The sequence below is a fragment of the Amycolatopsis bullii genome (assembly GCF_014654205.1).
In the GTDB taxonomy this organism is placed as follows: domain Bacteria; phylum Actinomycetota; class Actinomycetes; order Mycobacteriales; family Pseudonocardiaceae; genus Amycolatopsis; species Amycolatopsis plumensis.
This window is the reverse complement of sequence record NZ_BNAW01000025.1, coordinates 53,872-110,950: the sequence shown is the minus strand read 5'-3', so window position 1 is coordinate 110,950 and position 57,079 is coordinate 53,872. Positions and strand designations below refer to the sequence as shown.

Below are 57,079 nucleotides of genomic sequence, written 5' to 3'. Positions count from 1 at the left end.
AGAACGCCGGAGGACAGCTGCATGGATGAGCCGGCCCGCCCGCGCCGGATGGCGCCGGTGCCCTCCGAACCCCCGGCCGGCCCGACCGCCGAGGAACTCATGGTGCGCGTCGCCAAGGGTGACGAGCGGGCCTTCGAGCTGCTCTACGACCAGTTCGCCGGGCCGATCTACGGCCTGGTGCGGCGGATCGTGCGCGACGCGGCCCAGTCCGAAGAGGTCGCCCAGGAGGTCCTCGTCGAGCTGTGGCGCACCGCGACCCGGTACGCCCCCGACAAGGGCTCCGCCCTGAACTGGGCGATGACGCTGGCCCATCGCCGCGCCGTCGACCGCGTCCGCTCGGCGCGGGCGAGCACCGAACGCGAGCAGAAGGCGACCTTCGAAGCCGCCCGCGGCCGCCCGTTCGACGAGGTCGCCGAGTCCGTCACCGCGCGGCTCGAACGCTCCCAGGTGCGCCGGTGCCTGTCCTTCCTGACCGACCTGCAGCGCGAATCGGTGCTGCTCGCCTACTACCAGGGCTATACGTATCGCGAGGTGGCCGAAGTGCTGTCGACGCCGCAAGGAACCATCAAGACGCGGCTGCGGGACGGACTGATCCGCCTGCGGGACTGCCTGGGGGTGACCGCTTGAGCACGCCGGAGATGCACACCCTGGCCGGCGCCTTCGCGCTCGACGCCGTCAACGACGTCGAGCGCGCGGAGTTCGCCCGCCACCTCGAACAGTGCGAGTCGTGCACGCAGGAGGTCGCCGAGCTGCGCGCGACGGCGGCCCGGCTGGGCGCGGCGATGGCCGAGGAGCCGCCGCCGTACTTCAAGGACCGCGTGCTGACCGCCATGCACGCCACCCGCCAGCTGCCGCCGCGCACCCGGCCCGGCGCGCCCGACCGGCACCGCCGCTCCGCGCGGGCCCCGCGCTGGGCCGTGCTCGTCTCGGCCGCGGCGGCCGTGATCGGGCTCGCCGCGGGCGGGGTCTTCGGCGGGATCGCGCTGACCCAGCGGCAGGAGCTGCAGACCGCCCAGAGCCGCCTCGACCAGGCGAAACAGCAGTTCGCGCCGGTGGCGGCGCTGCTCGCGGCCCCGGACGCGAAGACCGCGCACGGCGAGGCCCCGATCGGCGGCGGCGTCACGGTTGTCCTGTCACGGTCGCTGAACCGGGTGATGGTGATGGACGCGGGCCTGCCGTCGCAGCCGGGCGGGAAGGTCTACGAAGCCTGGCTGATCACCGGCGCGGCCGCGCCCCGCTCGGCCGGGGTGATCGCGGCCGCCGACCAGGGCGGCCTGGTCGTCGCCGACGGCGTCGGAAGCGCCGACAAGGTCGCGGTCAGCGTCGAACCGCCGGGCGGATCGGCCACCGGAGCCCCCACGGAAGTGCTCATGAGCATGCCCGCGCCCGCCTGATCGGGGGGCCATACCAGACCGGCCGCCGGCGGTGCTCGCGGGCCGCCGCTCTTGCGCGCTCGAACGTGTTGTGGCAAAACACCTTTGCGACACACGGCGTGCCTACTGGATTAGAGCCTGCCTGGTGCCTACCGTCCTGCCTAACGTCGGCGGTTGACATAACTCTCGATCTGGGGTTGAGGTCGAGGGTTCGATCTTCGGCCGGCGGGCTGTACGGGCACAACGATCAGGAAGGCGGACTTCGATGACGCCCCCGCACAACTACCTTGCGGTGATCAAGGTGGTCGGCATCGGCGGTGGCGGCGTGAACGCCGTGAACCGCATGATCGAGGTCGGCCTCAAGGGTGTCGAGTTCATCGCGGTGAACACCGACGCACAGGCACTGCTCATGTCCGACGCCGACGTCAAGCTGGACATCGGCCGCGAGCTGACCCGCGGCCTCGGCGCGGGCGCCGCCCCCGAGGTCGGCCAGAAGGCCGCCGAAGACCACCGCGAAGAGATCGAAGAGGTCATCAAGGGCGCCGACATGGTGTTCGTGACCGCGGGTGAGGGCGGCGGCACCGGCACCGGCGGTGCGCCGGTCGTCGCGCAGATCGCCCGTAAGCTGGGCGCGCTGACCATCGGCGTGGTGACCCGGCCGTTCACCTTCGAGGGCAAGCGGCGCGGCAAGCAGGCCGAAGAGGGCATCCAGGCGCTGCGCAACGAGTGCGACACGCTCATCGTGATCCCGAACGACCGGCTGCTGCAGCTCGGCGACATCGGCGTCTCGCTGATGGACGCGTTCCGCTCGGCGGACGAGGTGCTGCTCTCCGGTGTCCAGGGCATCACCGACCTGATCACCACCCCGGGCCTGATCAACCTCGACTTCGCCGACGTCAAGAGCGTCATGTCCGGCGCGGGCTCCGCGCTGATGGGCATCGGCTCCGCGCGCGGCGAGGGCCGGGCCATCCAGGCCGCGGAGAAGGCGATCAACTCGCCGCTGCTGGAAGCCTCGATGGACGGCGCCCACGGCGCGCTGCTGTCCATCGCGGGCGGCTCCGACCTGGGCCTCTTCGAGATCAACGAGGCCGCGTCGCTGGTGCAGGAGTCCGCGCACCCGGACGCCAACATCATCTTCGGCACGATCATCGACGACTCCCTCGGCGACGAGGTCCGCGTCACGGTGATCGCGGCCGGGTTCGACGCCGGCGCGCCGACGCACAAGAAGCTGGACCCGTCGACCTTCGGCTCGGGTTCGCGCCAGTCGTCGACCACGGCCTCGGCCTCGGCGGGGCAGGTCTCGAACCCGCCGACGCCGCCGTCGGGCGCCACCCCGGTGCCGTCCGCGGGCAGCTCCGGCTACCCGGTGGCGCCGCCGCGGACGCACTCGCCGCTGCCCTCGGCCGGCGGCAACCAGCCGTCCGGCGGGCTCCCGCAGCCCGGCGGCGGCTCGCGCGGCTACTCGCCGCTCGGCTCCAACGCGACCCAGGGCAGCCTCCCCGGGCGCGCGATGCCGGTGCACGACGACCCGTCGGACGACGAGGTCGACGTCCCGCCGTTCATGCGGCGCTGACGACAGCTGTTCGGGAAGGCCACCTCGAGGATCTCGAGGTGGCCTTCCCCGCGTTTGGGAGGATGGGGAGCATGCGGGTTCGGCGAGTGGTCACGACCAGGGCGGGCGGCGCGTCACGGCCGCCGTACGACACCTTCAACCTGGCTGACCACGTCGGCGACGACGAGGGCAACGTCTACGCCAACCGCACACGCTTGGCCGCCGAGCTCGACCTGGCCGAGGACAAGCTGGCCTGGATGGAGCAGGTCCACGGCCGCACGGCCACCGTCGTCGACGGCACCGAGACCGCCGCGGCCGAGGCGACCGACGCGCTGGTGACGGCGACCCCCGGCGTCGCGCTGGTGGTGCTGGTCGCCGACTGCGTCCCGATCCTGCTGGCCGACGCCGAGGCCGGGGTGGTCTCGGCGGTGCACGCGGGCCGGGTGGGCACGCGCGTCGGCGTCGTCCCGGCGGCGATCAAGGCCATGCAGGAAGCCGGCGCCGAGGTGGGGCGCATCGAGGCGCTGCTCGGCCCGGCCATCTGCGGCGACTGCTACGAGGTCCCCGCCGAAATGGCCGCCGACGTCGAGAAACACGTCCCCGGCAGCGCGTGCAAGACCCGCAAGGGCACGCCCGGGCTCGACCTGCGCGCCGGGCTCTGGCGGCAGCTCGCCGACCTCGGCGTCGGCAAGATCGGCGTCGACCCGCGGTGCACGAACGAGGACAAGACACTGTTCAGCTACCGCCGCGACGGGACCACCGGGCGGATCGCGGGCATCACCTGGATCGAGGCATGACCGACCGCAAGGCCGAGCTGGCCGAGAACCTGGCCGAGGTCGAAGAGCGGATCGCCGCCGCCTGCCGGGCGGCCGGACGGGCCCGCGACGAGGTCAAGCTCATCGCGATCACCAAGACGTTCCCCGCGTCCGACGTCGCGCTGCTGGCCGAGCTCGGCGTCACCGACGTCGGTGAGAACCGCGACCAGGAGGCGGGACCGAAGGCCGCCGAAGTGCCGGGACTGCGGTGGCACATGGTCGGCCGGCTGCAGCGGAACAAGGCGAAGTCCGTGGTCGGGTGGGCCGACGAGGTGCAGTCCGTCGATTCCGCGCGCCTCGCCGACGCCCTCGCGAAAGCGGTGCGTGCGGTTCAAACCGCCCAGATACGTGACGAACCCCTCGACGTGCTGATCCAGGCCAGCCTCGACGACGACCCGGAGCGCGGCGGCTGCCCGCTGTCCGAGCTGGGCGCGCTCGCCGACCGCATCGCGCAGTCCGAAGAGCTGCGGCTTCGCGGCCTGATGGCCGTCGCGCCGCTGGGCGCCGACCCGGCCGCCGCCTTCGAGCGGCTCGCTCGGGCGGGGGAGGGCCTGCGCAAAGATCACCCGAATGCCGCAGACGTCTCCGCCGGGATGAGCCATGATCTCGAGCAGGCGATCACGCACGGCTCGACCTGTGTGCGTGTCGGAACCGCGTTGCTCGGTGGGCGCGGTTTAGCCTCGCCGTAGGGAGCTCGCGCGGTCGTCACGTTTCGTGGCCGCCCGTGCGGGGCACTGACGGCGTGGAGATCGAAAGTCAGTGCGGGAGCGGCTAGGGCTAGGGAGAGGCATGAGCGCGCTGCAGAAGCTGAAGGCCTACTTCGGGATGGTGCCCGCAGACGACGACGGCTACGACGACGGAGACGACTATCGGCGCGGTTACGACGACGACTACGACTCCTACGAGGAGCCGGCCCCGCGGTCGTCGCGCTCACGGTACCGCGAGGTCGACGACACGTACGACGAGCCCGTCAGCCGCAGCCGGTCACGCTCCGTGGCCAGTTCCGAGCCCGCGGTCCACGGCGCGCTCGCCATGGACCGCCAGCCGGAGCCGGTGGCGCGCCTGCGCCCGGTCGTGGAGCCGGTCGTCCGCCAGCCGGTGCGTGACCCGTTGAGCCGCATCACCACGCTGCACCCGACCAGTTACGCGGAGGCGCGGGCGATCGGGGAGCACTACCGCGAAGGCATCCCGGTGATCATGAACCTCACCGAGATGGAGAACGCGGACGCGAAGCGGCTCGTCGACTTCGCCGCCGGGCTGGCGTTCGCGCTCAGAGGGTCGATGGACAAGGTCACCAACAAGGTGTTCCTTCTCTCACCGCCCGATGTGGACGTCACGGCGGAAGACCGTCGGCGGATTGCCGAGGGCGGATTGTTTTTGCGGGGCTGAAGTCGGTCGGACCGCTGAGCGCAAGCAGACGTGACTTTGCCGACCCGATCCGGGGTCGGCCCCCTCAACTGCGTCTTCGGAGAGGACGCCCGGTTAGAGTAGGCATGTGGAAGCTGTGTGGCTGGTCGTCTGGTACGTGCTGTTCGCCTTCTGGCTGCTGCTGACGGCGCGGATCGTGGTCGAACTCGTCCGGACCTTCGCTCGTGAGTGGCATCCGGCCGGAGGGGTTGCGGTCACGCTCGAGACCATCTACACAGTGACGGACCCGCCGGTCCGTTTGTTCAGAAGGATCATTCCGATGGTCCGGATCGGCGGCGTCGGACTGGACTTGTCGATTATGGTGCTGCTGTTGGTTGTGTTCTTCGCGATGCAACTGGCGACTCCAAGTTGATCGGGGAAACTTGGGTGGACCCTGCAGGCCATGGAGTGCGTGAGGTGATCTGATGTCGTTGACCCCCGCTGACGTGCATAACGTCGCGTTCAGCAAGCCGCCCATCGGCAAGAGGGGCTACAACGAGGACGAGGTGGACGCGTTCCTCGACCTGGTGGAGACCGAGCTGGCCCGGTTGATCGAGGACAACAACGAACTGCGCCAGCAGATGGAACAGCTGGACGCGGAGCTCGAGTCGACCCGCAGCGAGCTGGAGAGCGCCAAGGCGAACGTCGGCGCGCCCCCGATGCGCGAAGAGCCGTCGCGGCGCCTGGCGCCGGTGCCGCCGCCGCAGTCGGCCATGGAGCAGACCCAGGCGCACTCGATGGTGGGCGACAGCACGGAGCCGAACGTGCAGGCCGCCAAGGTGCTGGGCTTGGCCCAGGAAATGGCCGACCGGCTCACCGCCGAGGCGAAGACCGAGTCCGACGGGATGCTGGCCGAGGCCCGCACCAAGTCCGAGCAGCTGCTTTCGGACGCCCGGGCGAAGTCCGACTCGATGGTCAACGAGGCCCGCACCCGCGTCGACACGATGCTGAACGACGCGCGGACCCGGGCCGAGACGCTCGAGCGTCAGGCGCGGGACAAGGCGACCACGCTGGAGCGCGAGTCGCAGCGGAAGTACACCGAGACGATGAACAGCCTGAACTCCGAGAAGAGCGGGCTGGGCAAGAAGATCGAAGAGCTGCGCACGATCGAGCGGGAGTACCGCACGAGGCTGCGCGGGTTCCTCGAGTCCCAGCTGCGCGAACTCGACGACCGCGGATCCGCGGCCCCCGCGTCGGCGTCGTCGGGCTCCGGGCAGTCGTCCGGTTCGACGAGCGGCGGCCAGGGGTACTCCTTCGGCCCGCGGGCCGAAGCCGGCTGAGTGTTCTTCGCCGTGGCGCACCCCGGTCGGCGGGGTGCGCCACGGTTCGGAGTCGATCCGGTACCACACGTGGGCGGGTCGTGGTCCGCTCCCGGCTCGTTCGTGCTGTAATTCAGCGTGCTTTACATCGTGCTGGTCCTGGTACTGGCGGCTCTGGGGTTGCTCGTCACCGCGCTGATCACGGCGTCTTCGCTGTGGGCGTGGGTTTCCATCGGCCTGTCCGTGCTGGCCGGGCTGATCCTGGTCGCCGACTGGCTGCGCCGCCGTCGCCGGGCCGCCGCGCCTCCCGCCGCCGCTTCCGCTGTCTCCGCTCCCGCCGTGGCCACGCCGGAGCCGGTGGAGGAGGAACAAACCACCCTGATCCCGGCCTCCGGCGACCTGGGTGACCCGGCCGACACGCCCGAGCCCGAGCCGGAGCCGGAGCCCGAGCCGGCCGACGCTTCAGCCGAGGCCGAAACAACGCCCGATTCCGACCCGGGCGTCGAAGACACCCCGGAAGAGGACGCCGCCCTCCTGGCCGACCTCGAGGACGAGGTCGTGGTGGTCGACGAGCACCCCCGCTACCACCTCCGCACCTGCTCCTGGCTCGGCACCCGCGACACGATCCCGATCGGCGTCGGCGAGGCCCGCCAGCTCGGCTTCACCCCCTGCGACGTCTGCCGCCCGAACGCCGCCCTGGCAGCCGCCCACCGCTGACCCGTGATGCCCGCCGGATCACGTGTGATGCCCCTCCCATCACCCGTGATGCCCGCCGGATCACGCGTGATGCCCGTCAAGCGGCCAGGCCGAGGTGGGCTTCCAGGGCTTGCGCGCCGTCCGGCGTCAGCCGGAGCGCGCGGTGGGCCTGCGAGCGGCGCGTCACCCACCCCGCGTCGAGGAACCGGGTCGCCACCGCGGCCCCCAGCGCACCCGCCAGGTGGTGGCGCTGCTCGCTCCAGTCCAGGCAGAACTTCAGCAACGGCCGCCGCCCGGCCGCCACGCCCTCGACGTCCACGCCCAGCGCACCGAACACCCCGGCAGCCGCAGGCCCCAGCGTGTACGGGTGCTCGCCCAGCGGCGCCGAAATCCGGTCCCCGGGACGCCGCCGCGTGTCGTCAGGGCCCGCCAGGGCACCCCGGGCCAGCAACGCCGACGTGACCGCCACCCCGAGTCGCCCGGCCAGGTGGTCGTAGCACGTCCGGGCCGTCCGCAGCGCCTCCGCCCGTGTGCCCTCGCGCAACGACGTCACCGGCTGGGACGGCGAACACCGCGCCAGCGTCTCCAGCAGTTCCGCGGTGTCCGGGCCGGCCAGCCGGTAGAACCGGTGCCGCCCCGACTTCTCGGCGACGACCAGGCCCGCGGAACGCAGCTTCGCCAGGTGGGCGCTGACCCCCGGCGCGGACAGCCGCGCCTCGGCTGCCAGCACCGACGCCGCCAGCGCGCGGCCGTCGGCCAGCGCGAGCAGCACCCGGACCCGCGCCGGGTCCGCGAACAGCGCGGCCGTGCGCGCGATGTCGGCGTCGCCTTCCATGCCCTCCAGGGTGCCCCGGCGACACTTCCACGCAAACGGAAGCGTCCGCGCGGTCCACTGGGGCCATGCTCCTGCTCACCATGTGCGCCGGGATGTTCCTGGTCCAGCTGGACGTCACGGTGGTCAACGTCGCCCTGCCCACCATCGGCACCGGCCTGCACGCCGGCCTCGCCGCGCAGCAGTGGGTGGTGGACGGCTACGCCGTCGCCCTGGCCGCGTTCCTGCTCACCGGCGGCGCCCTCGGCGACGTCTTCGGCCACCGCCGGGTCGTCCTCACCGGCTTCGCGCTGTTCGGCACGGCGTCGGCCGCGTGCGGGCTCGCCACCACCGCACCCCTGCTCGTCGCCGCCCGCGCCGGCCAGGGCGTGGGGGCGGCGTTGCTGCTGCCCGGCACCCTCGCCGTGATCACGAACGCCTATCCGGGACACGCCGAGCGCGCCCGGGCCCTCGGGGTCTGGGCCGGGGTCTCGGCCCTCGCGCTGGCGGCGGGCCCGGTGCTCGGCGGCGCGATCGTGACGGCGGTGGGCTGGCGGCCGGTGTTCTGGCTCAACGTGCCCGTCGTGCTGGCGGCCGCCCTCGCGACCGCGCGGCTCGTCCCGCGCGGCGAGCGCGTGCCCGGACGGCGGATCGACGTCGCCGGGGTCGCCACCGCGGCCCCCGCGCTGGGCGCCGGCGTGTACGCGGTCATCGACGAAAACCTCGTGGCCGCGGTCGTGGCGGCCGGCGCGCTGGTCGCCTTCTTCGTGGTCGAACGCCGCGCACCGGACCCGATGCTCCCGCTCGACATCGCCCGGCGGACCCTGCCCGCCACCTTCGTCTCGGCGGCGATGAACTTCGTCGGCATCGGGACGATCCTCGTGCTGACGCTCCACCTGCAGGGCGTCTGGCACGCGTCGGCGTTCGAAGCCGGGCTGGAGGTGCTCCCGCTGTTCGGTCCGCTGTCGGTGCTGGCGCCGGTCGCGGGCCGGCTGGTCGCCCGGTTCGGCCCGCGGCCGCTGATGGTGGCCGGGCTCGCCCTCGGTGTCCTCGGCATGCTGAACCTGGTGCTGCTGGGGGACAACAGCGGCTATCCGGCTCTCCTGCCCACGTTGCTCGGGCTCGGTACCGGCATGGGCCTGCTGACCACGGCGGTGGTGACGGCCGCGGTCAGCGACGTCCCGGCCGGGCGCGCGGGCGTCGCCGGCGGCATCAACAACACGGCCCGCCAGGCCGGCGGTGCGCTCGGGGTGGCGGTGCTCGGCGGGGTGTCGGGCGCCGGGCTGCCCGCGGTGGGTGTCATCGCCGGGCTGTTGTGGCTGGTCGCGATCGGCGTGACCCTCCGAGCCCCTCGTGACAACCCGGTTGCGCGGGCCCGTTAACCTGGTAGGCAACAGGCGTCGATCCGGCCATCACCGGGGAGCCTCCGGAAGAACCGAGCGTCACCGCTCTCAGTAGAACCGGACGGGTGCGGCCCGTGACAGCCGTCGAACGAAGTGGCCTGCGCGAGCAGGCAAGCGGGGTGGTACCGCGGAACGCCGGAAGGTGTCTCGTCCCCGTGTGGGTGACCGGTGCGGGAGCCGGTCGTCCGTACGCGAGCGACGAACCGAGGAGCACCCGGATGTACCCCCAGGCCCAGCTTGGCGACGGCGCAGGAGTCCCGTCGCAGCCGTCGTTCCCCGCCCTGGAGAAGCAGGTCCTCGCCTACTGGGAGAGCGACCGCACCTTCCAGGCGACGATCGACGCGCGCCCGGCGGGTGAGAAGGGCGAAAACGAGTACGTCTTCTACGACGGCCCGCCCTTCGCCAACGGCCTGCCGCACTACGGCCACCTGCTCACCGGGTACGTCAAGGACCTGGTGCCGCGTTACCAGACCATGAAGGGCCGCAAGGTCGAGCGCCGGTTCGGCTGGGACACCCACGGCCTGCCCGCCGAGCTCGAAGCCATGCGCCAGCTCGGCATCACCGAGACGTCCGAGATCGAAGAGATGGGCATCGCGAAGTTCAACGCGGCTTCGCAGGAGTCCGTCCTCCGCTACACCGACGAGTGGCGCGAGTACGTCACCCGCCAGGCCCGCTGGGTCGATTTCGACAACGACTACAAGACCCTCGACGTCACGTACATGGAGTCGGTGCTGTGGGCGTTCAAACGCCTGTGGGACAAGGGACTCGTGTACGAGGGCTACCGCGTCCTGCCGTACTGCTGGCGGGACGCGACGCCGCTGTCCAACCACGAGCTCGGCATGGACTCCGACGTCTACCGCAACCGCCAGGACCCGGCCGTCACGGTCGGTTTCCGCCTGGAGGGCAACAACAACGACCTCGACGGCGCCTACCTCCTCATCTGGACGACGACGCCGTGGACGCTGCCGTCGAACCTCGCCACGGCCGTGCACCCGGACGTGCAGTACGTCGTCGTGGAGCACGACGGCAAGCGGTTCGTGCTCGCCGAAGCGCGGGTCGCCGCGTACGCGCGGGAACTCGGCGAGGAGCCCACGGTCGTCGCGCACTACACCGGTACGCAGCTGCTCGGAACCCGTTACGCGCCACCGTTCCCGTACTTCACCGGCACCGAGAACGCCCACCAGGTGCTGGCCGCCGACTACGTCACCACCGACGACGGCACCGGGATCGTCCACATCGCACCCGCCTACGGTGCCGACGACAAGCTCGTCACCGACGCCGCCGGCATCCCGCCGGTGACGCCGGTCGACGCGCACGGCAAGTTCGACGCCACCGTGCCGGACTACGAGGGCCAGCAGGTCTTCGACGCCAACCCGAACATCGTGCGGGACCTGAAGAACGGCACCGGGTCCGCGGCGCAGCAAGGCGCCGTGCTGCTGCGGCACGAGACCTACGACCACTCCTACCCGCACTGCTGGCGCTGCCGGAACCCGCTGATCTACCGCGCGGTCTCGTCGTGGTTCGTCGCGGTGACGCAGTTCAAGGACCGGATGGTCGAGCTGAACCAGCAGATCACCTGGTACCCGGAGAACGTCAAGGACGGCCAGTTCGGGAAGTGGCTGGAGAACGCCATCGACTGGTCGATCTCCCGCAACCGGTACTTCGGCACGCCGATCCCGGTGTGGCAGTCCGACAACCCCGAGTACCCGCGCACCGACGTCTACGGCTCGCTCGACGAGCTGGAAGCGGACTTCGGCGTGCGGCTGGACAACCTGCACCGGCCCTACATCGACGAGCTGACCCGGCCGAACCCGGACGACCCGACGGGCCGGTCGACCATGCGCCGCGTGCCGGACGTCCTCGACGTCTGGTTCGACTCGGGCTCGATGCCGTACGCCCAGGTGCACTACCCGTTCGAGAACGCCGAGTGGTTCGAGCACCACTACCCGAGCGACTTCATCGTCGAGTACATCGGGCAGACCCGCGGCTGGTTCTACCTGCTGCACGTGCTGGCCACGGCGCTGTTCGACCGGCCGGCGTTCCGCACCTGCGTCTCGCACGGCATCGTGCTGGGCTCCGACGGCGCGAAGATGTCCAAGTCGCTGCGCAACTACCCGGACGTCAACGAGGTGTTCGAGCGCGACGGCTCCGACGCCATGCGCTGGTACTTGATGGCGAGCCCGATCCTGCGCGGCGGCAACCTCGTCGTCACCGACAAGGGCATCCGCGACGCCGTCCGCCAGGCCGTGCTGCCGCTGTGGAACTCGTACTACTTCCTCGCGCTGTACGCGAACGCCGAAGGCGTGGAAGGCACGTGGCGCACGGATTCGCCGAACGTGCTCGACCGGTACGTCCTGGCGAAGACGCACGAGCTGGTCACCGACGTCGAGTACGCGATGGACAACTACGACGTCGCGGGCGCGTGCCAGACCGTCCGGGACTTCCTCGAGGTCCTGACGAACTGGTACGTGCGCCGCTCGCGCGACCGCTTCTGGGCCGGCGACAAGGACGCGATCGACACGCTGCACACCGTGCTGGAGGTGACGTCGCGGGTCGCGGCGCCGCTGCTGCCGCTGACCACCGAGGTCGTCTGGCGCGGGCTCACCGGCGGCCGCTCGGTGCACCTGACCGACTGGCCCAACGCCAACGACCTGCCCGCGGACGCGGCGCTGGTGACGGCGATGGACCGGGTGCGGCAGGTGGCGTCGTCGGCGCTGTCGCTGCGGAAGGCCAACAAGCTGCGCGTGCGGCTGCCGCTGTCGTCGCTGGTCGTCGCGGCCGAGGACGCCTCCTCGCTGGAGCCGTTCGCCGACATCCTGCGCGACGAGGTGAACGTCAAGGCGGTCGAGCTGACCACCGACGTCGCCGCGCACGGCGGGTTCGAGGTCGCGGTGAACGCCCGCGCCGCCGGCCCGCGCCTGGGCAAGGACGTCCAGACGGTGATCAAGGCCGTCAAGGCGGGCGACTGGTCGTTCCAGGGCGGCGCCGTCGTCGCGGCCGGGATCGCCCTGCAGGAAGGCGAGTTCGAGCGCCGGCTGGTCGCCAAGGGCGGCGGCGCGGCGGCGGAACTGCCCGGCGGGTCCGGCCTGGTGCTGATCGACACCGAGGTGACGCCGGAGCTGGCGGCCGAGGGCCTGGTCCGCGACCTGGTCCGGGTCGTGCAGCAGGCCCGCCGCGACGCCGGGCTCGACGTCGCCGACCGGATCGCGCTCACCGTCGACGCGCCCGCCGAGGTCGTCGAAGCGGCGCGGACGCACGAGGAGTTCCTGGCCTCGGAAACCCTCGCCACGTCGGTGACCCACGGCCCGGTGGCCGAGGGCTTCGCCGGCACGGTCGGCGACGGCACGAAGGTCACGGTGGCGGTCGCAAAATCCTGACACGGTCGTGAGTGGTAAGTAGGGTTGGAACCCGGCTTACCACTCACGACGGTGGTGGGCATGGGGGAGGGGAACCGGAATGAGCCCTGGCAAGAGACGCGGCATCCTGATCGGCGGCGCGCTGCTGGTCGTCGTGGTCGTGGTGGCCGCGTTCTTCCTGCTGAACAGCGGGAGTTCGACGCCGGAAGCCGCCACCGGCGCGACCACCGTGCAGAGCCCCGGCGCGCTCGACCCGAACTCGGCGATCACCGAGTACCTGCAGGACATCTCCGAGAACAACCCCGACGCGGCGGCCCGGCTCACCGACGACAACGCGGCCGCCGCGGTGGCCTTGCGGGCCACGCGGAACGCGCTGACCCCGTCGTCGGTCACCGCCAAGCTGACCGAGCTGCAGCCGACCTCGGCCGGGGCGAAGCAGACGAGCGGGACGTTCAGCTTTTCGTGGGTGCTGAAGCCGGGGAAGACCTGGACCTACGACGTGCCGTTCCAGCTCGCGCAGAGCGACGGGAAGTGGCTGGTCCACTGGGCGCCGTCGCTGCTGCACCCGAAGCTGGAGGCGGGCCAGCGGCTGGTGATCAGCACCGCGGCGCAGGACACCACCGCGGTCGCCGACCGCGACGGCAAGCCGCTGCTCATCAGCGGGTCCGGCGGGGTGCGGCCGGTGGAGGGCAACCCGGCCCCGCTGCTGCGCTCGGCGCTCACCGGGCAGGTCACCGCCGCGGCCGGCGGGGGCTTCGCCGTCGAACGCGTCGATGCCGGCGGCAAGAGCGTCGAGACGCTGTTCGGGAAGGCGTCGGCCGAAGGGGCGAAACCGCTCGTGTCGAGCCTGAGCCTGGCCGCGCAGGGCGCCGCCCAGGCCGCGGTGGACGGCTACCAGGGATCGGCCATGCTCGTCGCCCTCGACACGGGATCGGGTGACATCCTCGCCGTCGCGCAGAACGGCGCCGCCGGGAACTCGCCGAAGGCGCTCAACGGCCTGTACGAGCCGGGTTCGTCGTTCAAGATCGCGACGTCGGTGGCGGCGGTCCAGCAGAGCGGTCTCACCGCGACCTCGCCGGTCGACTGCCCCGGCGTGGCGACGATCGGCACGCGGACGGTCAAGAACGAGGGCTTCGAGCTGGGCGCGACGAACCTGCAGACGGCGTTCGCCCGCTCCTGCAACACGACGTTCGGGCAGCTCGCGCTGGCGCTGCCGGCGGACGGGCTGAAGAAGGCCGCCGACGAACTGGGGCTGAACGCCGACTACGAGATCCCCGGCGTCAAGACCGAGCTGGGCAAGGTCGAACCCGCGGCGAGCAAGGACGAGCAGGTCGAGGACGGGTTCGGCCAGGGCCGCATCCAGGCCAGCGCCCTCGGCGGCGCGCTGATGGCCGCCACGGTCGCCACCGGCAAGGCGATCACCCCGCGGCTGTGGCACGACCTCGAGACCACGGTGATCAAGGGCTACTCGCCGCCGCCGGCGTCGGTGCTCGGCGAAGTGCGGAAGCTGATGCGCGCGGTGGTCACCAGCGGCACCGGCCGCGCGGCCGGCGCGGCCGGGAACGTCTTCGGCAAGACCGGCACCGCCCAGTTCGGCGACGGCAAGCAGGCCACCGGCTGGTTCGTCGGCTACCTCGGCAACGTGGCCTTCGCGGTGGTCCTGGAGAACTCGAACGACTCCGGCCCGGCCGTCCAGCTCGCCGCCAAGTTCCTCAAGTCCCTCTGACCCGTACCCGGACGGCCGGCCCGCGTACCCAGAGGGTCGGCCTGCGTACCCAGAGGGTCGGTCGGCGGGCCGACCGTTCAGGTACGCAATCCGACCGTCCAGGTACGCAGGCCGGCCCTCGGGGTGCGAAGGTTCGGGCGGGGCCGAAGGGTGCGGGACGTAGCGTGGGGGCATGGAGACGATCGCGCTGGCCGAGGTGGCCGCGGTGCTGGCCGACCCGAGCCGGGCCACCATGTGCCTCGTGCTGCTCGACGGGCGAGCGTGGACCGTCGGGGAGCTCGCGAAAGCGGCCGGGATCGCCCTCTCGACGGCGAGCGAGCACGTCACCCGGCTGGCCGGCGCCGGCTTCGTCGTCCGGGTCAAGCAGGGGCGGGCCAGCTACGTCCGGATCGCCGACCCGCGCGTCGCCGAGCTCATCGAGCACCTCGCGCAGCACGCCGAGCACCGGCCGGTGACCGGGCTCAAAGCCTCGGTGCGGGCGCGGCGGCTCGGCTTCGCCCGGACCTGTTACGACCACCTCGCCGGCGAGCTCGGCGTCGCCCTGCGCGAGGGCATGCTCGCCACCGGCCTGGTCGACACCGCGGCCGGGCTGGCGCTGACCCCGCGCGGCCGCGAAGTCCTGGACGACCTCGGCGTGCCGGTCGCCGCCGGGCGGCGGCCGCTGCTGCGTGACTGTCTGGATTGGACGGAGCGGCGGGACCACCTCGCCGGGGCGCTGCCCGCGGCGCTGCTCGACCGGGCGGTCGCCGCCGGCTGGGTGGCCAGGGACGGCCACCGCGCGGTCAAGGTGCTGCCCGCGGCGGGGAAGCCGTTCGCCGCTCTCGGTGTCGATCTCGACGCGCTCGGTGGTGTCGCGGCGCCTTAACACACCGGGTGTCCGGCGCCAGGCAGCGGTACACGAACGAGTTAACCCGCGCGCCTCACTATTCTGAGGGCCCCACGGCACTCGGGAGGAGGCGGGCATGGACCAGCTTCCCGTGCTGCTCGGCGTCGGCGGTGTCGTGCTCCTCGCCTCCGTGCTGGCCGTGCGCGTGTCGATCCGGCTCGGCCTGCCCTCGCTGCTGCTGTACCTGGGGATCGGCGTCCTGCTGGGGGAAGCCGGCTTCGGCATCCGGTTCGACAACCCCGAGCTGACCCAGTCGCTCGGGCTCGCCGCGCTCGTCATGATCCTCGCCGAAGGCGGGCTGACCACCCGGTGGTCGGCGGTGAAACCCGCGCTGGGCCGCGGGATCGCACTGTCCACAGTGGCCGTGGTGGTCAGTGTCGCGGCGACCGGCGCGGCCCTGCACTGGCTGCTCGGCCTCGACTGGCGGCTGGCGCTGCTGTGGGGCGCGGTGCTCGCCTCGACCGACGCGGCCGCGGTGTTTTCGGTGCTGCGCACCGCGGGCATCGGCAAACGGCTCACCGGCGCGCTCGAACTCGAGTCGGGCATCAACGACGCGCCGGCCTACATCGCCGTCGTGGTGCTGGCCGAAGGCACCACTGTGGACTGGACGCTGCCGCTGCTGGTGGTCTACGAGCTGACCGCGGGCCTGGTCATCGGCCTCGCCTTCGGCTGGCTCGGCGGGCTCGCGCTGCGCCGGGCCGCGCTGCCGGCGACCGGCCTCTACCCGCTCGCCACGGTCGCGGTCTGCGTCGTCGCGTATTCGTCCGGGCAGCTGCTGCACGCGTCCGGCCTGCTCGCCACCTACGTCGCCGCGCTGGTGCTCGGGAATTCGCGCCTGCCGCACCGGTCGGACACGCTCTCGTTCGCCGAAGGGCTGGGCTGGCTGGCGCAGATCGGCCTGTTCGTGCTCCTCGGCTTGTTCGCCTCGCCGGGCCGGCTGCTCGACGCGATCGTGCCGGGCCTGGTCGCGGGCGCGGTCGTGCTGCTGCTGGCGCGGCCGCTGTCGGTCGTGCTGTCGATGCTGCCGTTCCGGCTGCCGTGGCGGGAGCAGGCGTTCCTGTCGTGGGCCGGGCTGCGCGGCGCCGTGCCGATCGTGCTCGCCATGATCCCGCTGTCGCAGGGCCTACCGGGCGCGCAGCGGCTGGTCGACGCGGTGTTCGTGCTGGTCATCGTGCTGACGCTGGTGCAGGGGGCGACGCTCGGCCCGCTCGCGCACCGGCTCGGACTGGCCAAGAAGTCCGAGGCGCACGAAATCGAGGTCGACTCCGCGCCGCTGGACGAGCTGGGCGCCGAACTGCTGCAGGTCCGCATCCAGCCCGGGTCGAAGATGCACGGCGTGTACCTATCCGAGCTGCGGCTGCCGGTGGGGGCGACGATCAGCCTGGTCGTGCGCGACGGCGCGGGCTTCACGCCGCAGAAGACCAGCCGGCTGCAGGAGAACGACCAGCTGCTGGTCGTCACGACGAGCGCCGTCCGCGACGCCGTCGAACGCCGGTTGCGCGCGGTCGACCGGGCCGGGCGCCTGGCCCGCTGGAAGGGCGAGTCCGGCCGGTAATTCACGAACAGTCTTCCCAGTAGTCCCTCTTTTGGCTTAATGTGCGCTCGATCGAGTGAACACGGCGCCCCAGGAGGACTCGCGGTGACTGTTTCCCTGCGCGCGGCGGGTCTGGCCGCTGCCGTTCTCGCCGCCGTCGGGCTCCTGGCGGCCCCGGCGTCCGCCGAGTCCTTCCCGGCGCTCGCCTTCCCGTTCGAAGCGGGCCAGCAGGCCTACTCGGCGGGCATCCACTCCGACGACGGCACCGGCGGCGTGCGGAACGCGATCGATTTCAGCCCCGCGGACGGCACGGTCCGCGCGGCGCTGGCCGGCACGGTCCGCCTGCAGCACTGCTCCGGCGGCGACTGGGTGACCGTCGATCACCCGGGTGGGTGGCGGACCGGCTACTACCACCTCGAGGGCATCCGGGTCACCGACGGTGAGCACGTCGAGGCCGGGACGGTGCTGGGCTCGACCGGCAACGCGCTGCCGTGCGGCGGCAGCAGCACCGGCGCGCATGTCCACTTCACGCTGTGGACGCTCCCCGACGCGGCGGCGGGCGACTGGGACGGTGTCGCGTTCGCCCGGATTTCGACGGCGGTCGCGGCGGCTCTCGGCGAGCCGGTCGACGGCAAGACCCTCGGCGGCTGGCGCTTCGCGGCGGGGCCGGAGCAGTACTCGGGCACCGCGACGCACCTCGCGGACGGAGCCGTGGTCCGGCTCCCGGGCCGCTTCCGCGCGACGCCCTGACGCGAACGGCACACGAGCCGGACACGAGCGGCCCACGAGCCGGGTCGCGTTCAACGAGCACTGCGGCGCGGAGCACCTCGGTCGAGGGTGGCGTCGGGGCACGGGATGCCCCGAAGGCCGCCTTGGGGGTGTGGGACGGGGATCCCAGGCCACCTCGGGGCGCTGTCCGTCGCCGTGCCCTCCGGTTCGCCGCCCGCAACCCGAGTCGACGCCCTCACCGTCTGTGAGCGGCGTCTCAGAATGTGAATCCGGGGTTGGCCGCCGGGCGCGTTCTCGGTTACCTTCTGGCTCAGGTCATGAGTGCCAGCGCGAAGCCCCGGCTTGCTGGCCGGCAACCCTCCTACCGCGGTGGGGTGCCCCGGGTGAAGACCGGGCCGGTCGCGCCGTGCGACGGGCAAGCGCGGGCCCCTCGCCGGGGTCCCCCGGATCGCCGAGGAGGCACCCCGATGACTCTCGCCATCGCTCGCACCCAGACCGAAGCCGTCCCGGCCGTCGCCGGGGCGTCGCTGCGCGTTCCCCTGGTGACCGGGGAAACGGTCGGCTACGCCAATCTCGACCACGCCGCGAGCGCCCCCTGTCTCGACGCCGTCCGCGCCAAGGTCGACGAGTTCCTGCCCTGGTACGCCAGCGTCCACCGCGGTGCCGGCTTCGCGTCGCAGGTCTCGACCAAGCTCTACGAGCGCACCCGGGACGTCCTGCGCCGCTTCGTCGACGCCCGGCGCACCGACACCGTCGTCTTCACCCGCAACACCACCGATTCCTTCAACCTGCTCGCCCGCAGCCTGCCGCGGCACACCACGGTGATCGTGTTCGACACCGAGCACCACGCCACCCTCCTCCCGTGGCCGGGGCCGAACGTCCGGCGGCTGCCGACGCCGCGCACCCGCCTCGCCGCGGTGTCCGCTGTGGACGATGCGCTCGCGGCCGCCCCGCAGGGACCGCGGCTGGTCGTGGTCACCGGAGCGTCCAATGTGACCGGTGAGCTGCTCCCGGTGGCGGAAATCGCCGCGGTGGCGCGGAAACACGGTGCCCGCATCGCGCTCGACGCCGCCCAGCTGGCCCCGCACCGCCGGATCTCCGTCAAGGAACTGGACGTCGACTACGTCGCCCTGTCCGGCCACAAGCTGTACGCGCCGTTCGGCGCGGGCGCGCTGATCGGCCGCGCCGACTGGCTGCGCGCGGCGCCGCCGTACCTCGCCGGCGGCGGCGCGACGAAGCTCGTCACCGAAGACGCCGTCGTCTGGAACACCGGCCCGGAGCGCCACGAAGCCGGTTCGCCCAACACCGTCGGCGTGTACGCGCTCGGCGTCGCGTGCGAAACACTGAGCGAGAACTGGGCCGCGATCGAACACCACGAACAGGCCCTGCTCACCCGGCTGCGCAAGGGCCTCGAGGCCATCCCGGGCTGCGCCGAACTGCGGCTGTTCGACGCGCCGGTCGACCGGGTCGGCACGGTGAGCTTCGTCGTCGACGGGTTCGACCCGGGCTGGCTCGCCGCGGTGCTGTCCGCCGAGTACGGCATCGGCGTCCGCGACGGCGCCTTCTGCGCCCACATCGCGGCCAAGCGGCTGATCGGCGTCACCGGCGGCGACGGGCGGCAGGCGGTCCGCGTCAGCCTCGGCCTCGGCAGCACGGAGGAACACATCGACCGCGTGCTCCTCGCGCTGCGGCAGATCGTCGCCCGCGGAGCCCGCTGGGAGTACACGAAGGTGGACGGCCGCTGGGCTCCGGTCGGCGACCCGCGGGAGCTGCCGCCGTTCTGCTGAGCGCTAGCCTGGGCCGATGGGGAGAGGGCCGCGTTTCTGGTTTCCGCTGGCACTGCTGGGCTTCGCCGAGATCGGGTCGGTCGCGGTGCAGCTGCTGGCCCGCCGCAGCCGGGCCGAAAGCGAATCCGCGAACCTGCTACTCGGACCGTCGGTCCCGCCCGGGACGACCGAGTACGGCCACGCGCTGAGGTTCCCGCTGGACGATTTCCACACGATGGGGACCATTCTGCCGACCGGGCCGGCGTGGCTGGTCACGCTCGGCGTGGTCCTCGTCGGCACGGCCGTCTGGTACGCGGTCGCCCGGCGACCGGTCCGCATCGGGTGGTTCGTCGCCGGCACGATCGGCGCGCTGCTCGCCGTCCCGCTGCTGGACCTGGTCGGGTCCTGGCAGTTCCGGCTCGATGACAACCTGCGCGGCCCGCTCCTGGCCACGCTCGGCCTGCTCGTCCTCGCCGCGTACGAGCGCAGCCGGTTCGTCCTGGTGACGGCGGCCGCGTTCGCCCTGGTCGCGGTGGTGCTCTCGGCGGACACGGCGGGCATGCTCGGGTCGGCGATGATCCTGCTCGCCGCCGCTTTCCTGGCGTTGCTGCGGGCCCAGCCGCGCTCGGTACCCTGAGCCGATGGGGAGTGCACGCCGGTCCTGGTTCCCGCTGGCCGCGCTGGGGTTCGCGCTGCTGGTGATGGTGGCCGTCGCGCTGGTCCCCGACGACGTCGAAGCCGCGCAGGCCTACCAGCTGACCCAAGGCCTCCACGGCCTCGGTACCGGCGGGGTCGGGGGCACCGGCCTGGCGTCCGAGCGGGTTTCGGTCACCGCCGTCGCGGTCGCCGGGGTGCCGTCGGGGAGGCTCGGCTGGCTCGCCGCTCTCGCCTGCGTGGTGCTCGCCGTCGCCGCCTGGTACTGGCGGCAGCTGCGGCCGCCGCGCCCCGGCCGGTTCGTCCTCGGCACGCTGGGCGCGCTGGCCGCCGTTCCGCTGCTCGACCTGGTCGGTGCGCTCCAGTTCCGGCTCGGCGGCGACGTCCGCGGCCCGCTGCTCGCGACACTGGGGCTCCTCGTGCTGGCGGCTTACGAACGAAGCTGGTTCCTGGCGGCCGTTGCCGGGGTGTTCGCCCTGGTGGCGACGGTGTTCCTGCCCCCGGTGGCCGGCGCGCTCGCCGCGGCGGGCGTGCTGCTGGCGGCCGCCTTCGCGGTGCTCCTGCGCCCCCGGCCGGACGGGCCCGGCACGGCCTGACCTGCGCCGTGGACAATGGACCGGTGAGCACCGAGCCCAGCCACTCCGAACCCGACACCGCCACGCCCGCCGAGGCGGTGCCCGATCCGGCCGCCGACGCGCCCGAGAACCCGGAGGTCCCGGCGCAGCCGCTGCTGCCGAAGCGGCGGATCGGCTGGGTCTTCGCGGTCGCCGTCGTGTTCTGGGCGATCGACCTGGTGACGAAGAACCTGGTCGTCGCCAACCTCGAGGGCAAGGAGCCGGTCAAGGTCCTCGGCGGGCTGATCTACCTGCAGGTGATCCGCAACCCCGGCGCCGCGTTCTCGATGGCCACCGGCATGACCTGGGTGCTCGCCCTCGTCGCGCTCGCCGTCGTCATCGCGATCGTCTGGCTGTCGCGGCGGCTGCGCTCGATCGGCTGGGCGATCGGCCTCGGCCTGGTCCTCGCCGGCGCCACCGGCAACCTGACCGACCGCATCTTCCGCGCGCCCGGCGGGCTGCAGGGCCACGTCGTCGACTTCATCTCCGCCTTCGCCCCCAACGGCAAGGGCTTCGCGATCTTCAACATCGCCGACTCCGCGATCTGCGTCGGCGGCGCCCTGATCGTGCTGCTGTCGCTGCTGGGCAAGGACTACGACGGCACCTCGACCAAGGACAAGAAGATCAAGCAGGCGGAGGAGCAGGCGTGAGCTCGCGGATGCTCCCGGTGCCCGACGGGCTCGACGGGATGCGGGTCGACGCCGGCCTCGCCAAGCTGCTCGGGCTGTCGCGCACGGTCGTCGCCGAGCTCGCCGAGTCCGGGGACGTGCTGCTCGACGGCCGTCCCGCGGGCAAGTCCGACCGCCTCTCCGGCGGCGGCCTGCTGGAGATCACCCTGCCGGAGCCGGCGAACCCGGTCGAGGTCGTCGCGCAGCCGGTCGAGGGCATGCAGATCCTCCACGACGACGACGACATCGTGGTGATCTCGAAGCCGGTCGGCGTCGCGGTGCACCCCAGCCCGGGATGGACCGGCCCGACCGTCGTCGGCGGCCTCGCCGCCGCCGGCCTGCGCATCGCGACGTCGGGCGCGGCCGAGCGCCAGGGCGTGGTGCACCGGCTCGACGCGGGCACCACCGGCGTGATGGTGGTGGCCAAGAGCGAGCACGCCTACACCGTGCTCAAGCGCGCGTTCAAGGAACGCACGGTCGACAAGGGCTACCACGCGATCGTCCAGGGCCACCCGGACCCGACCCGCGGCACGATCGACGCCCCCATCGACCGCCACCCGCGCCACGACTACAAGTTCGCGGTGGTCCAGGGCGGCCGCCCGAGCGTCACGCACTACGAAGTCGTCGAGGCGTTCCGGGCCGCGTCGCTGGCGCACATCAAGCTGGAAACCGGGCGGACGCACCAGATCCGCGTCCACTTCTCGGCTCTGCGGCACCCCTGCGTCGGCGACTTGACCTACGGCGCCGACCCGGTGCTGGCCCGCCACCTCGGCCTCAACCGGCAGTGGCTGCACGCCAAGACCCTGGCGTTCGCCCACCCGGCGGACGGCCGCTGGGTCGAGTTCGAGTCGGAGTACCCGGACGACCTGGCGAAGGCCCTCGAGATCCTGCGCGACGAAAGCTATTAGTCCTCGATCGACCAGGTCAGGGTGCGCTCGTCCGGCTCCGGCCGCGGGCTCCAGCGCACCGAAACCACGCGGGTGGCGTCCGGGAGGACGTACACCGTGTGGCCGCCCAGCGTCTCGCCCGGGTTGACGCCGATCTTGTGCGGCGGCCGGGAGGTCAGCGACACCGGCGCCTTGCCGATCGGCGTGCCGTCGGCGGCCAGCAGCTCCAGGTAGTTGTCCGGCAGCGACGCGAACGGGATCGCCCCGCGGTTGGTGATCTCGGTGTGCACCACCACCGCGCGTTCGCCGGCCTCCAAGCGGTACCCGGCCGCGCTGAACAGGTAGTCCGCCGGGTCCTGGACTTCCAGCAGCTGCACCGACAGCTGCTCGCCCTCCAGGCCCTGGGTCTCCATGACCTCGCCGAGCCGGCCCTGCTTGCCGGTGGCGGGCCCGCTCGGCCGGGCGGGTGCGTCGCCGCGGGCCCACGACGCCGTCTGCGGCACGCCCCACGTGCTCACGGCCGGGTCGAGCGGCACCGGCGGCGGGGTGAACGGCCGGGGCGGGGGCGGCGGCTGGTGCTGCGGTGGCGGGCCCGGGTAGCGGCCGGACGGCGTGCCCTGGACGGGGTGCGGCCCGGACGGCGTCCCGTGGACGTTGTAGGGCCCCGAGGGCGCGCCCTGCACGGTGTACGGCCCGGAAGGGGCACCTTGGACGTTGTACGGCCCGGAAGGGGCGCCCTGGACGTTGTACGGCCCCGACGGCGTCCCCTGGACCGGCGGCATCGGCGGCCCGGGCGGCGGCTGCTGCGGCACGGGGTGCGAAGGCGGCGGGAACGGCGGCTGCGGCGGCCGGTTCGCCCACGACGGCGGGGCGCCGGCGATGGCCGCGCGGAGGCCGTTCGGGTCGCTTTCGACGCCGACGAGCAGGGGCAGCCCGCTGCCGGACAGGGCGACCAGCCGGTAGGCGACCTCGCGGGGATCCATGCCGACCTTGGCCGCCAGCTCGTGCACCGCGGCCTTGCCGAGGTCGGCGAGCGCGGCGAGCAGGCGGGCATCCACGGGATCGGTCACGGCCACCCGAGGAACGCTACCGCCTGGCCGATCCGCGGCGCCGCAGGCCGTCCGCCCCGGGCGAACGGCCCGGCGTTTCTGTCGGTGATCTCCGTTAGGGTCGGCCGTGAAGCACTGCAGCCGAAGCTGGGGGTCCTGCCATGACCGCGGTCACCGAACTCGCCGACGAGTTCGTCGAAGCGCTGTTCGCCGCCGAGCCGCTGACGCCGGCGCTGCTGGGCATCCGCCCGGCGGAGCCCGGTCTGGGGGACCCGTCGGCCGAGGCCGAGCAGGCGTTCCGGGCCCGGCTCGCGGCGTTCCTCGAACGCGCCCGCGCGCTGGAGGCCGAGGACGCCGAAGACCGGATCACCCGCGAGGTGCTGATCACCACGGCCGAGGACCGCATCGCGGCGATCGACAGCCGGCTGGCCGAGTTCACCGTCACCGACCTGTCCACCGGGCCCGCGGCCGGCCTGCTGATGGCCCTGCCGATGACGACGGTGACGGCGGGCGAGGCCGCGGAGGCCCAGCTCGGCCGGCTGGCCGCGATCCCGGAGTACCTGCGCCGGGCCGCGCGGCGGCACGCCGCGGGCATCGCCGACGGCCTGCTCCCGGTGGCCCACCTGGTCGACGCCGCGATCGCGCACCTCGACCGCTACCTCGCCGAGCCGGACGCCGATCCGCTGCGCCGCCAGCCCGCTCCGGACGAGGAGTTCGAGCGGCGGCGCGAGCAATTGCTCGCCGAGGTCGTCCGCCCGGCCTTCGCCGAGTACCGCGAATTCCTGATCACCGACGTGAAGCCGCACGGGCGCCCCGCGGACCGGCCCGGCCTGTCGTGGCTGCCGGGCGGTGCCGAGACGTACGCCCGGATGGCGCGGATGCACACGACCACCGGGCTCACCCCGGACGAGCTGCACCGGATCGGCCTCGACACGATCGAGGCGCTCGCCGCCGAGTACCGGGAGCTGGGGGCGAAGGTGTACGGCACCGAAGACCTCGCCGAGATCTTCACGCGCCTGCGGACCGATCCGGCGCTGCGCTGGCGCAGTGCGGAGGAGCTGCTGGAGACCGCCCGCACGGCCGTCGCCCGCGCGACCGCGGAAGCCCCGAAGTGGTTCGGCCGGATCCCGGAGCAGCAGTGCACGGTCGAAGCCGTGCCGGCGGAGGTCGCGCCCGGCGCGCCCCCGGCGTACTACCTGCGCCCGGCCGTCGACGGCTCGCGGCCGGGCATCTACTTCGCGAACACCCACGAAGCCACCGAGCGGCTGCGGCACATGGCCGAAACGACCGCGTTCCACGAAGCCGTTCCGGGCCACCACTTCCAGCTCAGCATCGCGCAAGGGCTCACCGAGCTGCCGCTGCTGCGCCGCATCGGCGGGTTCAACGCCTACATCGAGGGCTGGGGGCTCTACAGCGAGCGCCTGGCCGACGAAATGGGGCTCTACTCCGACGACATCGCCCGGCTCGGCATGCTGGCCGGCGACTCGCTGCGGGCGGGCCGGCTGGTCGTCGACACCGGGCTGCACGCGCTGGGCTGGAGCCGGCAGCAGGCGATCGACTACCTGCTGGAGCACACGCCGGAGGCGCGCCCCGAGGCCGAGTCCGAGGTCGACCGCTACATCGCCTGGCCGGGCCAGGCGCTCGGGTACCTGGTGGGCCGGCTGGAGATCCAGCGCGCCCGCACCCGCGCGGCGCAGCGGCTCGGCTCGCGGTTCGACGTCCGCGCCTTCCACGACCTCGTGCTGGCCGGCGGCCCGCTGCCGCTGTCGGTGCTGGCCTCCGTCGTCGACGAGTGGGTGGCCGGCCACGGCGACACCGTCGACGGCCTGGCGAGCGAGCTCGTCGAGCTGTCGTTCGAGCAGGAGCCGCTGCACCCGTCGGTGCTCGGCCTGCCCGGCGACCACGACCGGCTCGGCGACCAGAGCCGGGCGGCGCAGGAGCGCTTCCGGGCCGCGTACACGGGCATCGCCGCCAGGGCGCGCGCCTTGGCCACCGACGGCCTGACGGCGGAAGAAGCGGTCACGAGGGAGGTCGTGATCGCCTCCGCCGAGGTCGAAGCCGACCGGCTCGCCGCCGGGTCCGCCGACCTCGCGGTCAGCGACGGCCTCACCGCGCCCGCGCTCGGGCTGCTGATGTACCTGCCGTACTACCGGCTGGACGACGAAAAGAAGGCGCGCGGCTACCTGGCCCGGCTCGCCGCGATCGAGCCGTTCCTCGCCGAGCTGACCGAGCGGCAGCGCGAGAGCCTGGCCGAAGGGCTGGTGCCGCCGGCGTACCTGGCGCGCGTCGGCGTCGAGTACATCGACCGCTACCTCGGCGCGCCGGAGACCGACCCGCTCAAGGTGGGCACGACAGCGGCCGTCGAGGGCTTCGACGCCGAACGCGACCGGCTGCTCGCCGAAGTGGTCCACCCGGCGTACGCGCGGTACCGGGACTTCCTGCGCACGGAGGTCGAGCCGGCCGGACGGCCCGACACCGCCCCGGGCATCGGCCACGTGCCGGGCGGGGCCGAGCGGTACGCGGCGCTGATCCGCGCGGAGACGACCACCGAGCGCACCGCGCAGGAGCTGCACGAGACCGGGCTGGCGCTGATCGGGCAGCTCGCGGAGGAGTACCGCGAGCTGGGCGCGAAGGTGTTCGGCACCACCGACCTCGCGGAGATCTTCGAGCGCCTGCGCACCGATCCGGCGTTGCGCTGGCGGGACGGCGAGGAGCTGCTGGCCGCGGCCCGGGACGCCATCGCCCGCGCGGAAGCCGTCGCGCCGCGGTGGTTTTCGCGCATCCCGGGGGAGAAGTGCGAGGTCGCGCCGGTGCCGGAGGCCGACGCGGCGAGCGGCACGATCGCGTACTACCTCCAGCCGTCGCTCGACGGCACGCGGCCGGGCACGTACTACGCGAACACCCACGAGGCGGACAAGCGGCCGCGGTTCACCAGTGAGGCGATCGCGTTCCACGAAGCCGTGCCGGGGCACCACTTCCAGCTCAGCCTGGCGCAGGAACTGAAGGACCTGCCGCTGCTGCGGCGGATCGGCATGTTCAACGCCTACGGCGAGGGCTGGGGGCTCTACGCCGAGCGGCTCGCGGACGAAATGGGCCTGTATTCCGACGACGTCTCGCGGCTCGGCATGCTCACGCAGGATTCGATGCGGGCCGGCCGGCTCGTGGTCGACACGGGCCTGCACGCGCTGGGCTGGAGCCGGCAGCAGGCGATCGACTTCCTGGTCGAGAACACGCCGATGGCGCGGCTGGAGATCGAAGCGGAGATCGACCGGTACATCGGCTGGCCGGCGCAGGCGCTGGGCTACATGGTGGGGCGGCTGGAGATCCAGCGGCTGCGCGCCGAGGCCGAGGAGGCCCTCGGCGAGCGGTTCGACATCCGGGGATTCCACGAAGTCGTGCTCGGCCACGGCATGCTGCCGCTGTCGGCGCTGGCGAAGGTGGTCGGCGACTGGGTGGCCGAGCGGCTCGACACGCCCGGCAGGCTGGCCGAGGAGCTGCTCGCGCTGGACTTCGAGCGGCAGCCGCTGTACCCGTCGCTGTACGGCCTGCCCGGCGACCACGGCCGGCTGCCCGATCCGAGCGCGGAGGCCGAAGCGCGGTTCCGCGCGGAGTACGCCGCGATCGCCGCGCGGGCCGGGGCACTCGACCTCGCCGGGCTGCCCTTCGAGGAGCGCGTCACCGGGCAAGTCGTGCTCTCCCAGGCGAAGGCCGCCATCGACGAGATCGACTCCGGCCGCGCCGACATCTCGGTCAGCGACGGGCTCGCCGCGCCCGCGCTGCAGCCGCTGCTCTACCTGCCGCAGACGGTGCTGGACGACGAGCCGAAGGTCCGCGGCTACCTGAGCCGGCTCGCCGGGCTGGGCGACTACCTCGACGCGCTCATCGAGCGGCAGCGGGCCGCGGCGGGCGAAGGGCGGGTGCCGCCGGGCTTCCTGGTGCGCGTCGGCGTCGAGTACGTCGACCGCTACCTCGGCGCGCCCGGGAACGACCCGCTGCGGGTGACACCGCCGTACGCGCTCGACGGCTTCGAGGCCGAGCGCGATCGCCTGCTCGCCGAGGTCGTGCGGCCCGCCTACACGCGTTATCGCGCGTTCCTGGCCGACGAGCTCGCGCCGGTGGCCCGGCCCGAGACGGCGCCGGGCATCGGTGCCCTGCCCGGCGGGCAGGAGCGGTACGCGGCGCTGATCCGCGTCGAGACGACCACCGAGCACACGGCCCAGGAGCTGCACGACACCGGGCTGGCGCTGATCGGGCAGCTCGCCGAGGAGTACCGCGAGCTGGGCGGAAAGCTGTTCGGCACCACCGACCTCGCGGAGATCTTCGAGCGCCTGCGTACCGATCCGGCGTTGCGCTGGCGGGACGGCGAGGAGCTGCTGGCCGCGGCCCGGGACGCCATCACCCGTGCCGAAACCGTGGCCGCGCAATGGTTCTCGCGGGTGCCGGAGCAGCCGTGCCGGGTCGTGCCGGTGCCGGAGGCCGACGCGGCGAGCGGCACGATCGCGTATTACTTGCGGCCGTCGCTGGACGGCACGCGGCCGGGCACGTATTACGCGAACACCCACGAAGCGGAGAAGCGGCCGCGGTTCGCCAGCGAGGCGATCGCGTTCCACGAAGCCGTGCCGGGGCACCACTTCCAGCTCTGCCTCGCCCAGGACCTCTCGGACCTGCCGCTGCTGCGCCGGACGTTGCACGTCAACGCCTACAGCGAGGGCTGGGGGCTTTACGCCGAGCGGCTGGCCGACGAAATGGGCCTGTATTCCGACGACGTCTCGCGCCTGGGCATGCTGACCCAGGATTCGATGCGGGCGGCCCGGCTGGTCGTCGACACCGGCCTGCACGCACTCGGGTGGAGCCGGCAGCGGGCGGTCGACTTCCTGGTCGAGAACACGCCGATGGCGCGGCTGGAGATCGAGGCGGAAATCGACCGCTACACCGCCGACGCGGGGCAGGCGCTGGGCTACATGGTGGGGCGGCTGGAGATCCAGCGGCTGCGCGCCGAGGCCGAGCAGGCCCTGGGCGAGGCGTTCGACATCCGCGAGTTCCACGACGTCGTCCTGGGCAGCGGGACCCTGCCGCTGCCGGTGCTGGCCGACGTGGTCGCCGAGTGGGTGGCCCGGCGCCGTGACACGCCCGACAAGCTCGCCGACGAGTGCCTGGCGCTGATGTTCGAGGCGCAGCCGCTGTTCCCGTCGCTGTACGGCCTGCCGGGCACGCACGACAAGCTCGCCGACCAGACCGCCGAGGCGGCCGCCCGGTTCCGCGCCGGGCTCGCCCGGATCGTCGAGCGGGCGGAAGCGATCGACGCGGCGGCGCTGACGCCGGCCGAGCGCGTCACCCGGGACGTCGTGATCTGGCAGGCCCGCGTGCAGATCGACGTGCTCGACTCCGGCCGGGCCGACATCGCGGTGAGCGACGGGCTGGCCGCGCCGGCGCTCGAGCTGCTGATGGAGCTGCCGCAGACGATCCTCGACGACGACGTCAAGGCGCGCGGGTACCTGAGCAGGCTGGCCGCCGTCGGCACGTACCTCGACCAGCTGATCGAGCGGCAGCGGGCCGCGCTCGCCCGGGGGCTGACCCCGCCGGAGTTCCTGGCGCGCGTCGGCGTCGGCTACGTCGAGCGGTACCTGGCCGCCCCGGGCGAAGACCCGCTGAAGGTGCCGGTCCGGGGGCTCGAAGCCGAGCGCGACCGGTTGCTGGCCGAGGTGGTGTGGCCGGCGTACCGGCGCTACCGGGACTTCCTGGCCGAGGAGGTCGTCCCGGTGGCCCGGCCCGAGACGTCGCCCGGGATCGGCGACCTGCCGGGCGGGCCGGAACGCTACGCGGCGCTGATCCGCGCCGAGACGACGACCGAGCGCACACCGCAGGACCTGCACGAAACGGGCCTGGCGATCATCGAGCGGCTGGCGGAAGAGTACCGCGAGCTCGGTGCCGAGCTGTTCGGCACGACCGACCTGGCGGAGATCTTCGAGCGCATCCGCACGGACCCGGCCCTGCGCTGGCGCGACGGCGACGAACTGCTGGAGTCCGCTCGCGCGGCGATCACCCGGGCGGAAGCCGTGGCGCCCCAGTGGTTCCTGCGCGTGCCGGAGCAGAAGTGCCAGGTCGCCCCGGTGCCCGACGCGGAGGCCGAAAGCGGCTCGATCGCCTACTACATCGAGCCGTCGCTCGATGGTTCGCGGCCGGGTACGTACTACGCGAACACCCGCGACGCGGACCAGCGGCAGCGGACCCTGAGCGAGTCCGTGGCGTTCCACGAAGCCGTGCCGGGCCACCACTTCCAGCTGACGCTGGCCCAGCAGCTGACGGGCGTGCCGTTGCTGCGCCGCATCGGCATGTTCAACGCCTTCTGCGAGGGCTGGGGCCTCTACGCCGAGCGCCTCGCGGACGAAATGGGGCTGTACTCGGACAGCACGGCCCGGCTCGGCCTGCTGACGCAGGATTCGATGCGCGCGGCCCGCCTGGTGGTGGACACGGGCCTGCACGCGCTGGGCTGGAGCCGGCAGCAGGCGGTGGACTACCTGGTCGAGAACACGCCGATGGCGCAGATCGAGATCGAGGCGGAGATCGACCGGTACGCGGGCCACCCGGGCCAGGCGCTCAGCTACATGGTGGGGCGGCTGGAGATCGAGCGGCTGCGCGCCGAGGCCGAGCGCGAGCTGGGCGAGCGATTCGACATCCGCGAGTTCCACGACGTCGTGCTGGGCGGCGGAACCCTGCCGCTGCCGGTGCTGGCCGACGTGGTGGCCGAGTGGGTGGCCGCCCGCGCCGCGCAGGGCGACGGCAGACCAGAGCTGAACTCGGCGGCGACGGCCGCCCGGGACGAGGAGTGACCGTGACCTGGCTCGACCTTGCCGAAGACACGCCCTTCGGTCTCGAAAACCTGCCCTACGGCGTCTTCTCCGTGGGCGGGGCGCCCGAGCGGCGGATCGGCGTGCCCGTCGGCGACCAGGTGCTCGACCTGACCGCCGCGGCCGCCGAAACCGCCGCGTCCTTCGCGCCGCTGCTCACCGCCGGGGTGCTGAACCCGCTGCTGGCCGCCGGCCCGGCCACCTGGCGCGAAGTCCGCGAGAGCGTCACCGGGTGGCTGACCGAATCCCGGTACGCCGATCAGCTGCGGCCGCACCTGGTCCCGCTGGCCGAGGTGACCACGCACCTCGCGTTCGAGGTCGCCGACTACGTCGACTTCTACTCCAGCGAGCACCACGCCCTCAACGCCGGCCGGATCTTCCGCCCGGACGCGGCCGAGCTGCCGCCCAACTGGAAACACCTGCCGATCGGGTACCACGGCCGGGCCGGCACCGTCGTCGCGTCGGGCACGCCGATCGTCCGGCCGCACGGGCAGCGCAAGCCGCGCACCGCCGACACGCCCTCGTTCGGCCCGTCCCAGCGGCTGGACATCGAGGCGGAGGTCGGGTTCGTCGTCGGCACTTCGTCCACAGTGGGCACCCGGGTGTCCACAGCGGACTTCGCGGACCACGTGTTCGGCGTCTGCCTGGTCAACGACTGGTCGGCGCGCGACATCCAGGCCTGGGAGTACCAGCCGCTGGGCCCGTTCCTCGGCAAGTCGTTCGCGACGTCGGTGTCGCCGTGGATCGTCCCGCTGGCGGCCCTGGACCACGCGCGCGTCGACGGCCCGCCGCAGGACCCAGAGCCGTTCGAGTACCTCCGCACGTCCGGGAAGTGGGGCCTGGACCTCGCGCTGGAGATCCGGCTTAACGGCCACCTGGTGTCGAGCCCGCCGTTCGCGACGCAGTACTGGACGGCCCCGCAGCAGCTGGCGCACATGACGGTCAACGGCGCGAGCCTGCGCACGGGCGACCTCTACGCCTCGGGCACGGTGACCGGCCCGGAGCGCGACCAGCGGGGCTCGTTCCTGGAGCTCTCCTGGGGCGGGCGGGAGCCCTTGGAGCTGCCGGGCGGCGTGACCCGCACGTTCCTCGAAGACGGCGACGAGGTGGTGATCAGCGCGACCGCCCCCGGCCCGGCCGGCACCCGCATCGGCTTCGGCGACGTGCGGGGGACGGTGGTCGCGAGCGGATAGTGGCGCTACCCACACCGGAGGACGCCGGGAAGCGCGCATAATGACCAGCGACTAAGCGCTCGCTCACCGCGGAAGGACGCCCATGAAGATCGGGACCGGGATCAGCTACTCCGGAGGCTTCGCCGAAAGCGTCGCCGATGTCGTCGAACTGGAGAAGGCCGGCCTCGACGTCGTCTTCGTGCCGGAGGCGTACTCGTTCGACGCGGTCAGCCAGCTCGGCTACCTGGCCGCGAAGACCGAGCGCGTCCAGTTGGCGTCCGGCATCTTCCAGATCTACACCCGCACGCCGACGCTGACCGCGATGACCGCGGCCGGCCTCGACTTCGTCTCCGACGGGCGGTTCATCCTCGGGCTCGGGGCGTCCGGCCCGCAGGTCATCGAGGGCTTCCACGGCGTGAAGTACGACGCGCCGCTGGGCCGCACGCGCGAAATCGTCGAGGTCTGCCGCCAGGTGTGGCGCCGCGAGCGCGTGGTGCACGAGGGCAAGCACTACACGATCCCGCTGCCGCCGGAGCAGGGCACCGGGCTCGGCAAGCCGCTCAAGCTGATCAACCACCCGGTGCGGGAGCGGATCCCGGTGCTGCTGGCCTCGATCGGGCCGAAGAACGTCGCGCTGACGGCCGAGATCGCCGAGGGCTGGCAGCCGATCTTCTTCCACCCGGAGAAGGCGGCCGACGTCTGGGGCGCCAGCCTGGCCGAGGGCAAGGCCAAGCGCGATCCGGCGCTGGGGGAGCTCGACACGTACGTCACGGTGGCCCTGGCCATCGGTGACGACGTCGAGCCGCTGCTCGACTGGGTGCGGCCGATGCTGGCGCTCTACATCGGCGGAATGGGCGCGCGGGGGAAGAACTTCTACAACGACCTGGCCTGCCGCTACGGCTACGAGGCCGAGGCGAAGCTGATCCAGGACCTGTACCTGGACGGCAAGAAGGAGGAAGCGGCCGCCGCGGTCCCGCTCGAGCTCCTGCGCGCGATCTCCCTGGTCGGCCCGGCGGGGTACGTGAAGGAGCGCGTGGCGGCCTTCGCCGAGGCGGGCGTGACGACCCTGGTGGTGAACCCCCTGCAGCCCGGCCGCGAGGGTCGCGTGGCGGCGGTCTCGCAGCTGCGCGAGCTGATCGGCTGACCGCTCCGCCGCCACCTGCTCGTGAGTGAAAAAGCGGGTTCCAACCCGCTTTTTCACTCACGACCGGCCGCGGCAGACCGCTCGGCCGCCGCGCGTCAGGCCGGGGTCGCGTAGACCGCGGTCCGCGTGCCGCCGAGGCTCGTGCCGTCGTACGTCCCGTCGCTCGTGATCAGCCGTAGTTGGGGGCCCGCGCCCTCGGGGGCGACGAGCGTGCTGTCCGGCTCGCTGGCCGGAAACACCGCCGTCCGCCGGACCGTGAAGCGGGACTCCTGGCCTCGCGCGTCGCGGACCGTGATCGTGGCTCCCGGCGTGAGCCGCTCCAGCCGGGCGAACGCCCCTGCGGAGTACCCGAAACCGGCGTGCGCGGACAGCACCGCCACGCCGGGCGCTCCGGGCACCGGCCCGTCGGCGAACCAGCCGACGCCGAGAGCCGTTCCCGGCTGCTCGCGACGGCCGCCGACGTGGCCGAGCGCGACCACGTGGCCGGACTTCAGGCCCACCGAGGGGATCAGCAGCGCCACCGGCGGGGCGCCGGCCGGCTGATCCGCGGCGGGAGCGGCCGCGGGCGCCGGACCGAGCACCGACGTCACGCCGAGCAGGACGCAGCCGAGCCCGGCCACGACCGCGAGCACGACGGCGGCCGGCCGCACGAGCGCGGCTCGCCGCTCGGGCCGTGGCATCTCTTTCCCCTGCTCCACGCCGGTTTCTATGTCCGATTAATCGCTGAGCGGCCGCGGGCGTTACCGAATCGTGTCCAGGACCACCCTGGTTCACTCAATCGGGTTATCTCACTGTGACCTTCGCGTCAGGAACGCACGCCCGGAGGGCCCCAATCGCGGAAATGCCCGGCGAACCGCGGTGACATCAGACATCATTGCTGGTTTCGAACCGTCGACCCGGGGATATTCACCAGGCGGAAGTGGAGGTGCACCGAGCAGTGCCGAAAAGAGAAGCGCCCGCGGTGGGCGTGCTGGACGTCGGCTCGTTCAGCGCCCGGCTCGTGGTGGTGCCGGTGGACGGCTCGCCCCGCGAACCGGTCGTCAACCACCAGACGCGCCTGCGCCTGGATCGCGAGCTCGACGTTCGCGGCCGCCTCTCCGCCCGCGGCATCGACGCCGTCACGGCCGCCGTCGCGGCGGGCATGAGCACGGCCTACCGCCACGGCGTCAGCGACGTCTACCCGCTCGCCACCTCCTCGATCCGCGACGCCGCCAACGCGGCGGAGGTCGTCCGGCACGTGGCCGGCGAAACCGGGGTCGAGCTGCGCTTCCTCTCCGGCCGCTGCGAGGCCGAACTGACCTACCTCGCCGCCCGCCGCTGGTACGCCGCCGAACCCGGGCCGATGCTCGTGCTCGACATCGGCGGCGGAACGGTCGAACTGGCCGCGGGCACCGGTGAAAAAGCCACGTTCGCGCGCTCGCTGCCGCTGGGCGCCCGCTCGATGACGCGGGACTGGCTGCCGTCCGAGCGCGTGTCGAACAAGCAGGTCAAGGCACTGCGCGCGCACGCCCTCGACGTCGCGACCACCACCCTCGGCGCCGCCGACGTCGACGATCCGCGGGTCGTCGGCTGCTCGAAGGTGCTGCAGCAGCTGGCGCGGCTGGCCGGCGCCCGCCCCGGCAAGTGCAAGGAACTGCGGCTCGACGACCTCCGCGCGTGGATCCCGCGCCTCGCCGCGCTGCCGCCGTCGAAGCGGGCGGAACTGCCCGGCATCTCGCGCAGCCGCGCGCACCAGGCCCTGGCCGGCGCGGTCGTCGCGGAAGCGCTGCTGACGGTCGCCGGCGGCAAGGTGACGATCTGCCCGTGGTCGACCCGCGACGGCCTGCTGCTCACCCTGCAGGACAAGGCGCGGGAAGCGGCCGGGAAACGCGCGGCCTGATTCCGCTGGCCGTCACCGGGAAAACCGGGTATTCCGGAAAGCATGAGCGAGCAGCAGCGCCTCCACGGCCATGACGACGAAGACGAAGAGCTCCCGAAGCTCCCGACCCCCGGCAAGCTGACGCACGACGTGCCGACCGCGCCGGATCCCGATGTGAGCCCGGGTGGGACCGAGGAAGTCCCGGCCCCACCCGGACGGGAAGCCGCTAGCGACCTTCCTCGGTGATGGGGTTGGCCGGTTCCGCGTACTGACGCACCGCTTCGGAGTCCCGCCGCATCGGGGCACGGCCCGGCGGCTGCTTCGGCGGCTCGCCCGCGTCGATCTTCGGGATCGCGTACCGCTGCGGCTCCGCCGTGACGGTGATGCGCTCGCCGTGGTGCAGCACTTCCAGCGGCGCACCGGAGACGACGTGGTAGGTCGCCTGGTCGGGATCGATCTCGACCTGAAACCGGGTGCCGCGGAACATCAGGCGGAAGGTGATCCGCTCCAGCTGCGGGGGCAGCCGCGGTGCGAAGGCCAGTGTCCCGCCGTGGTCGCGCAGGCCGCCGAACCCGGCCACCGCGCCCTGCCACGCCCCGGCCAGCGACGCCATGTGCAGGCCGTTGCGCACGTTGTTGTGCACGTCGTGCAGGTCGGTCAGCGCCGCTTCGGCGAGGTAGTCGTAGGCCAGCTCCAGGTGGCCCACCTCGGCCGCGATGACCGCCTGTGTTCCCGCCGAAAGCGAAGAGTCGCGCACGGTCCGTGCTTCGTAGTAGGCGAAGTTCCGGGCTTTCTCCTCCTGGCTGAAGGAATCGCCGCACAGGTGCAGCGCCAGCACCAGGTCCGCCTGCTTGACGACCTGCTTGCGGTACAGGTCGAAGTACGGGTAGTGCAGCAGCAGCGGGTAGTGTGCCGAGTCGGTGCCCTGGTAGTCCCACTCGTCGTGGTCGAGGAAGCCCTCCGACTGCGGGTGCACGCCGAGTTCTTCGTCGTAGGGCAGGAACATCGCCGCCGCGGCCGCGCGCCAGGAGTCCAGTTCGACGGTGTCGACGCCGAACCGCGCCGCGACGTCGGGGTGCCGCTCGCACGACTCCGCCGCGGCCTGCAGGTTCCGCCGCGCCATCAGGTTGGTGTAGACGTTGTTGTCCGCCACCGCGGAGTACTCGTCCGGCCCGGTGACGCCGTCGATGCGGAACTTTCCGTGCCGGTCGTGGTGGCCCAGCGAAGCCCACAGCCGCGCGGTTTCCAGCAGCAGTTCGGTGCCGTAGTCGCGCTCGAACTCCTCGTCGCCGGTCGCGTTGAGGTAGCGCAGGACGGCGTCGGCGATGTCCGCGCTGACGTGGAACGCGGCCGTGCCCGCCGGCCAGTACGCCGAGCACTCGGCGCCGTTGATCGACCGCCACGGGAACGCCGCGCCGCGCAACCCCAGCTGGTGCGCGCGTTCCCGCGCTTTGTCCATTGTGGAGTGCCGCCAGCGCAGGGCGTCGCGGGCGGCGTCCGGGATGGTGTAGGTCAGCACCGGCAGGACGAAGGATTCGGTGTCCCAGAAGGCGTGCCCGTCGTAACCCGGCCCGGTCAGCCCCTTGCCGGCGATCGCGCGGCTTTCGCCGCGGGCCCCGGCCTGGAGGATGTGGAACAGGGCGAAGCGGACCGCCTGCTGCAGTTCGGGATCGCCCTCGATCTCGACGTCCGACGTCCGCCAGTAGTCGTCGAGGAATTCGCGCTGCTCGGTGAGCAGACCCTTCCAGCCCGTCTGGCGGGCGCCGGCCAGCGCCGCCTCGACCTGCGACCGCAGGGCGGGCACCGAGCGCTGCGCGGACCAGCCGTAGGCGAGGAACTTGGTGATCCGCAGCCGGCCGCCCTTCGGCACGTCGACCGCGACGGTCAGCCGGGCGAGGTCCTCCTCGGAGTGGATGCGGGCGCGGATCCCGTCGTCCACCTCGATCTTGTGGTCCATCGCCGCGGCCATCCGCAGCCCGGAGCGGCGGGTCCGGTGCACCAGCACGGCGTTGTACTCCGACGCGCGGTGGAACTCGCCGACCAGCGGGGAGTTCAGCGCGGCGGCCACCCGCGGGTCGCTCGTGTCGGACTCGATCGGCTCGTTGGCCAGCAGGTCGGACTGGACGACCAGCTGCAGGTCCTCGTCGAGCGGCTCGACCTCGTACCGGATGGCGGCGATCGCCCGCTGGGTGAACGACACGAGCCGTTCGGTGCGGACGCGGACCCGCCGCCCGGTCGGCGACGACCACTCGGTGGTCCGGCACAGCGTGCCCGTGCGGAAGTCCAGGACGCGGTCGTGCGCGGTGGCCGCGCCGTAGCGCATGTCGAGCGGTTCGTCCTCGACGAGCAGCCGGATGATCTTGCCGTCGGTCACGTTGACGACGGTCTGCCCCTCTTCGGGGTAGCCGTAGCCGGCCTCGGCGTAGGGGAGTTCGTGCTGCTCGTAGAACCCGTTGAGGTACGTGCCGGGCAGCCCGCGCGGCTCGGCTTCCTCGAGGGTGCCGCGCAGCCCGATGTGGCCGTTGGACACCGCGAACGCCGATTCGGTGCGCTGCAGCGCGTCGACGTCCATGCCGCGCCAGCGCAGGGCCCACGGCGAGCATTCGTAGCCGTGCGTCTCGGTCATTGGTCCTCCAGGAGGTCGGCGAGGTCGTCGACGACGATGTCGGCCCCGTGGGCCCGCAGTTCTCCGGCCTGGTCCGCGCGGTTGACGCCGACGACGTACCCGAAGCCGCCGGCCTTGCCCGCCTGGACGCCGGACTGGGCGTCCTCGAAGACGGCCGCGTGCGCGGGTTCGACGCCGAGCGCCGCGGCGCCGGCCAGGAACGAGTCCGGTGCCGGCTTGCCGCGCAGGTGCTGTTCGCGGATCACGATGCCGTCGATGCGCGCCTCGACGTACTTGCTCAGGTCGGCGCCGTCGAGCACCTTGGCGCCGTTGGCCGAAGACGTCACCACGGCGATCCGCAGCCCGGCGGCCTTCACGGCTTCGAGGTAGCGCACCGAACCCGGGTACGGGTTGACGCCGCGTTCGTCGATGATCTTGAGGACCAGTTCGTTCTTGCGGTTGCCCACGCCGTTGACGGTCGGGGCGTCCACCGGGTCGTCCGGGTCGCCCTCGGGCAGCACGATCCCCCGTGACCGCAGGAACTCCCGCACGCCGTCGGCGCGCGGGCGGCCGTCCACAAAGGCCGCGTAGTCGTGGTCGGTGAACTCGCTGAACCCGGCGCCGTCACGGGCGCGGAGGAATTCGTCGAACGTCCGCTTCCAGGCCTCGCGGTGGAGGATCGCCGTGCCGGTCAGGACTCCGTCGAGGTCGAACAGGCAGGCGGTGATGGTCTCGGGCAATCCCGTCATGCCCGCACGCTACCGGTCCTCGGACGGGTTCGCGGGCTGTTCGGGGTGCGGGCGCACTCGATGGATGAGTTCGTGGACCGTCGCGTCCGCCAGGCGGTACCGGACCACGCGGCCGGTGCGTTGCGGTGTGACCAGGCCGTGGGCCCGCAGCAGCCGCAGGGCCTGCGACACCGCGGTGTCGGTCATGCCGGTGGCCGCGGCGAGGTCGGTGACGCTGATCTCGCGGGCGTAGTGGATGGAGACCAGCAGCGCGAGCCGCGAGGGGTCGGCGACCACGGAGAAGCGCCGGGCCCACTCGTCGATGACGGCACGGTCGCCCAGCCCGTCGACCGCCGCCGCGACGCGTTCCGGGTCGATCAGCTTGCGGTCGGTGTGCACCCCCGGATGATCCCACCCGCGGCGGGGGCCGACCACCGGTGGTCTGGGTCACGCCGTGCTTGACGCTCGCCGTCCCGCGGGCGAGTCTTAAGACAGTTGTCATAGTCGAGGAGCCCGCATGACCGACGTCGAAGCCCCGGTCCGTTCGAAGACCATCACCTGGCAGGACCCGCTGGAGACGGCTCGGCTGGGCGCCACGATGTCCGGCCTGGAGTACATGCGGGCGATCGCCGAGGGCCGCGTTCCGCCGGCGCCGATCGCCGCGCACTTCGGAATGCGCTGGGAAAGCATCGAGCCGGGCGAGGTCGTCGCCGTCGCCGAGCCGGACGAGTCGCTGTACAACCCGATCGGCATGGTGCACGGCGGTGTGGCGGCCACGATGCTGGACTCGGTGGTCGGCTGTGCGGTGCACACGACGCTCCCGGCCGGCGTCGGCTACGCGTCGGTGGAGCTGAAGGTCAGCTACCTGCGGGCGATCCACGCGGGCCGCGGCGAAATCCGGGCGACGGGCCGCGTGGTGAAGGAGGGCTCGCGGATCGCCTTCGCGGAAGGGGAGATCCGCGACGCCGAGGGGAAGCTGCTGGCCACGGCGTCGGGGACCTGCGTCATCACGCGCTGATCACCGCGGCGGCCGCACCCGCCTCGCGCGGATCGCGTCGTCGCCGCCGTATCGGCCGATGACCGCGGCCAGCAGGGCACGCGCTTCCTCGACCGGCCGGGCGCCGTGCTCCGTCTCGATTTCCTCCTGGAGTTCTTGGCGTAGCACCCGCGTGGCTTCGACGGCGGCCAGCGCGTGTTCCGTCAGGTGCAGCAGTTTCGTGCGCGCGTCCGCCGGATCGGGCTCGCGGCGCAGCAGCCCGCGGCGTTCCAGGTCCGCGACGGCTTTCGACGCCGCCTGCTGAGTGACGCCCATCCGCTCGGCCAGCGCGGTGATGGACAGCGGCGCGGCCAGGACGTGCTGGATCACGACGCCGTCGTTGAAGCGCAGGTCGCCGAAGCCCCGGGTCGCGAGCCGCCGCTGGACCTCGTCGGTCATGGCCCAGCCCGCGAAGAGCGCCGTCAAGGACAGGTCGAGGGTGCTAGGATGCACAACCATGGTTGTGGAATCTAGCAGAGTCCCGGCGGAGCTGGCGGCAGCGTTCGTGCGCGTGGCGCACCGGATCGTCTGGTGCACCCTGGTGACGGTCGACCGGCGGGGCAGACCGCGGTCGCGGGTCGTCCACCCGATCTGGACCCACACGCCGGACGGCCTGGTCGGACGGCTGTTCACCCGGCCGACCCCGCTGAAAATCGCGCACCTGGCGGCATCGCCGTACGTGTCGTGCTCGTACTGGGACCCGCAGCACGAGGTGGCGGTGGCGGAGTGCCGCGCGGAGTTCGAGAACGGCGAGCAGGCGCGTAAGGAGCTGTGGGACCTGTTCGCATCGACGCCGGAGCCGCTGGGCTACGACCCGAAGATCCTCGGCGGCGAGGACCACCGCGACCCGAAGATCACGGTGCTGCGCCTGACACCCTGGCGGCTCTCGACCGGTGGCGAAGCGTGGCGGGCGGCTTAGGGCGCGGAGCCGGGGGCCGGCTCCGCGCCGGGTTCAGGCGCGTCCCGCGAGAGCGCTGAGCGTCGCCTGCAGCGCCGCGGGCTCGGGTGTGCCGGCGAAGACCTTGCCGACGTACCCGTCGGGACGGACCAGGATCGTGGTGCGCGCCGGTTCGGCCGGGGCCGCGACGTGCACGCGGCCGGCCCAGCCGTCCGGTTTCGTGTCGCCGAGGAGGACGAACCGCCCGCCGCGAAGCGCCTCGTACAGGCGGGTTCCGTCGGCCAGCGGGACGTCCGGCATGCGGGTGCCGACCAGCTTGTGCTCCCCGGCCGGCGCCGGGTAGCGGAACCCGATCGCGCTCAGCCGCCCGATCAGCGTGCGGTGGACCGCGGGCACCCGCACCACCGTCCCGCCGACGAGGCCGCGCAGCGCGCGCAGGACCGGCGACCGCAGCATGGCCATCCGGATGATCGTGCCGCTGACCCGCAGCACCTCCTCGCCGATCGGGTGCCGCTCGGCCTGGAAGGTGTCCAGCAGCGCGGCGGGCGCGCCGTTGCGGACGGCGGTGAGCTTCCAGCCGAGGTTCGCCGCGTCCTGGAGGCCGGTGTTCATGCCCATGCCCCCCGCCGGGGAGTGCACGTGCGCGGCGTCGCCGGCGAGGAACACCCGCCCGACCCGGTACCGCGGGGCCTGCCGCTCGTCGCTGTGGAAGCGGGACATCCAGCGGGCGTCGTGCATGCCGAAGTCGGTGCCGAGCGCGCGGCGGGTGATCGCGCGGATCTCGTCGAGGTCCAGCGGAGCGTCGTCGGGCACGTTGCGGAGCCGGTCCCAGGCCAGCACCCGCCACCAGCCGTCGCCGAACGGCGCGATGAACGCGAACTCGTTGCCGAACCCGTTCACCGTCAGGGTTTCCGGCGGCGCTTCTCGCAGGCGGACGTCGGCCAGCATGATCGACCGCAGCACCGACTTGCCGGGGAAGGGCAGGCCGAGTGCCGCCCGGACCGTGCTGTGGAACCCGTCGGTGCCCACCAGGTACGCCGCGCGGTGGGTGCCGCCGGGCGTTTCGGCCGTCACGCCGTCGTCGTCCTGCCGGACGGCGGTGACCTTCGCGCCGGGGACGATGTCCACCCCGGCGGCGACGGCCCGCTCCCGCAGCACCCGTTCGACGTTGTACTGGGCGGTGACCAGCAGGTACGGGAAGCGGCTCGGCAGGCGGCCGAGGTCGACCGTCACCCGCCCGAACAACCGGGCCTCGGAAAGCCGGTTCACCCCGGTCGCGTCGAGCTCGTCGGCGAGCCCGCGGGCGTCGAGCACCTCGAGGGTGCGCGCGTGCACGGCGAACGCCCGCGACAGGTTCGACACCGTGCCGTCCCGCTTTTCCAGCAGCGTGACCGCGGCTCCGGCCTCCGCGAGGTCTCCGGCGAGCAGCAGCCCGGTGGGCCCGGCGCCCACCACGATCACGTCCGGCATCACGATTCCCTTCGGTAGTGGTTCACCCCGGTGACGCTAGGCGGCCGGGCGATCCGCCGAATCCGTCATCGATACCGGGATCGACCGGTAGGTTCCGGAGGTGATCTACGGTCGTGACCGGGAGCAGGCGCGCCTGGGGGAGCTGCTCGGCACCGTGACGCGGGGGCGCGGCGCGGCCCTGGTCGTCCACGGCGAGGCCGGGATCGGGAAGTCCGCGCTGCTGGCGCACCTGGCGGACCGGGCCGGGGGCGTCGCCCGGGTGCTGCGGGTGACCGGCACCGAAGCGGAGGTGGACCTGCCGTTCGCCGCGTTGCACGCGCTGCTCCACCCGCTCCGGGACCGCGTCGGCACGCTGCCCGGCCCCCAGGCCGGAGCCCTCCGCGCGGCGTTCGGCCTGGCGGCCGCACCCGAGGGGCGAGACCGGTTCCTGACCGGGCTCGCCGTGCTGACCCTGCTGGCCGACGCCGCCGAAGACCGGCCGGTCGTCTGCCTGGCCGACGACGCCCAGTGGCTGGACCGGGCGTCGGCCGAGGCGCTGCTGTTCGCCGCCCGGCGGTTGCAGGCGGAACGGGTGGCGGTGGTCTTCGGGGTGCGCGACGGCGATCGGCCGTTCCCCGCCGCCGGGTTGCCCGAACTGGCGCTGCACGGCCTCGACGACCCGCAATCGGCCGCCGTGCTCGCCGAGCACGGCGGCGAACTCGCCCCGGCGGTGCGCGACCGCCTCGTCGCCGAAGCCGCGGGCAACCCGCTGACCCTGATCGAGCTGGCCCGGATGCTCGGGCCGGAGCAGCGGGCGGGCAAGCTGCCGCCGTTCGGCGTGTACACGGCGGCGTCGTCGCCGCTCGGCCGCGTGGAGAACGCCTTCCGCGAGCGGATCGGCGCGCTGCCGGAGCGCAGCCGCACCCTGCTGACCGTGGCCGCCGCCGACGGGACCGGAGAGCTCTCCCTGGTCGTGCGCGCCGCGGCCGAGCTGGGTGCGGTCGTTGCCGACCTGGAACCGGTGGAGCACGCCGGTCTCGCCCGGATCGACGGCGAGCTGCTCGTCTTCCACCACCCGCTCGTGAAGGCCGCCGCCTACCGGGGCGCGACCCTGGCGCGACGGCAGGAGGCGCACCGCGCGCTCGCCGGGGTGCTCGCCTCGGCCCGGGACGACGAGGCGGCGGACCGGCGGGCCCAGCACCTCGCGGCCGCGACGACCGGGACCGACGAGCCGCTCGGGTCGCTGGTCGAGCAGGCCGCGGACCGGGCCGCGCGCCGCGGGGCGCCTGCCGTGGCCGCCACCGCCTACGAGCGGGCCGCGCAGCTCACCGAAGAGGACGAGACCCGCGCGCGGCGCCTGGTCCGGGCCGCGGTGAGCGCGGCCGAGGCCGGGCAGCTGGCCCGGGCGGGTGCGCTGGCCGAACGCGGCGAGCGGCTCGCCACCGCCCCCGGCCTCCGTGCGGAGCTCGCCGGGGTGCGTGCGGCGTGGGAGTTCGAACTGGGCAACGCCGCGGCCGCGGGGCGCCTGGTGGTCGACGCCGTCGGCGCCATCGCCGGGACGGCGCCGGAACAGGCCACGGCGATGCTGGGTGACGCGGCCACCTACGCCTACCTCGCCGGCGACGTCGGCACCCTGGACCGCGCCCAGCGGCTGCTGACCGCCGTGACCACGCGTCACCCGGAGCTGGCCGGGGACACCTTCGCCGGCGTGCACGGGTGTGCGCTGCTGCTGTCCGGTGACCACCGCGGCGCGTTCCGGCTGCTGCGGCCGACGTGGACGGCCCCGGACGCCGATCTCGTCTACGCGGTGTTCACCACGATCATCAGCGGCGCGGACCGGGAGGGGGCCGCGCTCGCCGACGAGTTCGTCCGGCACTGCCGGGACCACGGCCGGATCGGCGAGCTGACGCACGCGCTGCAGATCCGGACGCAACTGCGGATCCTGCACGGCCGGCACGCCGAAGCCGAGGCGGACGGCGCCGAAGCACTGCAGGTCGCCGAAGCGACCGGGCACACCCGCCGAGCCGACCACCTGCGCGGGATCCTGGCGCTGGCGGCGGCGATCGAGGGCGACGGGCCGCGGTGCGAGGCGCTGGCCGAGCAGGCGAGCCGGGTGGCCGCGGGGCAGTGGTGGGCGGCCTACGCCCGGGGCGTGCGGGCGCTGGGCCGTGGCGACCACCCCGCCGCGGTGCGGCACCTGACCGGCCTGCTGACCGGTCCGGGCGGGCACACCGCCGTCGCCCGGTCCGCGGCACCGAGCCTGGTCGAGGCGCTGGTCCGGGTGGGCGAGCACGAGGCGGCGGCCGGGTACGCCGCGGGGTTCCGCGAGTGGGCGGAGGCCGGCGAACAGGCGTGGGCGCTGGAACTCGCCCACCGGTGCCAGGCCCTGCTGGCCCCGGCGGCCGAAGCGGAACCGCACTACCGCCGGGCGCTGGAGCACCACGAGGACGGCACGCGCCCGTTCGAGCAGGCGCGCACGCTCCTGAGCTACGGCGAATGGCTGCGGCGCGCCCGCCGCCGGGCGGACGCGGCGCACCGGCTCCGGGCGGCGGCGGACCTCTTCGACCGCCTCGGCGCCGCCCCCTGGATCGAGCGGGCCGGCCACGAGCTGGCGGCCATCGGCGCCCGGCCCCGCACGGCGGCCAGGCAGGCCACCGTGATGGAAACCTTGACGGCGCAGGAGGCACAGGTCGTGCGCCTGGCCGCCGCGGGCGCGACCAACCGGGCGATCGCGGCGCAGCTGTTCCTCAGCCCGCGGACGGTGGGGTACCACCTGTACAACGCTTTTCCCAAGCTGGGCGTCACTTCCCGCACCGAGCTCGCCCGTTTCGTGGAGGTTCCGGGGCCACCGACGGCGGGGTTCGGGCCGGTGCCGTAGGGGGATGGCGGCGGGGCGGGTGCTGGTGTTGCGCCCCGCGCCGAGCTGGCCGGGTTCGTTGCGCGGCCTTGGTCGCCGGTGGTGGGCCGGGACGGGGCCGGTGTTGCGTCCTGCGCCGAGTCGGCCGGATTCGTTGCGCTGCCTCAATGGCGGCGGCGATGATCCGCGGTGAGGGCGAGCCGGAGCGGGTGCCGGTGTCACGTCCCGCATCGAGCCCCCCCGGCGGCGGCTCAGTCCCAGGTGACCGGGAGCCGGTCGATCCCGTAGATCGGGTGGGCGTGCCGGAACGGCAGGTCGCCCGTGGGGACGGCGAGCCGGAGGCGGGGCAGGCGCCGCAGCAGCGCGGTCAGCGCGACGCGGAGTTCGAGCCGGGCGAGGTGGTGGCCGAGGCACAGGTGTTCGCCGTGGCCGAAGGCGAGGTGGTGGTTGGGGCTGCGGCCGAAATCCACGGCGCCGGGATCGGCGAACTCGCCGGGGTCGCGGTTGGCGATGTCGGCGGCGGCGATGACCCCCTCGCCGGCGCGGATGGTGACGCCGCCCAGAGCCACGTCGGCGGTCGCGACGCGGCGGCGTCCGAAGTGGGTGATCGTCAGCAGCCGCAGCAGTTCGTCGACCGCGGTCGCCGGGGCGTCGCCGCGGAACACCTCGGCGTGCTCGGGGTTGTCCAGCAGGAACGCGGTGGACAGGGCGATCTGGTTGGCCGTGGTTTCGTGGCCGGCGACCAGCAGGAGGATCGCCGTGGCCACCGCGTCGGAGCGCGAGAGCGCACCCGTGGCGACCTGCTCCGCGCTCAGCCGGCCGAGCAGGTCGTCGGTGGGGTGGGCGCTTCGCCGCTGCAGCAGGGTGCCGAGGTAGCGGGCGAGTTCGGCGGTGGCGGCCCGGTTGGCGCCGCCGCCCGCGGAGTCGTCCAGCATGGCCCGGGCGCGGTCTTCGAAGAAGGCGTGGTCTTCGTAGGGCACGCCGAGCAGGTCGCTGATGACGATCGACGGCAGCGGCAGGGCGTACCCGGCGACCAGGTCCGCGGGCCGGGGCCCGGCGGCCAGGTCGTCCAGCAGCTCCGCGGCGGTGCGTTCGATCGCCGGCCGCAGGGCTTCGACCCGGCGCACGGTGAATTCGGCGATGAGCATCCGGCGCAACCGGGCGTGCTCGGGGCCGTCCATCGAGATGAACGAGCCGCGGCCGGTCCGCCGTCCCCGGCTCGCCGGGCCGCGCGCGGGGTAGCCGGGCCGGGTGGGATCGACGCTGAACCGGCGGTCGGCGAGCACCGCGCGGACGTCCGCGTACCGGGTGAGCAGCCACGGCGTGCTCCCGTCCCAGATCCGCACCCGGCTGATCGGGGCGTCGCGCTGCAGCTCGGCCAGCCGCGGCGGCGGCGCGTACGGACACGCGCGGGGCGGCGGGAAGGCGTCGGTCATCCTTGCTCCTTCGCGGCGGGGTGGTCGGAGAGGCGCTCCAGCAGGGGAGCGGCCAGCCGCAGGACTCCGCGTTCGGTCTCGCCGAGCGCGCCGAACGCGGCGGCCAGCCACTCGTCGCGCTCCCGCATGTCGGCTTCGAGGGCGGCTGCCCCCGGCTCGGTGAGGTCCAGGACGACGCTGCGCCCGTCGTGTTCGTGGGGCGACCGGCTGATCAGGCCCTCGGCCTCGAGCTCGGTGAACACCTTGGTCAGCGCCTGCGGCCGCTGCGCGTCGGCGGCGGCGATCTCGCCCGGGCTGCTCGCGCCGTGCCGGGCGAGGTACCCGAGCACGCCCACCTTGGCGGGGCTCAAAGCCCCCGCGGAACGGCTGCCGCGCAACCGCCGCGCGAGCCGGAGCACGCCCCGGCGCACCGCCGCCACTGTCTCGTCGTCCATGACTTAGTACTATATTCAGTACTAGTTGGACGCCGCAAGCCGCTCAAGAAGTGTATCTAGTTCACTAATCTTTAATATCGCGCTTCCGGCTCAAGCAGCGCCGACCCGGCGGTCGAACACCAGGCCTTCGGCCGCCCGCAGGCCCACGCTGATCGCGCCGGTCAGCACCGCATCCTCGCCCAGCTCGCCCTGGACCACCTTCGGCACCAGCGGCGTGAACGCCCGCAGGGCGCGGTCGATCGGCTCCAGCAGCAGGTCCGCCGCCGTGCCCATGCCGCCGCCCAGGACGATCAGCTCCGGGTCGATCACCGCCGCCACCGAGGCCACCGTGTACGCCAGCCGGTCCGCTTCCGTCTCCACCGCGCGGCGCGCCAGCTCGTCGCCCTCGCGGGCCAGGCGGAACACCTCGCGGGCCGATTTCGCCGTGCCCAGGCCGAGTTCGCGGGCGCCCTGGACGACCGACTGCGCCGCCGTCGCCTCTTCGAGGTGGCCGCGCGCGGGCGGGGTACCGGGCTCGTCGGCCGCGCGCGTGCGGCCGTACGGGAGGTAGCCGATCTCGCCGGCCGCGCCGGTCGCGCCCCGGAACACCCGGCCGTCGACCATCAGGCCCATGCCGACGCCGGTGCCGATCGTGATGCAGCCGAACACCGACGCGCCGCGCGCGGCGCCGCTTTCCCACTCGCCGACCGCGGTGAGGTTCGCGTCGTTCTCCACCATCAGGTCCGGGCCGAGCACCGCTTCGAGGTCGTCGATCAGTCCCGCGCGGCCCCAGCCCGGCAGGTTCGGCGCATGCCGGAAGCACCGCTTCTCCGGATCGGCGACGCCGGGGGAGCCGACCACGCGGACAACGATGTCGCCCGCCGACAAACCGGCCTCCGCGATCGCCGCGGCCGCGATCTTCCCGACCGCGGTCACCAGCGCCGCGCCGGAGCGCGCCGCGTTGCGCTCGTCGCGGCGCGCGACGAGCGTGCGGCCCAGGTCCGACACCGCGACCCGCAGGTGCTCGCGGCCGATGTCGACGCCCAGCACGTACCCCGCGGTCGGGTCGGCCTCGTACAGCACGGCCGAGCGCCCGGTGCCGGTGGAGGTCTGCCCGGTCGGCCGCGCCAGCCCGGCGGCCTCCAGGGCCAGCAGCGCCTGGCTGACCGTCGGCTTCGACAGCCCGGTGTCCTTCGCCACCTGCGGCCGGGTCGCCGGCCCGCCGCGGCGCAGCAGGTCGAGCACCGCCCGCTGGTTGATCTTGCGCATCCCGGCGGGGGTACCGACCGTGGGGATTTCTACGCCGGCCACCCGTGCCCGCCTCCTGTCGTCCTCGTGCTGCCTGCCACGCTAGCCGTTCCCGTGCCGGACGTGCCGGAATACCCGCACTTCGCGGCCCGTTGAGCGGAGCATGAGCACTCCGGGACGCGGCCGGGTCCGCGTGGCACAGGGCGCGAAGCGGGTGCGGGTGTTCCTCGGCGGGCAGGTCGTCGCGGACACGGTGCACCCCCTCCTGGTGTGGGAAGTTCCGTACTACCCCACGTACTACATCCCGCGCGCGGACGTCGTGAGCGGTGTTCTCACCCCCTCCGGCCGGACGGCGCACTCGCCGAGCCGCGGAGAAGCTGTTCTGTCGACGATAAAGGGTGCCGGAGCCGAGGCGGTGGACGGCGCGCTGGAGTACCCGGATTCGCCGATCGAAGAGCTGCGCGGCCACGTCCGGTTCGAGTTCGGCGCCTTCGACTGGTTCGAAGAGGACGAGCAGATCTTCACGCACCCGCGCGATCCCGGGGTGCGCGTCGACGTGCTGCCGAGTTCCCGGCACGTGCGGATCGAGGTCGACGGCGTCACGGTCGCCGATTCGGTGCGGCCGCACCTGCTGTTCGAGACCGGCCTGCCGACCCGCTACTACCTGCCCCGCGTGGACGTCCGGATGGACCTGCTGTCGAAGATCGACGTGGTGACGCACTGCCCGTACAAGGGCGCCGCCGAGCACTTCGATGTGGCCGGGCACGAAGACCTCGCGTGGAGCTACCCGACGCCGCTGCCCGAGAGCATCCGCGCCGCGGGACTGGTGGCGTTCCTCGACGAGAAAGTGGACGTGTACGTCGACGGAGTGCGGCAGGAGCGCCCGAAGACGAAGTTCGCCTGATCTTCGTGTAACGCCCTATACGTCAAGCCGCGTGCCGGACGTGCGCCTGCTTCCGGAAGAGGCGGGGCCGCGGCCGTCCGGTCGCCGGAGTGTCCACTGTGGACTCCGACGTGGTGGCGCCTTCGCCGGTGGTGGTGGCCGGGAGCGGGGTGCCGTGGTCCCGGTGCGCCCGGTGCACCGCGTACAGCAACGCCAAGCCGAGCACCACGAGCAGGTGCGTCGACAGCCGGGACAGCGTCACCCGGCCCGCCGCCAGGTCGCCCGCCGACAGCACCAGCAGCACCCCGACGAACCCCGTCAGCAGCGGCAGCTGGCCGGCCGCCGTCCGGGGGAGGAGGGCCGCCGTCAGCAGGCCGATGCCCACCGCGAGGTTCCACGCGCTGCTTTCGTGGCCGAGGTGGACGCCGCCGTGGGTGGTTCCGAGCAGCTCGGCGAACGCGAGCCCCAGCTGGGCGATGGCCACCACCGCCAGCGCGATCCGCCGTCCCCAGCGCTCGCCCGACGGCGCCGGCGTGCGCTCCAGGATCGCCGCGGTCAGGTCCGGCACCGGCGGGGCCGGGCGCAGGAGCATCGTGCGCCGCAGCCGTTCCGCGCCCGCGAACCACTCGCGGCACTCCGCACACGACGCCAGGTGCGCGTCGGGGGACGCCGGCTCGGCCTCGCCGTCCAGACGGGCCGACAAAGCTTCACGGCAGTCCTCGCACCTCATGCTCCAGTAGTCGGACGGCGGATCCGGGAAGTTCCCCGTCACTGCCTCCGCCTTCCTCCCCGCCACCACCCTCGACGGAGACGCTTCGCGCCGCTGTATGTTTCCGATCCATGACTCACCGTGAGGACGACGACCGTGTCACGGCCCTCGCTCTTTCCGCGGGCCGCGGCGACCGGCGCGCGCTGGAGGCGTGGGTCCGGGCCACTCAAGCCGACGTCTGGCGCTTCCTCGCCCACCTCACGGACACCGCCGCGGCCGACGACCTGACGCAGGAAACCTACCTTCGCGCCTTCGGCAGCCTTCGCCGCTTCGCCGGCCGCTCGTCGTCGCGGACGTGGCTGCTGTCGATCGCCCGCCGGGTCGTCGTCGACCAGATCCGGGCCGCCGGGGCACGGCCCAAGATCGCCGACACCGACTGGGAAGCCGCCGCCGAGCGCACCCGCGATCCGGGCGCCGGGTTCGAGGACCTCGTCGAGCTGCGCCTGCTGCTCGACGGGCTGGAACCGGACCGGCGTGAAGTGCTCGTGCTGACCCAGGTGCTCGGGCTGTCCTACGCCGAGGCGGCCGACGTCTGCGGCTGCCCGGTCGGCACCGTCCGCTCCCGCGTCGCCCGCGCCCGTGAGGACCTGATCGAGGCCCGGCGGGCCCGCGGGACCGGCTGAACCACCCCGTTGTGCCGTCCGGCGCTGTGGCGGCGCACACATTCGGCCGCTTCCGCTGTCATCTCGTCACAGAGATGGGCGAACTCGACTACTGCGCGTTGACGCCGTGTCAAGGGGTCCTTAGCGTGGCGCGCACCCCGCCACCACCCAGCAAGGGATTCCCGATGGCCAGTCCCACCACCGAACAGCCGGAGCCCGGGCAGGTCGGCCGCCGCCGCTTCCTGACCTACCTGGTCGCCGCGCCCACGCTCACCGTCGCCACGAAGCTCACCGCCGACGCCGTGGCCCCGGGCCGCGCCGAGGCCGTCGTCCCGACCCTGCCGCAGCCGGCGGAGATCCTCGACCTCGGGGACGTCCTGACGCTGTCGTGCGCGCCGACCGCCGGGATGCTCGTGCTCGAGCTGACCGCCGCCGGCCGGGCGCGGCTGCAGCTGCCCCGCGCCGAAGTCGGCCAGGGCATCACGACGGCGACCGCGATGCTCGTCGCCGAAGAGCTGGACCTGCCGCTCGACCGGGTCGACGTCGTGCTCTCCGACGCCCGCACCGAGCTGTTGTTCAACCAGCTCACCGGCGGGTCCAACACGATGCGCTCGCTCTACGACCCGGTGCGGGCCACCGCGGCGACCGCGCGCGCCCGGATGGTCGCCGCGGCCGGGGCGCAGTGGGGGACCGACGCCTCACGACTGTCCACACGCGACGGTGCGGTGTGGGCTCCCGACGGCCGCAGCGCCTCCTACGGCACCCTCGCCGGGCCGGCGTCGCGCACGGACCTGACCACCGGGGCCGTCGCGCCGAAAGCCGAGTCCGCGCACACGCTCGTCGGGACGCCGACCTCGCGCCAGGACGCCCGCGCGATGGTCACCGGCAAGCAGGTCTACACGCTCGACCTCGACGTCCCCGGCGCGAATCCGGTGATGGTCCGGCGCCCGCCGACCATCAACGGCACGGTGCAGAAGATCAACAACGAAGCCGCCGTCCGCGCCATGCCGGGGATCCTCGACATCGCCGTCGTGCCGACCGGGGTCGCGGTGATGGCCGAGACCTTCGGGCAGGCCCTCGACGGCAAGAACGCCCTCGACGTCACGTGGGGCCCGGGCACGGTCGACGGCGAGGACAACGAGACGATCAAGAAGAAGCTGCGGGCCGCCGCGCTGCCGTTCGTGGTGCCGCCGCTGCTGACGCAGTACGTCGACGGCGAGTTCGACTTCGCCTTCGCCAGCCACGCGCCGATGGAGTCGAACTCCGCCGTCGCCGACGTCCGCGAGGACAGCGCGACCATCTGGGCCGGGCTGAAGTCGCCGATCGTGGCGAAGCAGACCATCGCGCAGGAGCTGGGCCTGCCGGAAAACAAGGTCACCGTGCACGTCCAGCAGGGCGGTGGGTCCTTCGGGCGGCGGCTGTTCTTCGACGCCGCGCTCGAAGCCGCGCACATCTCGAAGGCGATGAAGAAGCCTGTCCGGCTGATGTGGAGCCGGATCGACGACATGCGCCACGGCCGGGCGCGCGCGGCGAGCTACCACCGGATCCGCGCGACCTTCGCGCTCGGGCAGGTGCTGACGTTCGAACACCGCGTCGCGAGCGTCGAAACCGACTGGAGCCACGGGCTCGGCGAGATCCTCACCGCGTTCGCCGCGAAGCTGCCCGTCGGCGGCAACCTCAGCTTCGCGCAGACGGTGTTCCTGCTGACGGTCAAGTCGCCGTACAACTTCGGCGTCACCACGCAGCTGCTCAACGAGGTGCCGCTGAAGTTCCACACCTCGGCGTGGCGGTCGGTCTACTCGGCGAACACCCGGGGCGCCGAAGAGATCATGGTCGACGAGATCGCCGCGAAGCTGGGCAAGGACCCGGTGGCCTTCCGCCGCGAGTTCATCAAGGAACCGCGTCAGCGCGCGGTGCTCGACAAGGTCGCCGAACTCGGCGAATGGGGCAAGAAGATGCCCGCCGGGTGCGCGCAGGGGATCGCGGTGCACGGCGAGTACAAGTCCTACACCGCCTGCCTGGTCGAAATCGACGCGCGCGACCCGAAGCACCCGCGCGTCACGAAGGCGACCATCGCGGTCGACGTCGGCAAGCCGGTGAACCCGCGTGGCATCCAGGCGCAGATGCTCGGCGGCCTGACCGACGCGATCTCGACGACGCTCACGGCGGGCCTGCACATCGACAAGGGCCTGCCGCTGGAGGGCAGCTACTCGCAGTTCCACTACGCGCGGCAGAAGAACTCGCCGACCGACGTCACCGTGCACGTGATGCCCGCGACCGGCGACGACATCGGTGGCGCGGGCGAGCTCGGCTTGCCGGCGCCGGTCGGCGCGATCGCCAACGCCTACGCCCGGGCGACCGGGATCAAGCCCCGCAGCTTCCCGATCACCTTCCCGGTCGACTTCGACCCGTTCCCGCGCTGAGGAGAACCATGCCGAACTACACCTTCGTGGTGAACGGGAAGACCGTCACCGTCGACGCGCCCGCCGACCTGCCGATGCTGTGGGCGCTGCGCGACAAGCTCAAGGTCCGCGGGCCGAAGTACGGCTGCGGCATCAACGTCTGCAAGGCCTGCACCAGCCACCTCGACGGCGAGGCGTTCAACCCGTGCGTCACGCCGGTGTCGGAGTGCGCCGGGCGCGAAGTCACCACGATCGAGGGGCTGGCCGCCGGCGACGAGCTGCACCCGGTCCAGGAGGCCTGGCTCGAGCAGGACGTCGCCCAGTGCGGCTACTGCCAGCCCGGCCAGATCATGGCGGCGGTCGCGTTGCTGAAGAAGACGAAGAACCCGACGGACGCCGACATCGACGCCATCCAGAACGTCTGCCGCTGCGGGACCTACTTCCGGATCCGGGAGGCGATCAAGAGCGCGGCCGCCAAGATGGCCTGACCAGAGGGCACTTTCACGTGAAAGCGCCCTCCTGCGGATGCGGAGGCTCCACAAAAGAACCTCCGCATTCGCGGTTCTTGTAGCAAGTTCACCCGAACGTGGAGGCCTCGTTCGGGTTAGATGTCGGTCTCGGGCCTCGACGAAGAGGTCGGGGACCGGAGGCCACCCATGCACTACCAGGCGCTTCTGTCCGACGGGCGCGCGTCCCAGGTCGCCTCGCTGGCCGCCGAGGTCGAGCGGCAGCTGCCGGAGCTGATCGACAGCACCGTGCGGCAGATCCGCGCCGAAATGCCGGTTTACGCCGACGCCCGGTTCGTCACGCACGCCGAACTCCGGAACTCGGTGCGCGCCAACCTCGAGCACGTGATGCGCACGCTGCGCGGCTCGGACGTCCCCGACCTGTCCCAGGCCCGCGCGACCGGCCGGGCGCGGGCCCTGCAGGGCGCGCCGCTGCCGGAGCTGCTGCGGGCCTACCGGATCGGGCTGACCGAGGTGTGGCACCGGTTCGTGGAACTGACCACCCGGCGCGACGACCTCGCCGCGCTGGTCGCCGCGACGACCGCGATCTGGGCCCTGATCGACGACCTCGCCGAGGCACTCACGACGGCCTACCGCGACACGACGGCGGAGGTCATGGTGGCGCACCAGAACCGGCGTTCGGCGCTGGTGGAGGCGCTGTTCGCGGGCGGCGCCGCGACCGAGGGCACGCTGTGGGACATCGCCGGTGTGCTCGACCTGGCCCCGGACGGCACGTTCGTCGTGGTGGCCGCGGAAACCCCGCGGCTGGGCCAGGAGCCGCTGCCGCAGATCGAGGCCCGGTTGCGCGCGCTGCGGCACGCGTCGGCCTGGCGGCTCACCCCGGACCTGCAGGTCGGCGTGGTTTCCCTGCGTGACCCCACCGCGGCTTCGACGATCGTCTCCCTGGTCCGCGAGCACCCGGTGGGCCGGATCGGGATGAGCCCGGTGTTCACCGGCCTCGGCAACACCGCCCGCGCGCTGCACCTGGCGCGGGTGGCGCTGTCGAGCATGACGCCGGGGACGCCGGGGCTGGTGCAGTTCACCGAGTCGCCGCTGGCCGGGCTGGTGGCCAGCGCCCCGGAAGCCTCGGTGCAGCTGGCCCACCACGTGCTCCAGCCGATCCTGGACCTCCCGGGCGACGACCGCAACGTACTCCTGCTGACGCTGCGCGCGTGGTTCGACTGCCAGGGTTCGACGAAGCTGACGTCGGAGCGGATGTTCTGCCACCCCAACACGATCCGCCACCGCCTGAAGCGGATCACGGAGGAACTGGGCCGGTCGCTGACGAACCCGGCGGACATCGCCGAGCTGGGCGCGGCGTTGCGGGCGCTGAACCTCTTCCCGGAGGCGACCCACCTGCCGGCGCCGCGCTAGCGCACGCCGGGTCCGTACCGCCGCGCCATCCCGGTCAGCCATTCGCGGCCGACCGGGTTCGCCGTGTGGACGCGCACCTCCGCCGGCCACCGGTCGTGCTCGCACAGCCAGAGCACGACCGGGCGGGTCGTGTCCTCGCCGCCGAGGTCGTGGTCGAGGGAGAGGGCGGCGAACTCGCCGTCGCGCAGGAAGGCGATGGCCTCCGCGCTCGACTTCGCCCACGTCCACCCCGGCGGCGCCGGGCGCAGGTCGTCCACCCAGAGTCGCTCGGTCACCTCGGCACCCTAGCGGTGTCTCCGCCACGGTGACCGGCGTCACGATCCCGCGCTGTCACGGGCTTCCGGCCGCCGGTGTCCTATGGGCGACCGGATGCCACCGGAACAACGAGAAACGGGGAAGGTCCATGAGCAAGGTCTGGTTCGTCACGGGTTCGTCGCGCGGCTTGGGCCGTCGCTTCGTCGAGGCGGCCCTCGGCCGCGGCGACCGGGTCGTCGCCACCGCGCGATCCACCGAGAGCCTCGGCGACCTCGTCGCCACCTACGGTGACGCGGTGCTTCCGCTGGAGATGGACGTGACCGACAAGGCCGCCGTCTTCGAGACCGTGAAGCGGGCCGCCGAGCACTTCGGGCGGCTGGACGTCATCGTGAACAACGCCGGCTACGCGCAGATCGGCGCCATCGAAGAACTGACCGAGCCCGAACTGCGCGCCCAGCTGGAGACGAACGTGTTCGGACCGCTGTGGGTCATCCAGGCCGCGTTGCCGGTCCTGCGCGAGCAGGGCTCGGGCCACTTCGTCCAGCTGTCGTCGGCCGCGGGGCTCATCGCGATGCCGCTCGGCGGCGCGTACCAGGCGTCCCGCTGGGCGATCGAAGCGCTGGGCGAAACCCTGGCCAAGGAGGTCGCCGAGTTCGGCATCAAGGTGACGATCGTCGAGCCGGGCGGCTACGCCACCCGCGACGGCAAGAACCCGAACCCCCTCGCCAACGGCCACGTGTCCGAGCCGAACCCGGTCTACGACGGCATCCGCCGCGGGCTCGCGGAGGTCGCGGGCAAGCAGCCGGCCGGCGACCCTGCCGCGGCCGCCCAAGCCCTGCTCAAGGTCGTCGACGCGCCGAACCCGCCGTTGCGGGTGCTGTTCGGCCAGGGCTTCTACCCGATCATCCAGCAGGCGTACGCGGACCGGCTCGCGACCTGGGACGAATGGCAGGAGCTGTCGGCGGAAGCCCAGGGCGGCAAAACTGTCGGTGCCGACCGGTAAAGTGGAAACCGGGGGCGCCCCCGCGGCCCGCGGTTTCGGCAGTGGCTTCGCGCACGGCGGTTCCGGCGGTCGGCTTCGCGCACGGCGGCTCCGGCGGTCGGCTTCGCGCGCGGCGCGCCCCCAGTGCTCGGTCTCATGGGGCGCGCCCCCGCGCTCGGCTGCACTGCCCCGGCCGGCCCTCCCAGGCCGGCCGGGGCAACCGGTCCCGGTTCAGGTGGCCAGCAGTTCCCGGGTGCGGGCCTGCTCCGCCGCCGAGCCGAACGGCATCACCAGCAGCTCCGTCGCCCCGGCGTCCTCGAGGGATTTCACCTGGCGCCGCACGGTTTCCTCGTCGCCGATGAGTGCGCTGTCGGAGACCCGCTCGTAGCCGCCGCGGTCCAGGATGGCGCGGTACGCCGGGATGGTCGCCGCCCCGCCGTACCTCTCCTCGAGCGCCGCCCGGCGTTCGTCCACTTCGGACGTTACGCAGACCAGCTGGCCGGAGACCACACGGGACGGGCCGCCCAGCGCCGGCACCACGAACTCGCCGATCGCCCGCGGGCCCGCCCAGGTCGTGATCACGCCGTCGGCGAGCTCGCCGGCCAGGCGCGTCGACTGCGGGCTCACCGAGCCGATCAGCACCGCCGGCCGCTGCGCGCCGGGTGCGTTCACCGCGCCCGCGGCCGTCAGCGACTCGCCGTGGACGTCGGCCTTTTCCCCGCGCAGCAACGGGTGCAGCGCCTGGAGGTACTCGCGCAGGTGCCGGATCGGGCGGTCATACGAATACCCGTACTCGCCTTCGACGACGAACCGGTGGCTCAGCCCGAGGCCGAGGTGGACGGGCACGCCGGCCGCCGCCTGGACCGTCAGCGCCTGCGCGGCCATGGTGATCGGGTGCCGGGTGTACGTCGGCACGACGCAGGTGCCCAGTTCGAGGCCGGGCGCGGCCGCGGCGAGCGCGGGCAGCGCCGTGAGCGCGTCCCAGCCGCCGCGCTGCGCCACCCAGAGCGTGCCGTAGCCGAGCTTCGCCGCGTCGCGGGCTTGGGTCGTCATGGCTTCGAAGCCGACGCCGAGTTCGTCGATCAGGATTCCGGTGCGCATGGGTCCCTCCAGTGGTCAGTACGCGCGTTCGAGCTGTTTGCGGTCGAGCGCGACGGCTTCGGTGAACAGCGCCAGCGCCCGCGGCGCCACGGCGCGCAGCTGCCTCGTCGAGACGGCGAGCGGCTCGAAGGCGTGCGCGACCGTGTCGGCGATCAGGGCGGGCTCGGGCGGGGGAGTGCGGCCGAGGAAGCCGTGGAGCACGGCTTGGAAGGCGACGACGAGTTCGCGGACCGGCCGGTCGGTGCGCAGGAGGTCGTTCGCCGCCAGCAGTTCCAGGTACTCGGCGAAGGCCTCCCCGTGCCGCGGGTCGAGCTTGCCGTGCAGCTTCGGCAGGAGCTTGCCGAGTGTCTCGGCGTCGTCGGCGTACCCGGCCCGCAGCAGCGGACGGCTCAGCACGTTGGCGTACTGCAGCTCGGTCAGCCGCGAAAGCCGCACGGCGAGGGGGTCGACCGCGATGGCCGCGACGAGGTCTTCGAGCGCCCGGACGGATTCGCGGAGCAGGACGGAGAGGAACAGCTCCTCCCGGTTCTTCCAGTGCAGGTACACGGTGCCCTTGCCGACACCCGCCCGCTCGGCGACGTCCTCGATGGTCGTGCGCCGGTAGCCGGCGCGCAGGAGCAGCTCGGCGGCGGCGTCGAGGATGCGCTCGGCCCGTTCGGCCCGGTCTTCGGCAGGCGGCATGACGCCATCGTATGACCAAATTCGAAATTTGGTCAAACGTCAGACCGAAGTTTCGGCCGTGGGCGGGCCTGCCCACGGCCGAAAACTGTCGGTGCCTGCCGGTAGCGTGGAAAACGGGGGGCGCCCCCGCGGCGGCCTAGGCTCAGGAGTTGGACGAACGCTTCCACAGGTTGATGTCGGCGTCCGTCGCGTGGCCGTCGATCTCGGTCAGCTCCTCGGACGAGAACTCGAGGTTGCCGAGCGCGCCGACGTTGTCCTCGAGCTGCTGCACGCTGCTCGCGCCGATCAGCACCGACGTCACCCGGCTGTCGCGCAGCGCCCAGGCCAGTGCGAGCTGCGCCAGCGACTGCCCGCGGCGGCCGGCGATGTCGTCGAGCGCGCGGACCCGGCCCAGCCGGTTCTCGTCGAGCGTCCCCGGGTCGAGCGACTTGCCCTGCGCCGCCCGCGAGTCCGACGGGACGCCCTTCAGGTACCGGTCGGTCAGCAGCCCCTGGGCGAGCGGCGAGAACGCGATGCACCCGGCGCCCGCTTCTTCGAGGGTGTCGAGGAGGCCGTCCTCTTCGATCCAGCGGTTGAGCATCGAGTACGACGGCTGGTGGATCAGCAGCGGCGTGCCGAGCTCGCGCAGCAGCCGCGCGGCCTCGGCC

General features: G+C 72.9%; 50 protein-coding genes and 1 riboswitch (2 of these 51 running past the window's edge). Of the genes, 34 read left to right on the top strand and 16 right to left on the bottom strand.

Annotated features, from left to right (window positions below):
• From IE317_RS25855 to IE317_RS25810, 10 genes are all read left to right on the top strand, one after another.
• Positions 1-29, top strand: partial view of a DUF1365 domain-containing protein gene (locus IE317_RS25855; protein ID WP_191313928.1) — the 3' end only. Its footprint begins 706 nt before the window's first position; only the last 29 of its 735 coding nucleotides appear in the window; its start codon lies off the left edge, out of view; it ends in the stop codon at positions 27-29.
• Positions 22-627: an ECF RNA polymerase sigma factor SigK gene (gene sigK, locus IE317_RS25850; protein ID WP_191313927.1), complete on the top strand. Its 606-nt coding sequence runs from the start codon at positions 22-24 to the stop codon at positions 625-627. The genes IE317_RS25855 and sigK overlap by 8 nt, the downstream gene beginning before the upstream one ends.
• 11 nt (positions 628-638) lie before the next feature.
• On the top strand, positions 639-1,394 hold the full coding sequence (locus IE317_RS25845; protein WP_191313950.1) for an anti-sigma factor: 756 nt from the start codon (positions 639-641) through the stop codon (positions 1,392-1,394).
• 244 nt (positions 1,395-1,638) lie between these two features.
• Positions 1,639-2,946 carry a cell division protein FtsZ gene (gene ftsZ / locus IE317_RS25840; RefSeq protein ID WP_191313926.1) on the top strand — a complete coding sequence of 436 codons (1,308 nt, stop codon included), beginning with the start codon at positions 1,639-1,641 and terminating at the stop codon, positions 2,944-2,946.
• Positions 2,947-3,017: 71 nt separating this feature from the next.
• Positions 3,018-3,722, top strand: coding sequence for a peptidoglycan editing factor PgeF (gene pgeF, locus IE317_RS25835; protein ID WP_191313925.1), 705 nt, complete (start codon positions 3,018-3,020; stop codon positions 3,720-3,722).
• Positions 3,719-4,429, top strand: a complete 711-nt coding sequence (locus IE317_RS25830; protein WP_191313924.1) for a YggS family pyridoxal phosphate-dependent enzyme — start codon at positions 3,719-3,721, stop codon at positions 4,427-4,429. The genes pgeF and IE317_RS25830 overlap by 4 nt, the downstream gene beginning before the upstream one ends.
• A 100-nt stretch (positions 4,430-4,529) precedes the next feature.
• Positions 4,530-5,129 (top strand): cell division protein SepF, encoded by a 600-nt coding sequence (locus IE317_RS25825; protein ID WP_191313923.1) that lies wholly within the window; start codon positions 4,530-4,532, stop codon positions 5,127-5,129.
• Positions 5,130-5,244: 115 nt separating this feature from the next.
• A complete protein-coding gene (locus IE317_RS25820; RefSeq protein WP_013224824.1) occupies positions 5,245-5,520 on the top strand; it encodes a YggT family protein in 276 nt (91 codons plus the stop codon).
• 52 nt (positions 5,521-5,572) lie between these two features.
• A complete protein-coding gene (wag31, locus tag IE317_RS25815; RefSeq protein WP_191313922.1) occupies positions 5,573-6,427 on the top strand; it encodes a DivIVA-like cell division protein Wag31 in 855 nt (284 codons plus the stop codon).
• A gap of 117 nt (positions 6,428-6,544) precedes the next feature.
• The gene (locus IE317_RS25810; RefSeq protein WP_191313921.1) at positions 6,545-7,123 is read left to right on the top strand and encodes a hypothetical protein; all 579 of its coding nucleotides are present in this window, start codon (positions 6,545-6,547) and stop codon (positions 7,121-7,123) included.
• A 76-nt stretch (positions 7,124-7,199) separates the two neighbouring features.
• Here IE317_RS25810 and IE317_RS25805 read toward each other — a convergent pair whose 3' ends face one another.
• A complete protein-coding gene (locus IE317_RS25805; RefSeq protein WP_191313920.1) occupies positions 7,200-7,937 on the bottom strand; it encodes an ArsR/SmtB family transcription factor in 738 nt (245 codons plus the stop codon).
• Between the two features lie 65 nt (positions 7,938-8,002).
• Between IE317_RS25805 and IE317_RS25800 the strand changes: the two genes are divergently transcribed.
• From IE317_RS25800 to IE317_RS25750, 11 genes are all read left to right on the top strand, one after another.
• The gene (locus tag IE317_RS25800; RefSeq protein ID WP_191313919.1) at positions 8,003-9,295 is read left to right on the top strand and encodes an MFS transporter; all 1,293 of its coding nucleotides are present in this window, start codon (positions 8,003-8,005) and stop codon (positions 9,293-9,295) included.
• Positions 9,296-9,534: 239 nt separating this feature from the next.
• Positions 9,535-12,693 (top strand): isoleucine--tRNA ligase, encoded by a 3,159-nt coding sequence (ileS, locus tag IE317_RS25795; protein WP_191313918.1) that lies wholly within the window; start codon positions 9,535-9,537, stop codon positions 12,691-12,693.
• Between the two features lie 79 nt (positions 12,694-12,772).
• Entirely contained in the window at positions 12,773-14,398 is a 1,626-nt protein-coding gene (locus IE317_RS25790) for a penicillin-binding transpeptidase domain-containing protein (RefSeq protein ID WP_191313917.1), read from the top strand.
• Between the two features lie 172 nt (positions 14,399-14,570).
• Positions 14,571-15,263 carry an ArsR/SmtB family transcription factor gene (locus tag IE317_RS25785; protein ID WP_191313916.1) on the top strand — a complete coding sequence of 231 codons (693 nt, stop codon included), beginning with the start codon at positions 14,571-14,573 and terminating at the stop codon, positions 15,261-15,263.
• 97 nt (positions 15,264-15,360) lie between these two features.
• A complete protein-coding gene (locus IE317_RS25780; protein ID WP_191313915.1) occupies positions 15,361-16,839 on the top strand; it encodes a potassium/proton antiporter in 1,479 nt (492 codons plus the stop codon).
• A gap of 84 nt (positions 16,840-16,923) precedes the next feature.
• Complete coding sequence (locus IE317_RS25775; protein WP_229902912.1) at positions 16,924-17,568, top strand: M23 family metallopeptidase; 645 nt, start codon at positions 16,924-16,926, stop codon at positions 17,566-17,568.
• Between the two features lie 292 nt (positions 17,569-17,860).
• A riboswitch (SAM riboswitch) is annotated at positions 17,861-17,975 on the top strand.
• A gap of 39 nt (positions 17,976-18,014) precedes the next feature.
• Positions 18,015-19,334: an aminotransferase class V-fold PLP-dependent enzyme gene (locus IE317_RS25770; RefSeq protein ID WP_191313913.1), complete on the top strand. Its 1,320-nt coding sequence runs from the start codon at positions 18,015-18,017 to the stop codon at positions 19,332-19,334.
• Positions 19,335-19,350: 16 nt separating this feature from the next.
• Positions 19,351-19,950, top strand: a complete 600-nt coding sequence (locus IE317_RS44200) for a hypothetical protein (RefSeq protein WP_194732774.1) — start codon at positions 19,351-19,353, stop codon at positions 19,948-19,950.
• Between the two features lie 4 nt (positions 19,951-19,954).
• Positions 19,955-20,563, top strand: a complete 609-nt coding sequence (locus IE317_RS44195; protein ID WP_194732773.1) for a hypothetical protein — start codon at positions 19,955-19,957, stop codon at positions 20,561-20,563.
• Positions 20,560-21,231, top strand: coding sequence for a signal peptidase II (gene lspA, locus IE317_RS25755; protein ID WP_373309112.1), 672 nt, complete (start codon positions 20,560-20,562; stop codon positions 21,229-21,231). Before IE317_RS44195 ends, lspA begins: the two co-directional genes overlap by 4 nt.
• Complete coding sequence (locus tag IE317_RS25750; protein WP_191313912.1) at positions 21,228-22,157, top strand: RluA family pseudouridine synthase; 930 nt, start codon at positions 21,228-21,230, stop codon at positions 22,155-22,157. The genes lspA and IE317_RS25750 overlap by 4 nt, the downstream gene beginning before the upstream one ends.
• Here the strand turns inward: IE317_RS25750 and IE317_RS25745 are convergent.
• Entirely contained in the window at positions 22,154-23,212 is a 1,059-nt protein-coding gene (locus IE317_RS25745) for an AsnC family protein (protein ID WP_191313911.1), read from the bottom strand. The genes IE317_RS25750 and IE317_RS25745 overlap by 4 nt on opposite strands.
• 134 nt (positions 23,213-23,346) lie before the next feature.
• Between IE317_RS25745 and IE317_RS25740 the strand changes: the two genes are divergently transcribed.
• The 3 genes from IE317_RS25740 (at position 23,347) to IE317_RS25730 (ending at position 32,349) form a co-directional block, all read left to right on the top strand.
• Positions 23,347-30,015, top strand: coding sequence for a DUF885 domain-containing protein (locus IE317_RS25740; protein WP_191313910.1), 6,669 nt, complete (start codon positions 23,347-23,349; stop codon positions 30,013-30,015).
• Positions 30,012-31,226: a fumarylacetoacetase gene (gene fahA / locus IE317_RS25735; protein ID WP_191313909.1), complete on the top strand. Its 1,215-nt coding sequence runs from the start codon at positions 30,012-30,014 to the stop codon at positions 31,224-31,226. Before IE317_RS25740 ends, fahA begins: the two co-directional genes overlap by 4 nt.
• An 82-nt stretch (positions 31,227-31,308) precedes the next feature.
• Positions 31,309-32,349 carry an LLM class F420-dependent oxidoreductase gene (locus tag IE317_RS25730; protein WP_191313908.1) on the top strand — a complete coding sequence of 347 codons (1,041 nt, stop codon included), beginning with the start codon at positions 31,309-31,311 and terminating at the stop codon, positions 32,347-32,349.
• Positions 32,350-32,444: 95 nt separating this feature from the next.
• Here the strand turns inward: IE317_RS25730 and IE317_RS25725 are convergent, their stop codons facing one another.
• Positions 32,445-33,029, bottom strand: coding sequence for a class F sortase (locus IE317_RS25725; RefSeq protein ID WP_191313907.1), 585 nt, complete (start codon positions 33,027-33,029; stop codon positions 32,445-32,447).
• A gap of 257 nt (positions 33,030-33,286) precedes the next feature.
• Between IE317_RS25725 and IE317_RS25720 the strand changes: the two genes are divergently transcribed.
• Complete coding sequence (locus IE317_RS25720; protein ID WP_229902911.1) at positions 33,287-34,228, top strand: Ppx/GppA phosphatase family protein; 942 nt, start codon at positions 33,287-33,289, stop codon at positions 34,226-34,228.
• A 205-nt stretch (positions 34,229-34,433) separates the two neighbouring features.
• Here IE317_RS25720 and IE317_RS25715 read toward each other — a convergent pair whose 3' ends face one another.
• Genes IE317_RS25715 through IE317_RS25705 form a run of 3 tightly spaced genes read right to left on the bottom strand, consistent with a single transcriptional unit; the run spans position 34,434 to position 37,939 of the window.
• Complete coding sequence (locus tag IE317_RS25715) at positions 34,434-36,833, bottom strand: glycoside hydrolase family 65 protein (RefSeq protein WP_191313906.1); 2,400 nt, start codon at positions 36,831-36,833, stop codon at positions 34,434-34,436.
• Positions 36,830-37,561 (bottom strand): HAD family hydrolase, encoded by a 732-nt coding sequence (locus IE317_RS25710; protein ID WP_191313905.1) that lies wholly within the window; start codon positions 37,559-37,561, stop codon positions 36,830-36,832. Before IE317_RS25710 ends, IE317_RS25715 begins: the two co-directional genes overlap by 4 nt.
• A gap of 9 nt (positions 37,562-37,570) precedes the next feature.
• A complete protein-coding gene (locus tag IE317_RS25705) occupies positions 37,571-37,939 on the bottom strand; it encodes an ArsR/SmtB family transcription factor (RefSeq protein ID WP_191313904.1) in 369 nt (122 codons plus the stop codon).
• A gap of 118 nt (positions 37,940-38,057) precedes the next feature.
• Here IE317_RS25705 and IE317_RS25700 point away from each other — a divergent pair, with 118 nt between their 5' ends.
• The gene (locus IE317_RS25700; protein WP_191313903.1) at positions 38,058-38,558 is read left to right on the top strand and encodes a PaaI family thioesterase; all 501 of its coding nucleotides are present in this window, start codon (positions 38,058-38,060) and stop codon (positions 38,556-38,558) included.
• Here the strand turns inward: IE317_RS25700 and IE317_RS25695 are convergent, their stop codons facing one another.
• Complete coding sequence (locus IE317_RS25695; RefSeq protein ID WP_191313902.1) at positions 38,559-39,035, bottom strand: MarR family winged helix-turn-helix transcriptional regulator; 477 nt, start codon at positions 39,033-39,035, stop codon at positions 38,559-38,561.
• Here IE317_RS25695 and IE317_RS25690 point away from each other — a divergent pair.
• Entirely contained in the window at positions 39,034-39,495 is a 462-nt protein-coding gene (locus tag IE317_RS25690; protein ID WP_191313901.1) for a pyridoxamine 5'-phosphate oxidase family protein, read from the top strand. The genes IE317_RS25695 and IE317_RS25690 overlap by 2 nt on opposite strands.
• Before the next feature lie 33 nt (positions 39,496-39,528).
• Here IE317_RS25690 and IE317_RS25685 read toward each other — a convergent pair whose 3' ends face one another.
• Positions 39,529-40,944 (bottom strand): FAD-dependent monooxygenase, encoded by a 1,416-nt coding sequence (locus IE317_RS25685; RefSeq protein ID WP_191313900.1) that lies wholly within the window; start codon positions 40,942-40,944, stop codon positions 39,529-39,531.
• A gap of 100 nt (positions 40,945-41,044) precedes the next feature.
• Between IE317_RS25685 and IE317_RS25680 the strand changes: the two genes are divergently transcribed.
• On the top strand, positions 41,045-43,801 hold the full coding sequence (locus tag IE317_RS25680) for an ATP-binding protein (protein ID WP_191313899.1): 2,757 nt from the start codon (positions 41,045-41,047) through the stop codon (positions 43,799-43,801).
• A 230-nt stretch (positions 43,802-44,031) separates the two neighbouring features.
• Here the strand turns inward: IE317_RS25680 and IE317_RS25675 are convergent, their stop codons facing one another.
• From IE317_RS25675 to IE317_RS25665, 3 genes are all read right to left on the bottom strand, one after another.
• Positions 44,032-45,216, bottom strand: coding sequence for a cytochrome P450 (locus IE317_RS25675; RefSeq protein WP_191313898.1), 1,185 nt, complete (start codon positions 45,214-45,216; stop codon positions 44,032-44,034).
• Positions 45,213-45,650, bottom strand: coding sequence for a MarR family winged helix-turn-helix transcriptional regulator (locus tag IE317_RS25670; RefSeq protein WP_191313897.1), 438 nt, complete (start codon positions 45,648-45,650; stop codon positions 45,213-45,215). The genes IE317_RS25675 and IE317_RS25670 overlap by 4 nt, the downstream gene beginning before the upstream one ends.
• Before the next feature lie 90 nt (positions 45,651-45,740).
• Entirely contained in the window at positions 45,741-46,940 is a 1,200-nt protein-coding gene (locus tag IE317_RS25665; protein WP_191313896.1) for an ROK family transcriptional regulator, read from the bottom strand.
• Positions 46,941-47,040: 100 nt separating this feature from the next.
• Here IE317_RS25665 and IE317_RS25660 point away from each other — a divergent pair, with 100 nt between their 5' ends.
• Complete coding sequence (locus IE317_RS25660; protein WP_191313895.1) at positions 47,041-47,781, top strand: DUF427 domain-containing protein; 741 nt, start codon at positions 47,041-47,043, stop codon at positions 47,779-47,781.
• Positions 47,782-47,803: 22 nt separating this feature from the next.
• On the opposite strand, the gene IE317_RS25655 is transcribed toward IE317_RS25660, so the two are convergent.
• The gene (locus IE317_RS25655) at positions 47,804-48,490 is read right to left on the bottom strand and encodes a zf-HC2 domain-containing protein (RefSeq protein WP_191313945.1); all 687 of its coding nucleotides are present in this window, start codon (positions 48,488-48,490) and stop codon (positions 47,804-47,806) included.
• Positions 48,491-48,600: 110 nt separating this feature from the next.
• On the opposite strand from IE317_RS25655, the gene sigC reads away from it, so the two are divergent.
• The 4 genes from sigC (at position 48,601) to IE317_RS25635 (ending at position 53,413) form a co-directional block, all read left to right on the top strand.
• Positions 48,601-49,152, top strand: coding sequence for an RNA polymerase sigma factor SigC (gene sigC / locus IE317_RS25650; RefSeq protein ID WP_191313894.1), 552 nt, complete (start codon positions 48,601-48,603; stop codon positions 49,150-49,152).
• A 164-nt stretch (positions 49,153-49,316) separates the two neighbouring features.
• On the top strand, positions 49,317-51,554 hold the full coding sequence (locus IE317_RS25645) for a xanthine dehydrogenase family protein molybdopterin-binding subunit (protein ID WP_191313893.1): 2,238 nt from the start codon (positions 49,317-49,319) through the stop codon (positions 51,552-51,554).
• A gap of 8 nt (positions 51,555-51,562) precedes the next feature.
• A complete protein-coding gene (locus tag IE317_RS25640; protein WP_191313892.1) occupies positions 51,563-52,021 on the top strand; it encodes a (2Fe-2S)-binding protein in 459 nt (152 codons plus the stop codon).
• 168 nt (positions 52,022-52,189) lie between these two features.
• Entirely contained in the window at positions 52,190-53,413 is a 1,224-nt protein-coding gene (locus tag IE317_RS25635; protein WP_191313944.1) for a PucR family transcriptional regulator, read from the top strand.
• Here IE317_RS25635 and IE317_RS25630 read toward each other — a convergent pair.
• Positions 53,410-53,688 carry a cyclic-phosphate processing receiver domain-containing protein gene (locus IE317_RS25630; protein WP_191313891.1) on the bottom strand — a complete coding sequence of 93 codons (279 nt, stop codon included), beginning with the start codon at positions 53,686-53,688 and terminating at the stop codon, positions 53,410-53,412. The genes IE317_RS25635 and IE317_RS25630 overlap by 4 nt on opposite strands.
• Positions 53,689-53,816: 128 nt before the next feature.
• Between IE317_RS25630 and IE317_RS25625 the strand changes: the two genes are divergently transcribed.
• The gene (locus IE317_RS25625; protein WP_191313890.1) at positions 53,817-54,671 is read left to right on the top strand and encodes an SDR family NAD(P)-dependent oxidoreductase; all 855 of its coding nucleotides are present in this window, start codon (positions 53,817-53,819) and stop codon (positions 54,669-54,671) included.
• Positions 54,672-54,881: 210 nt separating this feature from the next.
• Here IE317_RS25625 and IE317_RS25620 read toward each other — a convergent pair whose 3' ends face one another.
• The 3 genes from IE317_RS25620 to mgrA form a co-directional block, all read right to left on the bottom strand.
• Complete coding sequence (locus IE317_RS25620) at positions 54,882-55,751, bottom strand: TIGR03564 family F420-dependent LLM class oxidoreductase (RefSeq protein ID WP_191313889.1); 870 nt, start codon at positions 55,749-55,751, stop codon at positions 54,882-54,884.
• A 15-nt stretch (positions 55,752-55,766) separates the two neighbouring features.
• The gene (locus tag IE317_RS25615; RefSeq protein ID WP_191313888.1) at positions 55,767-56,432 is read right to left on the bottom strand and encodes a TetR/AcrR family transcriptional regulator; all 666 of its coding nucleotides are present in this window, start codon (positions 56,430-56,432) and stop codon (positions 55,767-55,769) included.
• 142 nt (positions 56,433-56,574) lie between these two features.
• Positions 56,575-57,079, bottom strand: partial view of an L-glyceraldehyde 3-phosphate reductase gene (mgrA, locus tag IE317_RS25610; protein ID WP_191313887.1) — the final stretch only. Its footprint extends 524 nt past the window's final position; the window shows 505 of its 1,029 coding nt (coding positions 525-1,029); the start codon falls outside the window, past its right edge; it ends in the stop codon at positions 56,575-56,577.

Bases quoted from the DNA above. Each gene is read 5' to 3' on its own strand.
- sigK (WP_191313927.1), top strand. From the start codon at position 22: ATGGATGAGCCGGCCCGCCCGCGCCGGATGGCGCCGGTGCCCTCCGAA.
- IE317_RS25845 (WP_191313950.1), top strand. From the start codon at position 639: ATGCACACCCTGGCCGGCGCCTTCGCGCTCGACGCCGTCAACGACGTC.
- ftsZ (WP_191313926.1), top strand. From the start codon at position 1,639: ATGACGCCCCCGCACAACTACCTTGCGGTGATCAAGGTGGTCGGCATC.
- pgeF (WP_191313925.1), top strand. From the start codon at position 3,018: ATGCGGGTTCGGCGAGTGGTCACGACCAGGGCGGGCGGCGCGTCACGG.
- IE317_RS25830 (WP_191313924.1), top strand. From the start codon at position 3,719: ATGACCGACCGCAAGGCCGAGCTGGCCGAGAACCTGGCCGAGGTCGAA.
- IE317_RS25825 (WP_191313923.1), top strand. From the start codon at position 4,530: ATGAGCGCGCTGCAGAAGCTGAAGGCCTACTTCGGGATGGTGCCCGCA.
- wag31 (WP_191313922.1), top strand. From the start codon at position 5,573: ATGTCGTTGACCCCCGCTGACGTGCATAACGTCGCGTTCAGCAAGCCG.
- IE317_RS25805 (WP_191313920.1), bottom strand. From the start codon at position 7,937: ATGGAAGGCGACGCCGACATCGCGCGCACGGCCGCGCTGTTCGCGGAC.
- IE317_RS25800 (WP_191313919.1), top strand. From the start codon at position 8,003: ATGCTCCTGCTCACCATGTGCGCCGGGATGTTCCTGGTCCAGCTGGAC.
- ileS (WP_191313918.1), top strand. From the start codon at position 9,535: ATGTACCCCCAGGCCCAGCTTGGCGACGGCGCAGGAGTCCCGTCGCAG.
- IE317_RS25790 (WP_191313917.1), top strand. From the start codon at position 12,773: ATGAGCCCTGGCAAGAGACGCGGCATCCTGATCGGCGGCGCGCTGCTG.
- IE317_RS25785 (WP_191313916.1), top strand. From the start codon at position 14,571: ATGGAGACGATCGCGCTGGCCGAGGTGGCCGCGGTGCTGGCCGACCCG.
- IE317_RS25780 (WP_191313915.1), top strand. From the start codon at position 15,361: ATGGACCAGCTTCCCGTGCTGCTCGGCGTCGGCGGTGTCGTGCTCCTC.
- IE317_RS25770 (WP_191313913.1), top strand. From the start codon at position 18,015: ATGACTCTCGCCATCGCTCGCACCCAGACCGAAGCCGTCCCGGCCGTC.
- IE317_RS44200 (WP_194732774.1), top strand. From the start codon at position 19,351: ATGGGGAGAGGGCCGCGTTTCTGGTTTCCGCTGGCACTGCTGGGCTTC.
- IE317_RS44195 (WP_194732773.1), top strand. From the start codon at position 19,955: ATGGGGAGTGCACGCCGGTCCTGGTTCCCGCTGGCCGCGCTGGGGTTC.
- IE317_RS25740 (WP_191313910.1), top strand. From the start codon at position 23,347: ATGACCGCGGTCACCGAACTCGCCGACGAGTTCGTCGAAGCGCTGTTC.
- IE317_RS25730 (WP_191313908.1), top strand. From the start codon at position 31,309: ATGAAGATCGGGACCGGGATCAGCTACTCCGGAGGCTTCGCCGAAAGC.
- IE317_RS25725 (WP_191313907.1), bottom strand. From the start codon at position 33,029: ATGCCACGGCCCGAGCGGCGAGCCGCGCTCGTGCGGCCGGCCGCCGTC.
- IE317_RS25715 (WP_191313906.1), bottom strand. From the start codon at position 36,833: ATGACCGAGACGCACGGCTACGAATGCTCGCCGTGGGCCCTGCGCTGG.
- IE317_RS25710 (WP_191313905.1), bottom strand. From the start codon at position 37,561: ATGACGGGATTGCCCGAGACCATCACCGCCTGCCTGTTCGACCTCGAC.
- IE317_RS25700 (WP_191313903.1), top strand. From the start codon at position 38,058: ATGACCGACGTCGAAGCCCCGGTCCGTTCGAAGACCATCACCTGGCAG.
- IE317_RS25690 (WP_191313901.1), top strand. From the start codon at position 39,034: ATGGTTGTGGAATCTAGCAGAGTCCCGGCGGAGCTGGCGGCAGCGTTC.
- IE317_RS25695 (WP_191313902.1), bottom strand. From the start codon at position 39,035: ATGGTTGTGCATCCTAGCACCCTCGACCTGTCCTTGACGGCGCTCTTC.
- IE317_RS25685 (WP_191313900.1), bottom strand. From the start codon at position 40,944: ATGCCGGACGTGATCGTGGTGGGCGCCGGGCCCACCGGGCTGCTGCTC.
- IE317_RS25675 (WP_191313898.1), bottom strand. From the start codon at position 45,216: ATGACCGACGCCTTCCCGCCGCCCCGCGCGTGTCCGTACGCGCCGCCG.
- IE317_RS25670 (WP_191313897.1), bottom strand. From the start codon at position 45,650: ATGGACGACGAGACAGTGGCGGCGGTGCGCCGGGGCGTGCTCCGGCTC.
- IE317_RS25660 (WP_191313895.1), top strand. From the start codon at position 47,041: ATGAGCACTCCGGGACGCGGCCGGGTCCGCGTGGCACAGGGCGCGAAG.
- IE317_RS25655 (WP_191313945.1), bottom strand. From the start codon at position 48,490: ATGAGGTGCGAGGACTGCCGTGAAGCTTTGTCGGCCCGTCTGGACGGC.
- sigC (WP_191313894.1), top strand. From the start codon at position 48,601: ATGACTCACCGTGAGGACGACGACCGTGTCACGGCCCTCGCTCTTTCC.
- IE317_RS25645 (WP_191313893.1), top strand. From the start codon at position 49,317: ATGGCCAGTCCCACCACCGAACAGCCGGAGCCCGGGCAGGTCGGCCGC.
- IE317_RS25640 (WP_191313892.1), top strand. From the start codon at position 51,563: ATGCCGAACTACACCTTCGTGGTGAACGGGAAGACCGTCACCGTCGAC.
- IE317_RS25635 (WP_191313944.1), top strand. From the start codon at position 52,190: ATGCACTACCAGGCGCTTCTGTCCGACGGGCGCGCGTCCCAGGTCGCC.
- IE317_RS25625 (WP_191313890.1), top strand. From the start codon at position 53,817: ATGAGCAAGGTCTGGTTCGTCACGGGTTCGTCGCGCGGCTTGGGCCGT.
- IE317_RS25620 (WP_191313889.1), bottom strand. From the start codon at position 55,751: ATGCGCACCGGAATCCTGATCGACGAACTCGGCGTCGGCTTCGAAGCC.
- IE317_RS25615 (WP_191313888.1), bottom strand. From the start codon at position 56,432: ATGCCGCCTGCCGAAGACCGGGCCGAACGGGCCGAGCGCATCCTCGAC.